Annotated in this window: 58 protein-coding genes (2 of these 58 cut by a window edge); 30 read left to right on the top strand and 28 right to left on the bottom strand. The window is 42.2% G+C overall.

Annotated elements, in window-relative coordinates:
* Positions 1-490, top strand: the 3' portion of a protein-coding gene (locus JWR61_RS16575; RefSeq protein WP_301928863.1) for an energy transducer TonB. Its footprint begins 158 nt before the window's first position; the window shows 490 of its 648 coding nt (coding positions 159-648); its start codon lies off the left edge, out of view; the stop codon is at positions 488-490.
* A 46-nt stretch (positions 491-536) separates the two neighbouring features.
* On the top strand, positions 537-851 hold the full coding sequence (locus tag JWR61_RS16580; protein WP_301928864.1) for a hypothetical protein: 315 nt from the start codon (positions 537-539) through the stop codon (positions 849-851).
* Positions 852-927: 76 nt separating this feature from the next.
* On the opposite strand, the gene JWR61_RS16585 is transcribed toward JWR61_RS16580, so the two are convergent.
* The 3 genes from JWR61_RS16585 to JWR61_RS16595 all read right to left on the bottom strand — a co-directional run bounded on the left by JWR61_RS16585 (position 928) and on the right by JWR61_RS16595 (position 4,062).
* Positions 928-2,160, bottom strand: coding sequence for an isocitrate dehydrogenase (NADP(+)) (locus tag JWR61_RS16585; protein ID WP_367881810.1), 1,233 nt, complete (start codon positions 2,158-2,160; stop codon positions 928-930).
* A 71-nt stretch (positions 2,161-2,231) separates the two neighbouring features.
* Complete coding sequence (gene icd / locus JWR61_RS16590; RefSeq protein WP_301928865.1) at positions 2,232-3,542, bottom strand: NADP-dependent isocitrate dehydrogenase; 1,311 nt, start codon at positions 3,540-3,542, stop codon at positions 2,232-2,234.
* Positions 3,543-3,594: 52 nt separating this feature from the next.
* A complete protein-coding gene (locus JWR61_RS16595; protein ID WP_301928866.1) occupies positions 3,595-4,062 on the bottom strand; it encodes a GNAT family N-acetyltransferase in 468 nt (155 codons plus the stop codon).
* 106 nt (positions 4,063-4,168) lie between these two features.
* Between JWR61_RS16595 and JWR61_RS16600 the strand changes: the two genes are divergently transcribed.
* The 7 genes from JWR61_RS16600 (at position 4,169) to JWR61_RS16630 (ending at position 10,161) form a co-directional block, all read left to right on the top strand.
* A complete protein-coding gene (locus JWR61_RS16600) occupies positions 4,169-4,963 on the top strand; it encodes a thymidylate synthase (protein WP_301928867.1) in 795 nt (264 codons plus the stop codon).
* 101 nt (positions 4,964-5,064) lie between these two features.
* Positions 5,065-5,619, top strand: coding sequence for a dihydrofolate reductase (locus JWR61_RS16605; RefSeq protein ID WP_301928868.1), 555 nt, complete (start codon positions 5,065-5,067; stop codon positions 5,617-5,619).
* A 43-nt stretch (positions 5,620-5,662) separates the two neighbouring features.
* The gene (locus JWR61_RS16610) at positions 5,663-6,460 is read left to right on the top strand and encodes an O-methyltransferase (RefSeq protein WP_301928869.1); all 798 of its coding nucleotides are present in this window, start codon (positions 5,663-5,665) and stop codon (positions 6,458-6,460) included.
* Positions 6,461-6,584: 124 nt separating this feature from the next.
* Positions 6,585-7,709, top strand: coding sequence for a Re/Si-specific NAD(P)(+) transhydrogenase subunit alpha (locus tag JWR61_RS16615; protein ID WP_301928870.1), 1,125 nt, complete (start codon positions 6,585-6,587; stop codon positions 7,707-7,709).
* 50 nt (positions 7,710-7,759) lie between these two features.
* Positions 7,760-8,074, top strand: a complete 315-nt coding sequence (locus JWR61_RS16620; RefSeq protein WP_290335614.1) for an NAD(P) transhydrogenase subunit alpha — start codon at positions 7,760-7,762, stop codon at positions 8,072-8,074.
* Between the two features lie 114 nt (positions 8,075-8,188).
* Positions 8,189-9,625 (top strand): NAD(P)(+) transhydrogenase (Re/Si-specific) subunit beta, encoded by a 1,437-nt coding sequence (locus JWR61_RS16625; protein ID WP_301928871.1) that lies wholly within the window; start codon positions 8,189-8,191, stop codon positions 9,623-9,625.
* 107 nt (positions 9,626-9,732) lie between these two features.
* Positions 9,733-10,161 (top strand): CBS domain-containing protein, encoded by a 429-nt coding sequence (locus JWR61_RS16630; protein ID WP_290335616.1) that lies wholly within the window; start codon positions 9,733-9,735, stop codon positions 10,159-10,161.
* 164 nt (positions 10,162-10,325) lie between these two features.
* Here the strand turns inward: JWR61_RS16630 and JWR61_RS16635 are convergent, their stop codons facing one another.
* The gene (locus tag JWR61_RS16635; RefSeq protein WP_301928872.1) at positions 10,326-11,423 is read right to left on the bottom strand and encodes a glycoside hydrolase family 76 protein; all 1,098 of its coding nucleotides are present in this window, start codon (positions 11,421-11,423) and stop codon (positions 10,326-10,328) included.
* A gap of 266 nt (positions 11,424-11,689) precedes the next feature.
* Here JWR61_RS16635 and JWR61_RS16640 point away from each other — a divergent pair, with 266 nt between their 5' ends.
* The gene (locus JWR61_RS16640) at positions 11,690-11,860 is read left to right on the top strand and encodes a hypothetical protein (RefSeq protein ID WP_301928873.1); all 171 of its coding nucleotides are present in this window, start codon (positions 11,690-11,692) and stop codon (positions 11,858-11,860) included.
* Positions 11,861-11,975: 115 nt separating this feature from the next.
* Here the strand turns inward: JWR61_RS16640 and JWR61_RS16645 are convergent, their stop codons facing one another.
* The gene (locus JWR61_RS16645; RefSeq protein ID WP_301928874.1) at positions 11,976-12,431 is read right to left on the bottom strand and encodes a GNAT family N-acetyltransferase; all 456 of its coding nucleotides are present in this window, start codon (positions 12,429-12,431) and stop codon (positions 11,976-11,978) included.
* A 1,197-nt stretch (positions 12,432-13,628) separates the two neighbouring features.
* On the opposite strand from JWR61_RS16645, the gene JWR61_RS16650 reads away from it, so the two are divergent.
* Genes JWR61_RS16650 through JWR61_RS16660 form a run of 3 tightly spaced genes read left to right on the top strand, consistent with a single transcriptional unit; the run spans position 13,629 to position 15,944 of the window.
* Positions 13,629-14,396 (top strand): ABC transporter permease, encoded by a 768-nt coding sequence (locus JWR61_RS16650; RefSeq protein ID WP_301928875.1) that lies wholly within the window; start codon positions 13,629-13,631, stop codon positions 14,394-14,396.
* A 4-nt stretch (positions 14,397-14,400) separates the two neighbouring features.
* Positions 14,401-15,135 carry an ABC transporter ATP-binding protein gene (locus tag JWR61_RS16655; protein ID WP_301928876.1) on the top strand — a complete coding sequence of 245 codons (735 nt, stop codon included), beginning with the start codon at positions 14,401-14,403 and terminating at the stop codon, positions 15,133-15,135.
* A 5-nt stretch (positions 15,136-15,140) separates the two neighbouring features.
* Entirely contained in the window at positions 15,141-15,944 is an 804-nt protein-coding gene (locus JWR61_RS16660) for an MlaD family protein (RefSeq protein WP_301928877.1), read from the top strand.
* 66 nt (positions 15,945-16,010) lie between these two features.
* Here the strand turns inward: JWR61_RS16660 and JWR61_RS16665 are convergent, their stop codons facing one another.
* Together JWR61_RS16665 and JWR61_RS16670 are read right to left on the bottom strand one after the other, a co-directional pair.
* Complete coding sequence (locus JWR61_RS16665) at positions 16,011-16,205, bottom strand: hypothetical protein (RefSeq protein ID WP_301928878.1); 195 nt, start codon at positions 16,203-16,205, stop codon at positions 16,011-16,013.
* Between the two features lie 159 nt (positions 16,206-16,364).
* Positions 16,365-17,153, bottom strand: coding sequence for a DUF1080 domain-containing protein (locus tag JWR61_RS16670; RefSeq protein ID WP_301928879.1), 789 nt, complete (start codon positions 17,151-17,153; stop codon positions 16,365-16,367).
* A 115-nt stretch (positions 17,154-17,268) separates the two neighbouring features.
* Between JWR61_RS16670 and JWR61_RS16675 the strand changes: the two genes are divergently transcribed.
* The 3 genes from JWR61_RS16675 to JWR61_RS16685 all read left to right on the top strand — a co-directional run bounded on the left by JWR61_RS16675 (position 17,269) and on the right by JWR61_RS16685 (position 22,323).
* Entirely contained in the window at positions 17,269-19,803 is a 2,535-nt protein-coding gene (locus JWR61_RS16675; protein ID WP_301928880.1) for a family 20 glycosylhydrolase, read from the top strand.
* Positions 19,804-19,899: 96 nt separating this feature from the next.
* The gene (locus JWR61_RS16680) at positions 19,900-21,183 is read left to right on the top strand and encodes a parallel beta-helix domain-containing protein (RefSeq protein ID WP_301928881.1); all 1,284 of its coding nucleotides are present in this window, start codon (positions 19,900-19,902) and stop codon (positions 21,181-21,183) included.
* Positions 21,184-21,237: 54 nt separating this feature from the next.
* Positions 21,238-22,323, top strand: a complete 1,086-nt coding sequence (locus JWR61_RS16685) for an SO2930 family diheme c-type cytochrome (protein ID WP_301928882.1) — start codon at positions 21,238-21,240, stop codon at positions 22,321-22,323.
* Between the two features lie 37 nt (positions 22,324-22,360).
* On the opposite strand, the gene JWR61_RS16690 is transcribed toward JWR61_RS16685, so the two are convergent.
* The 4 genes from JWR61_RS16690 to JWR61_RS16705 all read right to left on the bottom strand — a co-directional run bounded on the left by JWR61_RS16690 (position 22,361) and on the right by JWR61_RS16705 (position 25,322).
* Positions 22,361-23,260, bottom strand: a complete 900-nt coding sequence (locus JWR61_RS16690; protein WP_301928883.1) for a cyclase family protein — start codon at positions 23,258-23,260, stop codon at positions 22,361-22,363.
* A gap of 134 nt (positions 23,261-23,394) precedes the next feature.
* On the bottom strand, positions 23,395-24,660 hold the full coding sequence (locus tag JWR61_RS16695) for an NRAMP family divalent metal transporter (RefSeq protein WP_301928884.1): 1,266 nt from the start codon (positions 24,658-24,660) through the stop codon (positions 23,395-23,397).
* 175 nt (positions 24,661-24,835) lie between these two features.
* Positions 24,836-24,958, bottom strand: a complete 123-nt coding sequence (locus JWR61_RS16700; RefSeq protein WP_301928885.1) for a hypothetical protein — start codon at positions 24,956-24,958, stop codon at positions 24,836-24,838.
* Positions 24,959-24,977: 19 nt separating this feature from the next.
* The gene (locus JWR61_RS16705) at positions 24,978-25,322 is read right to left on the bottom strand and encodes a nuclear transport factor 2 family protein (protein ID WP_301928886.1); all 345 of its coding nucleotides are present in this window, start codon (positions 25,320-25,322) and stop codon (positions 24,978-24,980) included.
* Between the two features lie 400 nt (positions 25,323-25,722).
* On the opposite strand from JWR61_RS16705, the gene JWR61_RS16710 reads away from it, so the two are divergent.
* From JWR61_RS16710 to JWR61_RS16740, 7 genes are all read left to right on the top strand, one after another.
* A complete protein-coding gene (locus tag JWR61_RS16710; RefSeq protein WP_301928887.1) occupies positions 25,723-27,177 on the top strand; it encodes an OmpA family protein in 1,455 nt (484 codons plus the stop codon).
* A gap of 63 nt (positions 27,178-27,240) precedes the next feature.
* A complete protein-coding gene (locus JWR61_RS16715) occupies positions 27,241-27,972 on the top strand; it encodes a Crp/Fnr family transcriptional regulator (protein ID WP_301928888.1) in 732 nt (243 codons plus the stop codon).
* A gap of 91 nt (positions 27,973-28,063) precedes the next feature.
* Complete coding sequence (locus tag JWR61_RS16720) at positions 28,064-28,531, top strand: hypothetical protein (protein WP_301928889.1); 468 nt, start codon at positions 28,064-28,066, stop codon at positions 28,529-28,531.
* Positions 28,532-28,624: 93 nt separating this feature from the next.
* Entirely contained in the window at positions 28,625-29,746 is a 1,122-nt protein-coding gene (locus JWR61_RS16725) for an alkene reductase (RefSeq protein ID WP_301928890.1), read from the top strand.
* A gap of 28 nt (positions 29,747-29,774) precedes the next feature.
* The gene (locus JWR61_RS16730; protein WP_301928891.1) at positions 29,775-30,491 is read left to right on the top strand and encodes a 3-ketoacyl-ACP reductase; all 717 of its coding nucleotides are present in this window, start codon (positions 29,775-29,777) and stop codon (positions 30,489-30,491) included.
* Between the two features lie 15 nt (positions 30,492-30,506).
* The gene (locus tag JWR61_RS16735) at positions 30,507-31,202 is read left to right on the top strand and encodes a DsbA family protein (RefSeq protein ID WP_301928892.1); all 696 of its coding nucleotides are present in this window, start codon (positions 30,507-30,509) and stop codon (positions 31,200-31,202) included.
* A 220-nt stretch (positions 31,203-31,422) separates the two neighbouring features.
* The gene (locus JWR61_RS16740; protein WP_301928893.1) at positions 31,423-33,435 is read left to right on the top strand and encodes a glycoside hydrolase family 97 protein; all 2,013 of its coding nucleotides are present in this window, start codon (positions 31,423-31,425) and stop codon (positions 33,433-33,435) included.
* 29 nt (positions 33,436-33,464) lie between these two features.
* Here the strand turns inward: JWR61_RS16740 and JWR61_RS16745 are convergent, their stop codons facing one another.
* The gene (locus tag JWR61_RS16745) at positions 33,465-34,175 is read right to left on the bottom strand and encodes a DKNYY domain-containing protein (RefSeq protein ID WP_301928894.1); all 711 of its coding nucleotides are present in this window, start codon (positions 34,173-34,175) and stop codon (positions 33,465-33,467) included.
* Positions 34,176-34,346: 171 nt separating this feature from the next.
* On the opposite strand from JWR61_RS16745, the gene JWR61_RS16750 reads away from it, so the two are divergent.
* A complete protein-coding gene (locus JWR61_RS16750; RefSeq protein ID WP_301928895.1) occupies positions 34,347-35,024 on the top strand; it encodes an energy transducer TonB in 678 nt (225 codons plus the stop codon).
* A 37-nt stretch (positions 35,025-35,061) separates the two neighbouring features.
* Here JWR61_RS16750 and JWR61_RS16755 read toward each other — a convergent pair whose 3' ends face one another.
* The 6 genes from JWR61_RS16755 to JWR61_RS16780 all read right to left on the bottom strand — a co-directional run bounded on the left by JWR61_RS16755 (position 35,062) and on the right by JWR61_RS16780 (position 39,374).
* On the bottom strand, positions 35,062-35,871 hold the full coding sequence (locus JWR61_RS16755) for a DUF1080 domain-containing protein (RefSeq protein WP_301928896.1): 810 nt from the start codon (positions 35,869-35,871) through the stop codon (positions 35,062-35,064).
* Between the two features lie 99 nt (positions 35,872-35,970).
* Positions 35,971-36,468, bottom strand: a complete 498-nt coding sequence (locus JWR61_RS16760; protein WP_301928897.1) for a hypothetical protein — start codon at positions 36,466-36,468, stop codon at positions 35,971-35,973.
* 41 nt (positions 36,469-36,509) lie between these two features.
* On the bottom strand, positions 36,510-36,737 hold the full coding sequence (locus JWR61_RS16765; protein ID WP_301928898.1) for a hypothetical protein: 228 nt from the start codon (positions 36,735-36,737) through the stop codon (positions 36,510-36,512).
* A gap of 86 nt (positions 36,738-36,823) precedes the next feature.
* Positions 36,824-37,165 (bottom strand): hypothetical protein, encoded by a 342-nt coding sequence (locus tag JWR61_RS16770; protein ID WP_301928899.1) that lies wholly within the window; start codon positions 37,163-37,165, stop codon positions 36,824-36,826.
* 218 nt (positions 37,166-37,383) lie between these two features.
* The gene (locus JWR61_RS16775) at positions 37,384-38,430 is read right to left on the bottom strand and encodes an NAD(P)-dependent alcohol dehydrogenase (protein ID WP_301928900.1); all 1,047 of its coding nucleotides are present in this window, start codon (positions 38,428-38,430) and stop codon (positions 37,384-37,386) included.
* Positions 38,431-38,978: 548 nt separating this feature from the next.
* Positions 38,979-39,374: a hypothetical protein gene (locus tag JWR61_RS16780; RefSeq protein WP_301928901.1), complete on the bottom strand. Its 396-nt coding sequence runs from the start codon at positions 39,372-39,374 to the stop codon at positions 38,979-38,981.
* A gap of 282 nt (positions 39,375-39,656) precedes the next feature.
* On the opposite strand from JWR61_RS16780, the gene moeB reads away from it, so the two are divergent.
* Positions 39,657-40,781, top strand: coding sequence for a HesA/MoeB/ThiF family protein (moeB, locus tag JWR61_RS16785; RefSeq protein WP_301928902.1), 1,125 nt, complete (start codon positions 39,657-39,659; stop codon positions 40,779-40,781).
* 10 nt (positions 40,782-40,791) lie between these two features.
* Here the strand turns inward: moeB and JWR61_RS16790 are convergent, their stop codons facing one another.
* From JWR61_RS16790 to JWR61_RS16815, 6 genes are all read right to left on the bottom strand, one after another.
* A complete protein-coding gene (locus JWR61_RS16790) occupies positions 40,792-41,874 on the bottom strand; it encodes a glycosyl hydrolase (RefSeq protein WP_301928903.1) in 1,083 nt (360 codons plus the stop codon).
* A 15-nt stretch (positions 41,875-41,889) separates the two neighbouring features.
* Positions 41,890-42,135, bottom strand: a complete 246-nt coding sequence (locus tag JWR61_RS16795; protein WP_301928904.1) for a MoaD/ThiS family protein — start codon at positions 42,133-42,135, stop codon at positions 41,890-41,892.
* Between the two features lie 453 nt (positions 42,136-42,588).
* A complete protein-coding gene (locus JWR61_RS16800) occupies positions 42,589-42,873 on the bottom strand; it encodes a hypothetical protein (protein WP_301928905.1) in 285 nt (94 codons plus the stop codon).
* A gap of 57 nt (positions 42,874-42,930) precedes the next feature.
* On the bottom strand, positions 42,931-43,578 hold the full coding sequence (locus JWR61_RS16805; RefSeq protein ID WP_301928906.1) for a DUF6000 family protein: 648 nt from the start codon (positions 43,576-43,578) through the stop codon (positions 42,931-42,933).
* Positions 43,579-44,322: 744 nt separating this feature from the next.
* On the bottom strand, positions 44,323-45,345 hold the full coding sequence (locus JWR61_RS16810; RefSeq protein ID WP_301928907.1) for a sialidase family protein: 1,023 nt from the start codon (positions 45,343-45,345) through the stop codon (positions 44,323-44,325).
* Between the two features lie 100 nt (positions 45,346-45,445).
* Positions 45,446-46,462 carry a sialidase family protein gene (locus tag JWR61_RS16815; protein ID WP_301928908.1) on the bottom strand — a complete coding sequence of 339 codons (1,017 nt, stop codon included), beginning with the start codon at positions 46,460-46,462 and terminating at the stop codon, positions 45,446-45,448.
* Between the two features lie 193 nt (positions 46,463-46,655).
* Here JWR61_RS16815 and JWR61_RS16820 point away from each other — a divergent pair, with 193 nt between their 5' ends.
* A complete protein-coding gene (locus JWR61_RS16820) occupies positions 46,656-47,552 on the top strand; it encodes a helix-turn-helix domain-containing protein (RefSeq protein WP_301928909.1) in 897 nt (298 codons plus the stop codon).
* A gap of 17 nt (positions 47,553-47,569) precedes the next feature.
* Here the strand turns inward: JWR61_RS16820 and JWR61_RS16825 are convergent, their stop codons facing one another.
* The 3 genes from JWR61_RS16825 to JWR61_RS16835 form a co-directional block, all read right to left on the bottom strand.
* The gene (locus JWR61_RS16825; RefSeq protein WP_301928910.1) at positions 47,570-48,190 is read right to left on the bottom strand and encodes a hypothetical protein; all 621 of its coding nucleotides are present in this window, start codon (positions 48,188-48,190) and stop codon (positions 47,570-47,572) included.
* 52 nt (positions 48,191-48,242) lie between these two features.
* Positions 48,243-48,740, bottom strand: a complete 498-nt coding sequence (locus JWR61_RS16830; protein ID WP_301928911.1) for a hypothetical protein — start codon at positions 48,738-48,740, stop codon at positions 48,243-48,245.
* 546 nt (positions 48,741-49,286) lie between these two features.
* Entirely contained in the window at positions 49,287-52,202 is a 2,916-nt protein-coding gene (locus JWR61_RS16835) for an FAD-binding and (Fe-S)-binding domain-containing protein (protein ID WP_301928912.1), read from the bottom strand.
* A gap of 314 nt (positions 52,203-52,516) precedes the next feature.
* On the opposite strand from JWR61_RS16835, the gene JWR61_RS16840 reads away from it, so the two are divergent.
* Positions 52,517-53,905 carry an RNA methyltransferase gene (locus tag JWR61_RS16840; protein ID WP_301928913.1) on the top strand — a complete coding sequence of 463 codons (1,389 nt, stop codon included), beginning with the start codon at positions 52,517-52,519 and terminating at the stop codon, positions 53,903-53,905.
* Positions 53,906-54,028: 123 nt separating this feature from the next.
* Entirely contained in the window at positions 54,029-55,033 is a 1,005-nt protein-coding gene (locus tag JWR61_RS16845; protein ID WP_301928914.1) for a LysM peptidoglycan-binding domain-containing protein, read from the top strand.
* Positions 55,034-55,040: 7 nt separating this feature from the next.
* Here JWR61_RS16845 and JWR61_RS16850 read toward each other — a convergent pair whose 3' ends face one another.
* Positions 55,041-56,207 (bottom strand): tetratricopeptide repeat protein, encoded by a 1,167-nt coding sequence (locus tag JWR61_RS16850; protein WP_301928915.1) that lies wholly within the window; start codon positions 56,205-56,207, stop codon positions 55,041-55,043.
* Between the two features lie 339 nt (positions 56,208-56,546).
* Here JWR61_RS16850 and JWR61_RS16855 point away from each other — a divergent pair, with 339 nt between their 5' ends.
* Both JWR61_RS16855 and JWR61_RS16860 read left to right on the top strand, forming a co-directional pair.
* On the top strand, positions 56,547-57,644 hold the full coding sequence (locus tag JWR61_RS16855; RefSeq protein ID WP_301928916.1) for an amidohydrolase family protein: 1,098 nt from the start codon (positions 56,547-56,549) through the stop codon (positions 57,642-57,644).
* Positions 57,645-57,659: 15 nt separating this feature from the next.
* Positions 57,660-57,671, top strand: the 5' portion of a protein-coding gene (locus JWR61_RS16860; RefSeq protein WP_301928918.1) for an acyltransferase family protein. It continues 1,242 nt past the right edge of the window; the window shows 12 of its 1,254 coding nt (coding positions 1-12); its start codon is at positions 57,660-57,662; its stop codon lies beyond the right edge, outside the window.

The following is a 57,671-nucleotide window of genomic DNA, read 5'->3' on the forward strand; positions in this document are numbered from 1 at the left end:
AAGGCCGGGAGCAGATACTAACACCGTTGGACCAATGACTGCCGAAAAAACTGATTCGATGGTGAAAACAGGTATGGCAAAACCAGACCCTGCTAAAAAAGGAAAAAAGGGTAAAGTAAGTATCGCTACCATCGAAACTAAAAATAATGGAAGTATGGAAGCCGATAAGGAAGGCTTTTATGCAAACACAGAAGTATTGCCTGCATTTCCGGGCGGACAAAAAGCATTGGAAAGTTTTTTTGAAAAAAATATCGAATATCCTTCTGATGCAACAGATAATGGGGTAGAGGGAACTGTTGATCTGAATTTTGCAGTGGATGAAAAAGGTAAGGTTTATGCACCTAAGGTAACCAGTGATGCTATCGGTTACGGAATTGAAAAGGAAGCATTAAGAGTATTTGCAAAAATGCCCACCTGGACTCCCGGCAAAATCAAAGGAAAAAATGTGAAAACAAAATATACTTTGCCAATTAAATTTCAACTTTACTAATTTTAACCATCATTAAACTCCTTTATAACTTTTAAAACTAAAAAAAATGACAATCAAAAACCTTTTCAAAATCGCAGCAGTTACACTTTTTATTTCTCTCGCTGTTTCTTCCCAATCGATCGCTGCAACTAAATCCCCTGTATCTGACAGTACAACAGACGCCCGCATTTTAAGCGAAATTGTAACCCGTGTAAATGAAATTCAAAACATGGATAAATCTAATTTAAGCATGTCTGAAAAGAAAGCGCTTAAAAAAGAATTGACTGCGATGAAGCAAAAAGCTGATGGACTTAACAGCCGTGTTTATCTTTCAGTTGGAGCCATTATCATTATTATTTTACTGTTGATTCTTATACTGTAACAAGCATAATTGAATGCAATAAAAAAACGCTTCCTTTTTCCGGGAAGCGTTTTTAATTAAGATGATTTTTTTGAAATTATAACCCCATTTTCTTTTTCAGATTTTCATCAATGGCATCTAAAAATTCTTCGGTGTACAGGTAGTGTTCACCATGATTTACTTTGTTACCATGAATGCATACTGCAAGATCTTTGGTCATTTTGCCGCTTTCTACTGTTTCGATGCATACTTGTTCCAAGGCCTGACAAAAGTCAATTAATGCCTTGTTGCCATCTGTTTTGCCACGAAACTCAAGCCCTCTTGTCCATGCAAATATAGAAGCAATCGGGTTGGTAGAAGTTGGTTTGCCAGCCTGGTGATCCCTGTAGTGGCGGGTTACAGTACCATGAGCCGCTTCTGCTTCCATGGTTTTTCCATCAGGAGTAACCAGTACGGAGGTCATTAAACCAAGTGAGCCAAAGCCTTGTGCCACGGTATCGCTTTGCACGTCACCATCATAATTTTTACAAGCCCAAACAAAATTACCGTTCCATTTTAAAGCGCTTGCAACCATATCATCAATCAGGCGATGTTCGTATGTGATACCCGCTGCCTCATATTGTGTTTTAAATTCAGCCTGGTACACTTCTTCAAAAATATCTTTAAAACGGCCATCGTATTTTTTAAGAATGGTATTTTTTGTAGAAAGGTACAATGGCCATTTTTTTGTAAGCGCCATATTGAAACAGCTTCTTGCAAAACCATAAATACTTTCATCGGTATTGTACATACACATGGCCACACCATCGCCTTTGTAATTGTATACTTCAAAAGTCTGCGCCTCGCCACCGCCTTCTGGCGTAAAGGTCATGGTTAACTTTCCTTTTCCTTTTATCACCGTATCTGTAGCACGGTACTGGTCGCCAAAGGCGTGACGGCCAACAATGATAGGGGCTGTCCAGTTGGTTACCAATCTTGGTACATTCTGCATCACAATGGGCTCACGAAACACAGTACCATCAAGGATGTTCCGGATAGTGCCGTTGGGTGATTTCCACATTTGTTTCAGGCTGAATTCTTTTACCCTTGCTTCGTCAGGTGTAATGGTAGCACATTTAATACCTACGCCAAATTCTTTAATTGCGTTGGCCGCGTCAATGGTAACCTGGTCGTTGGTCTCATCGCGGTATTCCATGCCAAGGTCATAATATTTAATATCCAGTTCCAGGTAAGGAACAATGAGTTTGTCTTTAATAAATTTCCAGATGATCCTTGTCATCTCATCTCCATCCAGCTCAACCACCGGATTGGCAACTTTAATTTTGGCCATGATTTGATTTTTTTTTGCAAATGTACATTAATCGAAAGAATCTGGATGCCGCTGCTCGAATTCTCAGGTTGCTACAAACTACTGCTTTTCTTCAACATCACATCCGACGTTACCACGCCCATGTTTGCAATAATTTCTTTTCCAAATTCACTGGTTTTTAAGAGAGTGGCGCCACTCATCAAATTATAGAAATCAATGGTTACTCTTTTGCGCATAATCGCTGCCTGCAATGCAGAAGTAATCAGTTCAGCAGCTTCATGCCAGCCCATATATTCCAACATCATGCATCCGCTTAAAATTACAGAGGACGGGTTCATGCTGTCTGTACCGGCAAACTTTGGTGCCGTGCCATGCGTGGCTTCAAATACGGCGTAACCGGTTTTGTAATTGATGTTGGCACCAGGCGCGATTCCAATCCCACCAACTTCTGCGGCCAGTGCATCGGAAATATAATCACCGTTCAGGTTTAAGGTTGCTACCACAGAATAATCTTTGGGAGCAATCAGTATTTGCTGTAAAAAGTTATCAGCAATAATGTCTTTTACCAGTAATTTTCCATCGTGCAGGGCTTTTCGCTGTACCTCGTTGGCGTGTGCTTCGCCATGCTCTTTTTTCAGTTGGTCCCATTCATCCCAGGTAAAAGTTTTATCGCCGTATTCCTGGCGGGCCACTTCATAGGCCCAGTTTTTAAATGCACCTTCGGTAAACTTCATAATATTGCCTTTGTGCACAATGCTTACAGAGGGCAGGTTGTGTTCCAGTGCATAATCAATTGCAGCACGCATCAGGCGCTTGGTGCCTTGCGATGAAACGGGTTTTACGCCAAAGCCCGAATCGCCGGGGAAGCGTATGTTTTTCACACCCATTTCTTCTATTAAAAACTTTTCAAATTTTTGTGCTTCTGCACTGCCGGCCTTCCATTCAATGCCAGCATAAATATCTTCTGTGTTCTCCCTGAAAATGGTCATGTCTACCAGTTCCGGATGCACCATCGGCGAAGGCACACCTTTGAACCATTTTACCGGCCTCACGCAGGCAAACAAATCAAGATCCTGCCGCATGGCAACGTTCAGCGAACGGATACCTCCGCCAATGGGCGTTGTTAAGGGGCCTTTTATAGAAATGATATAATCTTTTGCAACCTGCAATGTTTCAGCCGGAAGCCATTCGCCGGTTTGGTTGAAAGCTTTTTCACCGGCCAGCATTTCTTTCCACTCAATTTTTCTATTGCCGCCGTAAGCTCTTTCAACAGCGGTATCAAATACCACTTGTGCCACTTTCCAGATTTCAGGTCCAATACCATCGCCTTCAATAAAAGGAATGATTGGATCGTTGGGTACATTGAGTTTGCCGTTACTGCCCATGCTGATTTTTGCTGCCATAATATGTTTTTAAAGATATGTATATGAATTACTGTAAAGATAAGCTGCCGTATTAAAATTTAATGGCACAATTCACCCATCCATTATCGAATACCACGTTATCCAGCTTTTTATAAAAATTAATAGCCGGCTCATTCCAATCCAATACCTGCCAGGAGATGCCTGCATATTTTCGTGCTTTCGCTTCTTCAAATAACTGATCAAACAACAGTTTTCCAACGCCCATACCACGCAGCTTTTCTGTAACGAGCAAATCTTCCAGGTACATGGTTTCGCCCTTCCAGGTTGAATACCGGGTGTAGTATAAGGCCAGCGCCTGCACGATTGCCACCCCTGACTCATCGGTTTGTTCCGCCACAAAAGCCGTCCAGACAGGGTTTGGGCCAAAGCCTGCATTGACAAAATGGTCCAGCGTTACCGTCACTTCCTCTGGTGCTCTTTCATACACGGCCAGTTCATAAATCAATTCCATCATGCGTGCACAATCTTCTTTAACCGCCTTTCTGATAACAATACTCATAAAATAATTAGTGTTTTTTCAAAATTCGCACAAAGCCTTCATATTGTGGGAATAAAATAAATCAACCGTGTTTTTGCATTAGCAACAGACAGCTTAACTTGCATCCATGCAACAATATCTTCAGCTTCTTAAACATATTAAAGAAACCGGTACAGATAAAAGCGACCGTACCGGAACGGGTACACGCAGTGTTTTTGGTTACCAGATGCGCTTTGATCTTAGCAAGGGTTTTCCATTGGTAACTACTAAAAAATGCCACCTGAAAAGTATCATTTATGAACTATTGTGGTTTTTGCAGGGCGATACCAATATCGATTATTTAAAACAACACAACGTAAAAATATGGGATGAGTGGGCGGATGAAAATGGCGATCTTGGTCCGGTATATGGCAAGCAATGGCGTAGCTGGCAAGGTGCAGATGGAGTAGAGGTGGACCAGGTAAAAGACCTGATTCACCAGATTAAAACAAACCCCGATAGCCGCCGCATGATCATCAGCGCCTGGAATGTGGCCGATTTGCCAAAGATGAAACTGATGCCTTGTCATTGCCTGTTTCAGTTTTATGTCGCCAACGGAAAATTAAGTTGCCAGTTGTATCAGAGAAGTGCGGATGTCTTCCTTGGTGTACCTTTTAATATTGCTTCTTACGCTTTGTTAACGATGATGATTGCGCAGGTATGTGGACTTGAACCGGGGGAATTTGTGCACTCATTTGGCGATGTGCATTTATACAATAATCATTTCGAGCAGGCAGATTTACAATTAAGCAGAACACCTTTCCCTTTACCACAAATGAAAATAAATCCGGCTGTGAAAGATATATTCGATTTTACATTCGAAGATTTTGAATTGTTGAATTACCAGAGCCATCCGGCGATCAAAGCGCCGGTGGCGGTGTAGGCCCTCCAACCCTCAGGGGAACTTTGGAGCGGGCAATTTGCATGTCAATTGTTTCGCTCTAAAAATTCAGCTGTTTTTAAAAAGGGATAAAAAAGATTGTTATGATTAATGAAGGAATAAATAGAGCAGATTCAAAAAATCCCTCCCTGGAAGAAGTGAGGCCGACCATCGCGATGATAGTAGCCGCCTCCGAAAACAACGCCATTGGAAAAGACAACCAGTTGCTTTGGCACTTACCCAACGACCTGAAGTTCTTTAAAAATACAACCTGGGGTTTTCCGGTCATTATGGGCCGTAAATCATTTGAGTCGGTAGGCAAGGCATTGCCAGGCAGAACCAATATTGTGGTGACCAGCCAGCAAGACTGGAAAGCGCCTGATGCCATCAGGGTAGCATCCATCGAAGAAGGAATTCAACAAGCCATTGCGAAAACTAACAGCAAGTTGATTTTTATCACGGGTGGCGGTGAAATTTACAAACAGTCGATGGATATTGCCGATTCTATTTACATGACAAGGGTGCATGCGCAATTAGAAGGAGATACTTTTTTTCCGGTGATTGATGAAAATAAATGGACGCTGGTGTCTAATGAAGATTTTGATGCAGACGAAAAACATGCTTATTCCTACAGTTTTCAAATCTGGAAGAAAATATAATGCTACAAACAAGAGTTATCATCTACCATTCATAAATCATCACTTGTATTCAGCTTTTCAATTAGCAAAAAAATACCTTCACTATTATTTAACTGCATCCAATGGAAAGGGCCATGGTATTCATTCTCCTTTTGTATTTGATTTTATAACGCATGTATTGACGGATAAAAAACAATACGATTGTTACAAGGAAATTGAAGCAAAAAGGAAGCAATTAAAACAGGATAACACCGTAGTTAAAGTAGAAGATTTTGGTGCCGGATCTGGTAAGATTAAATCCAATCAGCGGGTTGTAAAAGCGATTGCATCGTCTTCCTTAAAACAACCCAAATACGCACAATTGCTGTTTAGAATGGTGCAATATTACAAACCGCAACAGGTTCTGGAACTGGGCACCTCGCTTGGCGTTACCACTGCATACCTGGCGAGTGGAAATTTGGCTGCAACTATTTATACCTGCGAAGGCGCGGAACAAATAGCAACCATTGCACAAAATAATTTCAACCGGCTGTCGTTAAAAAATATTGTTTTGGTGACAGGTAACTTTTCAACAACATTGCCATCGTTGCTGGATAAAATGAACGTTGTTAATTTTGCCTTTGTGGATGGCAACCATCGTAAAGAACCAACGCTGCAATACTTTCAGCAATTGCTAAACCATGCTGCTAACGATACAATACTGGTGTTTGACGATATTCACTGGAGCGCTGGAATGGAAGAAGCCTGGGCTGAAATTCAACAGCACCCGGCCGTTACCCTTACAATTGATCTTTTTTTTATTGGCATTGTTTGCATCAGCAGCGCTGTTAGAGTAAAGCAGCAATTTGCCATTAAGTATTAACAGTTGTACAAAAGATGTTTTGCTTACTAAAAGAGTGCATCACAACGCTAAAGGACTGGCATCATAACGGTCACGCATTTTGGCAAACCATTTTTCGTTACCTTTAATTTAATTATTTCTACTTATGATCATTGGCGTTTTGAAAGAACCAGCTCCCGAAACCAGAGTCTCTTTACTTCCCGAACATGTAACCTTTCTGAAAAAATGGAATGTGGATGTGTTGATTGAAGATAACGCCGGCGCTACGGCTTTCGCCTCCAACAGCGGTTATGAAGCAGCCGGTGCTACGATTGTTTCACGCAAACAAATTCTTGAAACAGCGCCCATCATTTTATCCATCAGCAATTTTACCGGGGAAGATATTGCTGCACTTAATGAAAATGCCATTGTATTAGGCGTATACCAGCCTTTGTTTCATTATCAGGAAATCAGAAACTGGGCTGCAAAAGGGCTGACAGTTTTTAGCATGGATATGCTGCCGCGGACAACCCGTGCGCAAAGCATGGACGTGTTGAGCAGCCAGGCAAATATTGCCGGTTACAAAGCCGTACTTACAGCCGCTAATTTATTTCCCAAATATTTCCCCATGTTTATGACGGCCGCAGGAAGTATACCTCCGGCAAAAATGCTGATACTCGGTGCAGGTGTCGCAGGATTGCAGGCAATTGCTACCAGCAAAAGGCTGGGTGCGGTTGTGGAAGTATTTGATACCAGACCAGCCGTAAAAGAAGAAGTGATGAGCCTGGGCGCCAGGTTTGTAGAAGTGGAAGGTGCTGCAGACGCCAGCAAGGCAGGCGGTTATGCCGTTGAACAAACAGCAGAGTTTTTACAAAGACAAAAAGCAAAAATTGCAGAGAGTGTGGCCAAAGCAGATATCATCATAACCACGGCGCAAATCCCAGGAAAGCCAGCGCCGGTATTACTTACAACCGATATGATCAATGCCATGAAAAACGGTTCGGTCATCATTGATCTTGCAGCCGCAACAGGCGGGAATACCGAGCTTACCAAAAATGATGAAACAGTCCATCATAACGGAGTTAGTATTGTGGGTACTTCAAGATTGCCAGGAACGATGCCATCGGATGCCAGTAAATTATACGGAAAAAATATCCTTAATTTTTTACAACTCATCATCAATAAAGAAGGACAACTGAATTTAAATTTTGAAGATGACCTGGTGAAGGGAACCTGCATTGCGCATGACAAAGCGGTAACGAATGAAAGAGTGAAGACACTGGTTGGATAAAGAGGTTAGCGCTGCGGCGAAAAAATATATTACATCAAGAGCATTGAATTATGGAAAGTATTTTAAATTTTATTTCATCTAACCAGCAGATTATCTACATCGTAATCCTGATGATTTTTGTTGGCATCGAAGTGATTGGTCATGTACCAAGCGTGCTGCACACGCCGCTGATGAGCGGTGCCAATGCTATACATGGCGTGGTAATCATCGGTGCCATCATTGTAATGGGCAAAGCCGAAACTGATAATTACCTGGCCCTCGGTCTGGGCTTTTTAGCGGTGATATTAGGCACCTTAAATGTGGTAGGTGGTTTTGTGGTAACCGATAGAATGCTGGAAATGTTCAAGAAGAAAAAAGCATCCTGATAGACCAGCATGCACAAAGAGTTTACTCAAATGCAAATGATCAAAAAATATTAAACACATAAACACAACCTTCTCCATTTACCCTTTTTTGAAAAATAAGTGGGGCCTTTATTTATGGAACTAAACTTACTCACAATTTGTTACCTCATAGCATCAGTAACATTTATCCTCGGGTTAAAAATGTTGTCCAATCCTGTCAGTGCCCGTAGAGGCAACCTGGTAGCGGCTTTTGGAATGACAGTCGCCATTTTTGCCACCATTTTTTTATATGAAGACAATGGGGAAAAACTACACAACTATGTTTGGATATTTGCTGGTTTAATCATCGGTACCATTGCAGGTACCCTGGCTGCAAAAAAAGTAAAAATGACGGCCATGCCGGAAATGGTAAGCCTCTTTAACGGAATGGGTGGCGCCTGTGCCGCATTAATTTCGGCCGCGGAATTTTATCATATTTATGAACTGCATAAAGATTCACCTGCCACCGCATTTGCTGAACTTGCAACAGTTGGCCATTATATCACTATTGTAGCAGGTGCTATCATCGGTACAATTTCTTACACCGGCAGTATAATTGCCTGGGGTAAATTAAACGGCAGGATAAAAGATTATTCATTTAATGGGCAACACATCGTGAATATGTTTGTGCTTGTGCTGGTAATTGTTGCAGCAGTCTGGGCCTATCAGTCTACACTTGGTAATATCCTTATACCATTTATGCTCATTGGTTTTTTTGCACTCATCTACGGCGTTTTATTTGTAATGCCGATTGGCGGTGCGGACATGCCGGTAGTAATTTCTTTACTCAATTCCTTTACTGGTGTGGCGGCTGCCTGCGGCGGCTTTTTATATGATAACAAGGCCATGCTCACAGGCGGTATTTTAGTAGGCGCTGCCGGAACTCTGCTGACCATCCTGATGTGTAAAGCGATGAACCGGTCTTTGACAAATGTGCTGATTGGATCTTTTGGCGGCGGTAATAAAACAACCGCGGTTGAAGGTGCAGCGGGCCCCCAGGGAAATTACAAAGAAATCAGCCTGGCAGATGCTGCCATGGTAATGGCCTATGCAAACCGGGTAATGATTGTACCAGGCTACGGACTGGCAGTGGCGCAGGCCCAGCATACATGTCACGAACTGGAAAAGATACTGGAAGAAAAAGGGGTAGAAGTCCAGTACGCCATTCACCCGGTAGCAGGCCGTATGCCGGGCCATATGAATGTTTTGCTTGCAGAAGCAGATGTGAGCTACGATAAATTGCTTGAAATGGAAACGGCCAACGACGTTTTTAAAACAACGGATGTGGTACTGATACTGGGTGCCAACGATGTGGTTAATCCGGCTGCCAAAAATGATGCGCAATCTCCTATTTATGGCATGCCGATACTGGAAGTAGAGCAGGCCAAAACCGTAATTGTAAATAAGCGCAGTATGAAACCCGGTTACGCAGGCATAGAGAACGACCTTTTCTTTCAACCCAAAACCTCCATGTTATTCGGTGATGCCAAAAAAGTATTGCAGGATCTTTGTACCGAAATAAAGGCAGTTTAGTAATGGCACTTTAAACATATAATAGCATAAAATCCTTTTTTCTTACCGCAGAATGCCGTAATTTACATACAGCATCTTAACCTTTCACCTCCTTAAAATTGATTGCCATGCTTAAAGTTGCCGATATTTTAAAAAACAAGGGAAAAAACGTTTACTCAGTAACACCTGATACCTCTGTGTATGACGCACTTACCATTATGGGCCAAAAAAATATTGGCGCATTGATGGTTATAGAAGGTGAAAAACTGAAAGGGATTTTTTCTGAAAGGGATTATGCCCGTAAAGTGGTGCTGGTTAACAGAACATCCAGGGAGACCATGATCAGTGAAATTATGACAACCAATGTAATTACGGTATCGTCTTCAGATAGCATCGATCATTGCATGGAACTCATGAGCGGCAAAAAAATCAGGCACCTTCCTGTATCAGATAATGGCAGTGTAGCAGGCCTTATTTCTATCAGTGATGTGGTTACAGCCATTATCGAATCGCAGAAGGAAACTATCTCTTATTTGCACAATTATATTTCCCAGTAGTAAATTTTGTAAACAGCAGGTTTTTAAAATGATGGCTTTGAGGCCAAATGGGAATTCTATATTTTGACATTTTCGCCAGAATTCGGCATATCAGACCTGTTCTCTGCACCATCGGATTTTTAAGTTTATGCAATGGTCTTTATTTAACGAAAGCTGTTTTCTTTTTACAATATTTTTTGTTGCTGCAACAAGGCAAAGCGGCCCAGCATTTCGAGCATGCCGCCCTGTGCTACCAGGTTAAGCGTGTGCTGTTTTCCCATCAGACCATCATCGTTTTTATTTGTATCCAGTGCGGCATCAATGCAGTCTTTAAAGGCAAGGATATATTTTTTATCAGGGTTATATTTTAGCAAGTGTTGATACGCTCTCAACAATACAGCACTAAACCAGTAGTCATCTTTAAAATGTTTATTGGCAACAAAAAAGCCCACGGAACTATCCGCAATGGCGGTAGCCTGCCGAAGGTATTTTTTATCATGCGTACATTCATACAGGTAAACATTTGCCTGCAACATGGTGCCGGTGTTATAGGAATATTCCTTTTTATCAACCCGGTAATTATCCGTTTTAATATTATCGTAATACAGACCTGAAGGCGACCTGAGATTTGCATTTACCCAATTGTACAACAGCAAAGCGGTATCAAGATAAGCCTGTTGTTTCGTTGCCTGGTACAACTGCAGCGCTAAAATAATTCCAGGTCCGTTACTGCAGGTATTTTTTGATTTTTTATTATCTTCCTGCCAATACAAACCGCCGCCAGTAAGCGTATCGTAAGCCGACATTATAAAACGGTAAATTTCTTTTCCTGTTGCCAGCCATTGTGTTTGCCTCGTACGTTTAAAGGCATCCATAGCCGTAATCCCAATCCATTGATTGTCGTCGTAAAAGCGGCTGCCTCCGCCCAATGCCATTGCATAGGATGCATACCCGGGCGCAGGCGGAAATGTATTGTGGTATTTTTCAATTATTATAAAATCGGGTTGCAACAAATCTGGTTTACCCAGTAATTCCATTTCGTTATCTGCCTGTAATAAGGCGCAAAGCGGCCATAAAAAAGATACAGGTCTTCCATCTTTTTCCGGTTCAGCAGTTTCTTTATAAAAGCCGGAACTATCAATAAAAAAATGCTGGCGGATGCTTTGGTGAAGCAGCTCCATTTGTTGTTTATAATTTTTTACCTGTGCCTGTGCTGTAACACCATACCAACAAAAAAACAGGAAAATAATCAGTCCTTTAAAATTCAGTTGACTGCGTTGCATTGTGATTTTAAATTAGAAAAAGGGTTGACAAATAATAGTTCGTCTTACCTGCAAACTACCATAAAAATTGGTACTATCATGTTTCTTTTCATTCATTTGTTATGCATTTTTAAACAAATCGGTTTAACATCTGAAGACTTTCTTGTTAAGTTATTTTTTAATGGAGGCTATCAACATTCAGTTTCAATCACATTCAGTACCGGCTGTCCGAAGCTCCCGAAACCGGAGCCTTTGGCCACGGCGGGCCTGCCGAAACGGCATTTATCATGAGCTTTGCGGTGGACTATGAGTGCACACTGCTGACAGAGATTTACACTGCTGAATGCTTAGAGGAATACCTGCCTTATACATTGGCAGACCCTGATTTTCCGGAACAGGACGGCCCCAAAGAAATGGAAGGAGTGTTCTATAATCCACCGGTACATAAAGCACCCTAAGTCATTCAGCAAAAATATAAGGACAACTTTGTTACTTATGGTGTAACAACGTTAAGGCTGGAAGAACAGTAATAAAAAACGCGTTTAAACTGCTTAGCGAATGCGGGCGCCTCAATCAAACCGCCAGTTCCTTTTCAAAACAAACGCTGTTTGTCATGCTTTGATACTGGCCGTAGTTGGGAATTATTTTATAGTTGCTTTTCTTGTACAAGGCAATTGCTTCCGGCTGATTTTTGCCTGTTTCCAGTACACATTTTTTATAGCCCAGCTCGACGCTCCAGGTTTCAAGCATTTGCAGCATGGCCGATGCAATGCCTTTACCACGGTAAGCGGGTAAAACAAACATGCGCTTTACTTCCATCGTATCCGGGTTCAATTCCCTGATGGCCCCGGAACCAGCCGGCACATCGCCATCATAAGCCACCAGCGCATATTTTATGGTTGCGGTTTTGTTAAACTGTGCATAAAATGCATGCTCATCACCGTCGCGGATTTTTAAGTCTGCGTCTAATTGTTGTACCAACTCCCGGAAATGACTGTCATCCGAATTTGTTCTTTTTATTGTAATCATAATAGAATTAGGCTGAAAAAAACAGGCGACCAGCAGCCCGTTTTCTGCTATTTGCTAAAGTAACAAAATTAATACAACACATAAGAGCATATAAAATTGTCGTTGTTTATTTGACCTCATGGATTTCTAAATTGGCCATTTAGTAGTTGAGACGTTAAGCTTAGAAATAGAATGATGTCTTTGCGACTAAACGCATGTAATGAGTTGCGGCCTGACGACGCAACAATTTTAATTGTAGGATAATCCTTTCATAAAAACAACTGTAAGTAAAATTATTCGATGTATTGAGTCAGGTGATTTTTAACCTGGCCTTTACCGTTCTTCGGCTAAATGGCGGGTTTAATATTGGGTAACATTCAGGTAATGTGCCTTTATATATCCCGTAACATTTATCACAACGGATTATTATCAAAAGAGTGCCCATTTTGTTTCCAATTATGTGATCAGTTTTGCCAATAAAACCTACATCAGAAAAGATACTGCTGCAGTAAAAACAAAAGGAGTTCACCGCCATTGAAACAGTTGTATTTTTTATTTGGGAATTGTAAAATAAAAGGTACTTTCTTTTCCTTCTTCAGATTACAGCTATATTTCATACCTCATGGCAATATTGAAGTGTAAGTGAATCGAATGGATGAATCAATTCCAATAACGATTTCCGTTCAGCTCTGTGGGAGCGTATCCCCGGGTTTTTTCAGCAGCTACGCTGATAGACACAAAAACTACCTGGCTGTTGATCGTACAGATTACATCAGGTGATAAACCAAGTACATTGTTAAACTCATTTTTTACTTTCTCAACTGCCTGCAGGTGAGTATTTCACTTGTGATATTGCCCGATTGCAGTCTGCACCAAATATTTCGTCTGATTGTTGAAGATTTTATGATCAAAGGTTACTGTTTTAGTTGGACGCCATTCATTGTAGCTGTATGGTGTAAAAAATTCAACCACCAGATCTCAGTATACGTTGAAGCATTTACCATTGATGTTTCCCAACAATGATTCACCCGGTTTAATGCGGAGTGTTGAAAAATTTCCCCTTAAAAATTATGTTGCATTCCCCAACCGGTACTGTAAAGTATTTGTCCACCCATATTTGCGACTGATTAAGGGAGCTGAATGTTGGCAGGTATTTGGTAAGTATACCTCCGTAAAATAATAACCTGAAATCAATTTACTCTTTTAACGGTTCAAATAATGCCTAATCAAATTTTTACAGCCGGTCTTCATAATATGGCAGACCAGGTATATTTTTTTAAGTCGTTTTTCCGCAACATTTTTAAAAAAGGATTTGAGTGGGAAGAATTGTTTCGCCAAACCTACCTGATTGGATATAAATCAACAGGCATAATTACATTAACGGGATTTATACTGGGTATTGTATTAACACTGCAATCTCAGCCTACCATGAAAGAATTTGGAGCTGAAAGTTATATTCCCCGCATGGTATCTGTTTCTGTTATAAGAGAAATAGGACCCGTAATTATCGCCTTGATCTGCGCAGGAAAGGTAGCCTCTGGTATTGGGGCGGAGTTGAGCAGTATGAATGTTACAGAACAGATTGAAGCCATGGAAGTATCCGGGGCTAACCCTGTCCAGTTTTTAGTAGTTACACGTATACTGGCTTGTATTGTTATGATACCGCTGCTGACGATTTTTGCAGACGCTATGGCTTTGGTTGGTGGTTTTACAGCTACTATCCTAAGCGGGGATATTACCGCCAAGCTCTATTTTACCAATGCCCTTACCATATTGGATTACAGCGATTTATTGCCTGCACTTTTCAAGACGATACTTTTTGGATTTGCCATTGGTTTTGTGGGTTGCTTTAAAGGCTTTACTTCTAATAACGGTACGGCCAGCGTAGGACTTGCGGCAAACTCCGCCGTTGTAACAGCTTCTGTGTGGATTATTATTATTGATGCCATTGTTGTACAGGTTACCAATTCAATTTTATACAGTTAAAACAATGGAAGCAGAAAAAGTAATAGAAGTAGAAAACCTGGTGAAAAGCTTTGGAACCAGGGAAATACTTTCCGGTATCAGTTTTAATGTACACAGGGGTGAGAATGTGGTGATACTGGGTAAATCTGGAACAGGTAAATCAGTAACCATTAAATGCATTGCGGGCTTGCTTAAACAGGATGAGGGTTCATTAAAAGTATTTGGCGAAGACGTAAATGAACTGGATGAAGATGCACTGAAAGCGTTACGCTGCAGGTTGGGATTTTTATTTCAAAGTGCCGCCTTATACGATTCCATGACAGTGCGGGAAAACCTGGCATTTCCCTTAAAGCGGGTGCTAAAGATAAAAGACAAAGCAGAAATTGAAAGCAGATGTATTGAGGTATTACGTTCCGTAGGCCTGGAAGATGCCATTGATAAAATGCCTGCAGACTTAAGTGGTGGCATGCGTAAGCGGATGGGGTTGGCCCGCACACTCATTGTTAAACCGGAAATTATTTTATATGACGAACCAACTACCGGTCTTGATACCATTACATCAAAAGAAATCAGCAGTTTGGTGCTGGAAATGCAGGAGCAGTATGATGCAACATCTGTAATAATAACGCATGATATACCGTGTGCAAAAATTACTGCCGACAGGGTGTTGATCCTGCATGAGGGCAAATGCCTTGCTGAAGGCACTTATAAAGAGCTTGAAAACAGCGACAACGAATTTATACGCTCATTTTTTAAATAATCAACATGAATATTTCTGCGGGTCAAAAAACAAGAACCGGAATCTTTGTCGTAATCAGTCTGCTATTGTTGGTTGGATTGATATTTTTGATCGGAAAACAAAAAAATTTATTCAGCCGCACGTTTTTAGTGTATGCCAATTTTAAAAATATTGCTGGTACAAAGGAGGGCAATTTTGTACGTTTTGCAGGTATTAATATCGGTACAGTACAAACTATTACTATTGTTAACGACACCACTGTTCAACTGGCATTGAGCATTGATGATAAAGTAAGGCAGTATATAAAAACAGATGCTGTTGCCAGTATTGGAAGCGATGGTTTGATGGGTGATAAACTGATAATGATTGCACCCGGCAATACCGGATCTGCCGTGGCAAAAAGCGGTGACGTATTGCTGAGTTCCAACCCGTTAAATGTCGATAAAATAATGAACAACCTTGCTAAAATTGCCGATAATGCTACCGTGCTAACGGAAGGGTTGGCAGATATCGTTACCAAGGTGAATCAGGGTAAAGGCTCACTGGGCCGCCTGATGAACAACGATAACCTTGCCCGCAAAATGGAAAATACCATAGCAACAGCCAATGAAACTGCTGCCAGTATTAAAACCACCTCCAATACGGTAAACGAAAATATGCAGGCAGTAAAGGGCAGTTTTTTACTGAGGGGTTATTTTAAACGAAAGGAGAAAAAGCGGATTAAAGATTCAATCGATAAAGCTAACAAAATGATAGCTCCTGAAAAGCTAAAGAAAGAAGGTAACAAAAAGGACGAAGCTAAAAAGGAAGATGCCCAAAAGGAAAATTGACATGCGTTTGATCCAGCACTTGCAAATATCCTTTTGAGATCTTGCTATAAAAAATTGCACTTCCGTCTATGTCGGCCTGTCGGAAGTGTTGCGGATAAGCCCTATACCAGCTCCAAAGAAAATGATACCCAATATGCCGTACATCACAATAGTTTTGATACTGTGTGTATTGCTACCGGAACTCATAAAATAATACCCCGCAGTGATTAAACCGATAACACCCAATAAGGTGAGTATGATTCCAATAATTCTTTTTTCCATGATAATTTTTTAAAACAATTGCAAACGGAATGCCGTTTTAAAACTGCGTTAAAAAATTATCTGTAGAATAAATAATAACCATGATAACTTCTGGTTGAAGTTGGAAAGTCGGGGTATGATAAACTTTTTTTATTGCATCAAACACATTGCGGTCGCAGCTCAATATTCCATAATCTCAATCTTCCTGAAATCCATAGGATGGCTATTGGATTGCAATGAAATGTAACCACTCGTTACAGCGTCCTTACTGCCAACAATAAATTTCTTTCCCTCTGCATGGGCTGCGTCATAATGCGGATTTTCGAACTGAAGAATTTGTTCCCCATTTACGAAATGCATGATTCTTCCATTGTTCACATCAATTTCAGCCGTCACCCATTCATCGCCATTGAACGTTTCTTTTACCGTTGGCGCCGTGCAATAATCTGTATTTCTTTTTCCATCAATTTCAACATACATGCCCGAGGCGCATATTTCACCGGTGGGTCTTTCAGTTTTTCCATCACCGCCATGCAGGTTATACTCCAGGCAAACAGGAAATTGTTGATTTAAACCTACTGTAGCCGGTGGCTGGCAATAATACTGAATCCCCCCATCTTTAAAACCCCATGAAGGTGCGCCGGGTGTCAGTTTACCAACAAACCGATACTCTACTTTTAATCGAAAATTGCTGAATTTTTTGTTGAAATACAAAGCGCCGAAACGGTTGGCAAAACTGTCGTATTGATCATACCGCGTGCTTAAAATACCGTTCTCAACACGAAAGGTTTTTCCGAAATTATCACCCAGTTTATGGCCATTTATTTTAGCTTCCCAACCCTGCAAATTCTTTCCGTTAAACAGGCTTGTCCATTTACTGTTAGTGCGTCCTGTTTCGTTCAGCCTTACCGTTGTGCAACCCTGTACTATAAAAAGTAAAAATATTGCCAGCCATTGACTTTGTTTCATATTAAAAATAATTTTGGGTAAGATAAGGAATTAACGGGGTTTACAAAATTAATGCAGGCTGGCAGATGTTGAAATTTATGGGTTAACTTCCGGCAATAAAACAACCAGTAAAAACATGTCTAAAATATTTTTTGTAAGCCTGGTAATGACCAGCTTTTTTAACGTAGCCACCGCTCAGAAAATGAAACGTTTTGATGAAAAGAATCTACAGGTAAGCTGGCGGTTGATCACTAATCATTACAAGCAATCAACGGATGCGTATTGCGCTTTTACCATTTCAAATAAAGGCAAAACACCGTTGCCTTCAGGCGGATGGGCTATTTATTTTTCTTCGAACAGCGATATTGCAACCACTATTGCTCCATCAGGCCTTGAGGTAACACATATCAATGGTGATATTTTTAAACTCTATCCTGCGGCAGGTTTTAAGCCCATTGCGGCGAAGGACTCAGCGGTTATAGAATACATTTCCCCCGGGTTGTTGCTCAACCGGTCATTGGCTCCGTCAGGTCTATACATTGTATGGGACGTTGATCCGGCCAATGGATTTCCCATCGCCAATTATACTACAGGGTCTTTACAAAATGCTACTGCCGGGTTGGTAACACCAGCAATAATTTACCAGAAAAACAGTGCGACAAAAGATATTCCAGCAACACAGCTACCAAAAATATTTCCTACACCAGTAAGCTATAAAGAAACGGGTGGTGCATTTTTATTAAGTGCGGAGGTCACCATTCAAACGGATGCTGCGTTTCAAAAAGAAGCTGGTTATTTATCGCAGGTGTTGGGCAGTGTAATTGGCGGAAAGCCTTTGACGATTGGCGGCGGCGCTAAAACAATAGCGTTGCAAAAAGCTGACATGCCACAGGAAGCTTATAAACTTTCCGTAAGGAGCAACGGCATTGTGATATCAGCAGGCTCCGGTGCAGGCATTTTTTATGGCATTCAATCGCTGCGCTCAATGATGCTTCCCGCCACAGGCGTCACACAAACAAGCGTTTCTATCACGACCGTGGAAGTACAGGATGCGCCCCGGTTTGGGCTTAGAAGCCTGATGCTGGATGTGGCAAGAAATTTTCAACCGAAACAGGAAATTTTAAAAGCACTTGATTTAATGGCGCAATACAAAATGAATGTACTGCATTTTCATTTCAGCGATGATGAAGGCTGGCGAATTGAAATACCATCATTGCCTGAGCTGACTGCCATCGGTGCTAAACGCGGCCATACGCTGGACAGCAAAACCATGTTGCCTGCCTGCTATGGAACGGGGCCTGTTGCAGGAAAAGGTGCAGGCAGTGGCTTTTATACAAGGAATGATTTTATTGAAATACTGCAATACGCAAAAGACCGCTACATAGAAGTGATTCCGGAAATCGAATCGCCGGGTCATGGAAGAGCGGCCATTAAAGCGATGGAAGCACGGTATGACCGGTTAATGAAAGCTGGTGACAAAACTGAGGCAGAGCGATATTTATTGAGCGACGGCAACGACCAGTCTGTATACAGCTCCGCACAAATGTGGAAAGACAATGTGATGTGTGTGGCATTGCCATCCGTGTACAGTTTTATGGACAAGGTAACCGATGAATTGATTGCCATGTACAAAGAAGCCGGTGCACCACTCAGTACCATTCACATGGGCGGAGATGAAGTGCCCTCGGGCGTTTGGGAGAAATCGCCGGTAAGTTTACAACTGTTAAAAACCGAAACCGGACTGAAAGAAATCAACGACCTCTGGTATTACTACTATACAAAGGTTAATAAAATGCTGCAGTCAAAAGGCCTGTTTATGTCGGGTTGGGAAGAAGCGGGTATGCGTAAAACAACACTGGACGGGGCGAAAACACTCATCGTTAATCCACGCATGGCCAATGATAATATCCGCCTGCATGTATGGAATAATATGGTTGGATGGGGCAATGAAGATTTGCCTTACCGGTTGGCCAATGCAGGGTATAAAGTAGTACTCTCCTGCGTGAGCAACAACTATCTTGACTTGTCGTATTTTAAATCGCCTGATGAGCCGGGTTATTACTGGGGCGGTTTCCAGGATATTGACAAACCGTTTTATTTTATGCCCTACGATGTGTATAAAACCACAAAGGAAGATGCCGCCGGCAATCCGCTTGATCCCTCTTATTTTAAGGGTAAAGACAGGCTGACGGATTTCGGCAAATCCAATATAGCTGGTGTGCAGGGTTTGTTGTGGGGCGAAAATATCCGGTCGGCCGATGCTAGAGATTATATGTTATTGCCCAAAGTGCTGGCCGTAGCAGAAAGGGCATGGGCCAGCGATCCTGCATGGGCGGGCATGCAGGACAAAGCCGCCTTTCAACAGGCTTACAATGAAGCCTGGTCTGTATTTGCCAATGTGATAGGCAAAAGAGAATTGCCAAGGCTGGATGAACTGGCCGGCGGGTTTAACTACCGCATTCCTACGGTAGGTGCTGTTGCAGAAAACGGAAAAGTAGTGGCCAATATACAACTACCCGGATTGACGATCCGTTATACTACCGACGGAACAGAGCCCACCCTGAATAGTAAAATATACGAAGGTCCGGTGGCAGAAAAAGGCACCATTCGTTTAAAAGTATTTAATAATAAAGGTCGCGGGGGCAGAACGATCAGTGTTGAAAATAAGTAACTGGTAAAAATACTTTTTTGGATGACCGGTGTTGGTTACAGAATATTTTATTGTGTACCTTAATGTGATAATACGCTTGCAAAATAAAAATGACATATGAAAAAGTTAATGCTTCCTGCGGTATTGCTTGTATTGATTGCGGTACAGCTATCTTCCTGTAAACAAAGGGCCAGCAGTGAAGAAGGATATAACACTACCATTAGTTTTGGCCCTGGTGATGAAAGTAAAATTGTGGAAGCTTTTTTATCCATTAAGGATAGCACGTCCATCTTATTAAGACAAGGTACTTACAAATTCGACAACCTGAGCATTGCGGAAGTCAATCATATCCGGATTAAAGGAGAAGGATATGATAAAACGATTCTTGATTTTTCGGGGCAAACCCAGGGCGGTGAGGGCATCAGGATAACCGGTGTAAAAGGCTTTACGATAGACGCCATGACCATCAGGGATTCTAAAGGAGACCTGATTAAAATAAACAAGAGTCGTGATGTGACCATTACCAACCTGCACGCCGTTTGGAAAACAGCCGACAGCACCAGCGGGGGTTATGCGATATATCCGGTATTGTGTAAAAATGTGCTGATTGAAAATTGTTATGCGGAGGGTTCTTCTGATGCCGGTATTTATGTTGGTCAATCAGACAGTACCATCGTAAGAAAATGTAAGGCGGCGAAAAATGTGGCCGGTTGCGAGATTGAAAATACATCCCATGCACAGGTGTACGACAATGAATTTTACAACAACACTGCGGGCTTCCTGGTGTTTGATCTGCCCGGGCTTTCACAACGGGGCGGCTTTGTGAAAGCATACAACAATTATATTCATGATAATAACAACAGGAACTTCGCCAAGGCCGGCAGCTTTGGCACCATTTCCGGTGTGGGCAACGCGTCGCCCGGTAGCGGTGTAATTATTTTAGCGGCTTCCAATATTGATATTTATGGCAACAGGATCATCAATAATAATTCATCTTCTGTAACCATTGCCTCCGGTTTTTCTGTAGATGAGAAGGCGGCGGAAAAAATCAACGATCAGTATTCTCCCATTTCTACCCATATAAAAATTTATGACAACACCATTGAAATGGGCAATGCTTTTCCGGAACCGGCCTACCAGCATCACATCGGCAAATTACTCGTGGCCATTGAACAAAAACTGAATGCGCAGGATACTGCCAGGAAAAATAAACGTATGCCCTTTATAATGTACGATGGTTTTTCAACCAATATGTTGACCGGCGGAAAGACTGCCAATCCCGATTCCATTTGTATCAACCAGCCGGGCGACAATGTATTTGTGAATTCCGATTTCATCAATATGGCACAGCCTGGAAAATGGCATCCCGATACCAATATGACGGCCTTTATTTGTAAATAGTGTCATCACCGTTTTTTCAAAAGAACGTTTTAATTTTACTTACAAACCTGTAGCATGCGGAAAATGGTTGCTTTAGCGATTGTACTTTTTATGGTGACTGCTTCAGTGGTGAGTATGCATGGTTGTAACAATCAACCACAGCAGACTGCCAATACGGTTGCAGCAAACGAAGCCTTTCAATTTAAAGAAAAACTTTCTGAGTATGGATTTTTTACGAATCAACTCAATGCATTGCAGCCGGCGCAACAGGTGGTGAAATATGAATTGAGTACTCCTTTGTTTACCGATTATGCCGTTAAAGACCGCTTTGTTTTTTTGCCAACAGGCGCCGCTGTAAAATATACATCCTCTGGTGTGCTGGATTTCCCGGACTCCACCATCATCATCAAAAATTTTGCCTACACCAACACAGCCCATCAAAAAATAATGATTGAAACCAGGCTGTTGGTAAAAGATCCGTCAGACAAAAAATGGAAGGTGATGGATTATCTTTGGAATGCTGCACAAACAGATGCGGTGAAACATATCACGGGTGCCCGCATACCCGTCACGTTGCTGGATGACGACGGCAACGCACACACAACTACCTACCAGGTGCCCAACACCAATGATTGTAAAAGATGCCACATCAACAATGAAACCCTTATACCGATTGGTCCTAAAGCAAGAAATTTAAATTATACTATACAAGGGCAAACAGATAATCAGCTGGCGCAATGGACTGCAAAAGGTATGCTGACCGGCTTGCCCGATTTGAGTAAAGTAGAACAATTGCCCAACTGGAAAGACGGGCAGCATTTTACACTGGAACAGAGAGCGAGGGCTTATCTGGATATGAATTGCGCCCACTGCCACACCAAAGGAGGGGATGCTTACAATACCGGTTTGTTTTTGGAATACCAGCAGGCAGATGCGCATCAACTGGGCTTGATGAAAGTACCTGTTTCAGCAGGCGGCGGAGCGGGCGGCATGAACTATGATATTGTTCCCGGTGATGCGACACATTCCATTTTAGCCTACCGGATGAACAGTACAGAAACGGGCACCGCCATGCCCGAACTGGCCCGGACAATTATTCATAAAGAAGGTGTGCAACTGATCAATGACTGGATTCGCAGCATGCCGAAAAAGAAGAATTGAAGATGAGGAATTTGTAAAAAATAGCTAGCCCGGATATTTATTTATTACTGCTATTCAGCTTAGCCATTGCCCTGACCGGAAATGTACCCACGCCTTTAAATTTTGGAGGAATGGCGCTGAAAGTAAAGCCATCTGTTGGTAATAAATATAAGTTGCATAAATGTTCCACGATCAAAATCTCTGCTCCCAAAAGTGTAGTGTGAACAGGCCTGGATTTTCCAGTCGTACTGTCGATATTATGCGAGTCAATTCCAACTAATTTAGCCTGGCAGTCCCGCAGGTATATGGCAGCTCCTTCTGTTAAATGGGGATGGTGCTCATAATATTTTTCGGTGTTCCAGTGAGCATCCCAGCCGGTATGTATTAATACAGCACGGTTGCGTATTTCGTGATTTTTTAAATGTGCTTCTGTTATTTCGAGTGTTGTTAAAAATGGAATTCGGATAACAACCGCGTCAACGTCTGCAAAGCATTCCAGGCCAACCTGTAAAAGGTCTTTGCCATCCTGAAACCGGTGAAACGGGCAATCGATATAAGTGCCTGTGTTGGTAACCATTTCAATTTTTCCAATTTGAAACTCGGTGCCTTCGGCGTAGAATTTTTTTGAATCTTCCCTGCTCAGATAGTCGCATATTATGGGCGCCGGTAAACCTTTATAGGTTATGAGGCCGTGTTCAATGGTGTGGCTTAAATCAATGAATAAATCAGCAGCTGTTTTTTGGGCGATTACTTTTCTTTTATGCGGCTCGACGATAATTTTTTTATTCCAGATTTTGGTCTCACCAACCATCAGCAATTTAAGATCTGCTATTATATAATCAGCAAGCGCCTGGTCAGTAATATCTTCCCCAATTATGTCAAGCCGGAAATCTTCACCCTTTAAATTACCGCCATTGGTAAACTGAATCTCAAAATCAAATTGTACTCTCTTTTCCATATCCCTTTAATTTTTTTGTTGTTATATCTGAAGGTTTCGCAACGCCTGCTGCGCATTCAATCAATTTATAGTTTGTATACTTTCGTCGTGATTAGGGATAAACTTAGGGTAAGTGGTAAATGTAATATTTGATGTTAATCCACAAATTGCAGATATAGCAGCAAACCTGCAGCAACACTCATTATAATCAATGCCGCAAAGCCCAGTATATTGGTGGTGCGACCGTTTACATACTCACCCATTATTTTTTTATTATTGGAAATGTGCAGGATGATGGCAATTAGAACGGGTGCTGTCAAACCATAAAGAATAGCCGTATAGATCAATGCATTTACCGGTGAAATACCAATATAATTCAATGAAAGGCCCAACAGCAAAGAAATGGCGATGATTATATAAAAACCTTTTGCTTCATGAAATTTTTTATCCAGGCCTTCTTCCCAGCCGAACGTTTCTGAAAAGATATAAGAAAGTGACCCGCTTAAAACAGGAATGGCGATAAGGCCTGTGCCGATTACGCCTGCTGCAAAAAGCAGGTAGGCCAGGTTACCTGCCAGCGGTTTTAAGGCCAGTGCTGCCTGCTCCACCGTGTCAATCTGGTGAACACCGGCTTTAAATAAAACAGTGCCGGTGGTAAGAATGATAAAATACATCACAAGCCCCGAAAATGTCATTCCAAAATCTACGTCTGTTTTTATTTCGTCAATCAGTTTCTTGTCTACTATCAGCCGGGCTTCCCGGTTCTTTGTTTCCTCCACTTCAACCGATGCCTGCCAGAAAAAAAGGTAAGGCGAGATCGTTGTACCAAGGATGCCCACCAAAATAGCTATAAAATTTTTATTAAATCGTATCGTGGGGATAAAAGTGGCTTTCAGAATAGCACCCAAATCCTGCTTATATAAAAATGGAACCACAAAATAAACCAGCATAACGATGCATAAATATTTGAGGATGGCTGCAATTCTGAGGTAGGGCAAATAAATAATCAGGCCCAGCAATAACAGTGTAAAAAAAACGCTGAAGAAAGAAGCGTCAACAGCGGGAAATAACAAATTGCCAACGGCGCCCATGCCGGCGATATCAGCGCCAATGTTCATTACAATAGCGGGAAAACTAAATAAGAGCATCAGGTACAAAACAGGCCGGGGGTAATGTTTTTTGAGTGTTCCTGTTAAACCCAGTGACGTAACAATGCCTATTTTTGCACACATTTGCTGAATGGCCGCCATCAATGGAAAAGCAATAATTGAAGTCCACAGCGTTGAAAGTCCATACGCCGCGCCAGCCTGTGAATAGGTTGCTATGCCAGAAGGATCGTCATCACTGGCACCTGTTACAAGTCCTGGCCCCAGCAATTTCCAAAACTTTGATAACCGGTTCGTTTTTTTTATATGGGTCATTTTTATTGCTTAACTAACTTTTATCCATTCATTTGGTGATTGCCCGTCTTAGTTGCATTTGCAAGGGTAAGTTCCGTAAAAAAGTCTTTCCAAAAAAATACTATGTATAACTAGGTGAGCTAACCGGTTTAAAAATTGAAGTCGTGTTGATTGGATAGGTGAAAGTGGTTGTTTTTTACTTGCCCAATGTTGCTGCATTAAAACGTTCTGTTTTCTGGTGCAGCAGGTAGGATATAATACCAGTGGTAATCGTTGTCACGATGGAGTTGCCTAAAATAATTTGAACAACATCGGTCATATAGTTTGATTTTTGAGGATCAGCTATAGTGAGCAAATATCCTGTTTACTTTGCCCTGCTCATTGAAAAACATTACTTCTATGCTCATTTTATTCATCACTGATTTGTAGTACAAGGCCACAGAATGTACACCAGTTGTAACATCCACCAGTTCAAAATGAAGGTCGGGTAATTTTTTTAAGGCCTTGCCCCAATAGTCCGCTACCGCTGCTTTTCCTTTTAGTGAATCCGTATCGCCCCCGGTTGCAATCCGTATCATGGGCGTGGTAATTTCAACATCCTCTGCGTAATGTTTCAGAATGTCATCCAGGTTGTGTGTATTCCAGGATGCGATCCACTCTGCGGCAAATTTTTTTGAATCCATTTCCATTTTATTGATTGTTATTTCTGCAGCCTGTTTACCATTAAGTTTAGCTGCACACATTGAGTTACCGGCTGCGCCAACAAATATAAAAAACTGGCAGCAAAAAAGTCACCAATACAAAACCCGCAGGTATCTTTTACAGGTGGTTGTACGTGACGGCTTTGCTTTTCATCTGGTAAGTTGTAAAAATATCCTGCGGAGTATAGCAACTCCAAAAACGAATTGTTGTAACTGCTCAAACTGATATCCGCTTAATAAGTTGTAGTCAGATCGCCTGCAAATCAAAATTATTTTAGCCACCCAAATGTGTGAAAGATGCAAGCCTTACTGTTAATTATGTAACAAATATGGGCCGTAAGGGATTCACCTTTGCAGGATAAATAATCATAAAAAAAATACAATGAAAAAACTATTGCTGATATGTACCTGCCTCGCATTTACATATATTACCAATGCACAAACGCAAGATAAAAAATGGAACATCGGACTGCACGGCGGCGCCACACAATCCAATACAGACTATGTAAATGATTTTTATAAAGGTCATATGCCCTTTTATGCCTTTGGAGGTTTGTCGGTATCAAGATACCTGGGCGGCCATTTTGATTTAAGCTTACTGGCTACCAAAGGAAAAGTAGGTTACTCAACCATCTATGGCCGCACCAGCCAGGATTTTACAACGACCACCCTGAATGCCAGGTTTCATTTGCTTGGCCCCAATACACCGGTAAGACCCTATTTATTTGTGGGTGGTGGTGTAATGATTTTTGATAAAAATCTTGATATTAAAAAATCAACGGTTGATTATATTACTCCTTCGTATGGCGTGGGTGTAAACTTTAAGATGGGGCCATCTGTTATGCTGAACATACAGGAAACTTTTCTTAATTCATCTGAAGATAAAAGGGACGGTGTAGTAAAGGGCGGTAACGATTCGTACCTGATGCATATGGTAGGCCTCACTTTTAACTTTGGTAAAAAGAAGGATGCCGATAAAGATGGTGTGGCCGACAGAAATGATAAATGCCCCAATACACCCGCAGGTGTAGCAGTTGATAAAACTGGTTGTCCGCTGGATAAAGATGCTGATGGCGTGGCGGATTACCTGGATAAATGCCCTGATGTAGCAGGCGTTGCCGCTTTGATGGGTTGCCCTGATAAAGACGGCGATGGCATTACAGATGCAGAAGACCGTTGCCCTGATGTTGCAGGATCGCTTGCAATGAAGGGTTGCCCCGATACAGATAAAGATGGTGTAGCTGATATCGATGACCATTGTCCGGATACCAAAGCTGGTTACAAAGTAGATGCTGCCGGTTGCCCGATGGACAACGATAAGGATGGCATTGTAAATGAAGATGACCGTTGCCCGGATGCGGCCGGACCAGCCAGCTTGAAAGGATGTCCTGATACGGATGGAGACGGTGTTGCGGATATAGATGATCGTTGCCCGGCCATTAAAGGTACCATCGCCAATAAAGGCTGTCCTGAAATGACCGTGGAAGAAGTAAAGAAAATTACTGAAATAGCAAGTAAGATTTTCTTTGAAAATAACAGTGATAAACTGAAAGTAGCCTCGCTGGTACAATTGGATGAGCTGACCACACTGCTTAAAAAATATGAAAATGCCAACTTATCTATCGGTGGTTATACTGACAGCAAGGGAACAGATGCATATAATTTAACCTTGTCTCAAAAACGTACCGAATCGGTAAAAAAATATTTGATAAGTAAAGGAATAACAGACTCCCGTTTGTCTGCAACCGGTTATGGAGAAACCTTACCCATTGCTGATAACAAAACTGCCCTGGGCAGAGCAAAAAACAGGAGAGTGGAATTAAAAACTTCTTATTAGGCAAATCAATCGTTGTTAGCTTTCTAAGGTAAAAGGGCTGTTGTTTTCAACAGCTCTTTTTTTATGCACGGTTCATCCGGCTACCCTTCCGCCGTACAACAACAATGGCGAGATCCGGATTTTAATATATCAATACTGTTTAAATATCCGCATGGCAACCATGTACTGCTGGCAGTAGCATGTATCTGTTCTATTCAGCTTACTTTTGTTTGGATGTTTGAAGTTATTTTTTCCCATATTCAAGAAAAGGTGCAGCTAACGAAAGAAGAGCAGGCATTGATCAAAACTTTCTTCACGCCCAAGAAGCTGCGCAAAAAGCAGTACCTGTTGCAGGAAGGGGACGTTTGCAGGTACCTGGTATTTGTGGAAAAAGGTTTGCTGCGTTCGTACAACGTTGACGAAAAGGGCGTGGAACATATGATCCATTTTGCCTGGGAAGGATGGTGGATGTCAGATACGTACAGCTTTTTATCGGCCGAAGCTTCGGCTTATAATATTGATGCCGTTGAAGATGCTGAATTATTGATGATTAGTTTGCAGGGCTTTGAAGAGATGCTGCTGAAAGTACCTGCAATGGAACGTTATTTCCGCATCCTGTTTCAAAATAATATTATCTCTAAAGAGAGAAGGCTGATCAGCTCCATCACCCATTCGGCAGAGGAAAAGTACACACAACTTGCGGCTGCCAACCCGCATATGATTCAACGGATTCCCCAAAACATGATTGCCTCTTACCTGGGGCTCACACCTGAAACACTCAGCCGGATAAGAAAAAAACTATCTTCCGGCGCATAAAATACTTGATACAGATCAAGTGTTTTTATTGACCTGCCTCAATAGTTGGAGGCCTGCAACGCAGGTAAATTTGCATTTCAATTTTGATGAAATGAATTACAATAATACGGTGGCGATCTTGGGTGCCTGCAACAGTTTAGGCAGCCAGCTGGCCAGGAGTATCAACAGCCAATACCAGTTGTTGCTGATGGACGAATCACAGGTCGAACTCACCCGCTTGTGCGACACAGTTACGGCACTGAACAAGAATGCCTCAGTTGCTGTGTTGCAGTGCAGTAAATCTGCATCCTGGGAGGCCGATATCATTGTAATTACTGCCGGGAGCTATGCATTGGAAACCCTTGCATCTAAAATACAGGAGGTAGCCACCCGTAAAATTGTGATATGGCTTACGGATGCACCTGCAAAAGAAGCCGGCCTTCAGGCGCTGCTTCCGCATTCGCGTGTTGTGACTGTTATGATTACAGGGACAGATGCAATTGTTACAGGAGACGATGCAGTGGCGAAAGCAGTTGCTGAGGAGATGATGCAAATGTGTGCGTACAGTATGCTTATTTAAACGCCTGGTACAAGTGTGCGGCGCAACGGTGCCGCCATGAAAAACAACTGCTGGTAAAACAACAATTAAATACAATAAAAATCAAACAATAATATGGCAAAGGAAATTTTATTTACTCCGTACAAACTGGCCGGACAGGAATTAAGCAACAGAATGGTAATGGCTCCCATGACCCGCAGCCGCAGTGATAACGCAGCACACGCACCCACGGCCCTGGTAGCTGAATATTATGCACAAAGAGCTACAGCAGGTTTAATTGTAACCGAAGGGGCGCCTGTTAGTCCAAAGGGTGTTGGCTATATTAATGTACCCGGCATTTACAGTGATGCACAGGTAGAAGGCTGGAAGCTGACCACAAAAGCGGTACACGATAAAGGCGGTAAAATATTTATCCAGTTATGGCATGTGGGACGTATATCTCATCCCGACTTTCACAACGGTGAATTACCGCTTGCACCATCAGCAATCAACCCCAATGAAAAATCTTATACGGTAAATGGGTTTACCAACACGGTAACACCAAAAGAAATGACCATTGAAGAGATACAACAAACTGTACAGGATTTTAAAAATGCCGCTGCCAATGCAGTACAAGCCGGCTTTGATGGGGTTGAAATACACGGCGCCAATGGTTATTTGCTGCACCAGTTTTTTAATGGCACCTCCAATACCCGTACAGATGCGTATGGCGGAAGTATCGAAAACAGGGCCCGCATTTTATTTGATATACTGGACGCTTTTAAAGAAGTGATTGATTTAAATAAAGTGGGTGTACGGCTGAGCCCCTCATTGAATGGTTTGTTTGGCATTACCATGGATGAACAGACGATACCCACTTTCGATTACATAGTGCAACGCCTGAATGATTATAACCTGGCTTACCTGCATCTTACCGAACCATTTGTGCCGGTTGACCATTTGCCGTTTGCTGTTAAAGAAGTAGCAAAGCATTTCAGGCCGTTATATAAAGGCACTTTGATCATTAACAGGGGCTTTAATAAAACTACCGCCATCAAAGTACTGCAGGATGGTGATGCCGACCTGGTAGCATTCGGCGTTCCGTATATTGCCAATCCCGACCTGGTACATCGTTTTGAAACAGATGCCGTTTTGAGCCAGCCTGATCAATCTACTTTTTACACACCGGGAGCGAAAGGCTATACCGATTACCCCACTTTGGCAGAACAATATTCAGCAGAACTGGTTACTGTATAAACCACTTTAATAGTATAAAATAAAACAGATGGAATCTTTAAAAGGAAAAAATGCGTTGATCACCGGTGCCGGAAAAGGCATCGGTAAAGCGTTGGCCATTGCATTGGCGAATGAAGGTGTAAATATTGGCCTGGTGGCAAGAACTGCAGGTGATTTAACCGCCGTGGCAAAAGAACTGGAACACATTGGTGTTAAGGCCGCGACCGCTGTTGCCGATGTTAGTGACATCAGTGCGGTGGACAAAGCAGTATCCACCATAGCATCTGCACTGGGTAATATTGATATACTCATCAACAACGCAGGTACAGGTACTTTTGGTAAGTTTTTAGAGCTTACACCAGCGCAATGGGAAAACCAGGTTAAGGTGAATTTGTTTGGTACCTATTACGTTACCAGGGCAGTTTTGCCCGGAATGATTGAAAGAAAAACCGGTGATATTATCAATGTGTCTTCTACAGCAGGTTTATCCGGTGCAGCGGTTACCAGTGCCTACAGCGCTTCCAAGTTTGGCGTGATGGGGTTAACGGAATCGCTGATGCAGGAGGTACGCAAACACAATATTCGTGTAACAGCGATGGCGCCGAGCACGGTGGTTACGGAGCTCGCGGTGAGTGCCAACTTAATTAATAACAATGAAGAAAGAATGATGCATCCGGAAGATTTTGCAGAGCTGGTTGTAGCACAATTGAAATTAAACAGGCGGGTATTTGTGAAGGCATCATCTGTATGGTCAACCAATCCCTGACTTTAAAAAAAAATTATGAAAGTAGAAATATGGTCGGATGTAGTTTGCCCGTTTTGTTATATCGGCAAACGCAAGTTTGAAACTGCGTTAACTGATTTCGATAATAAAGACAAGGTGAAAATTGAGTGGAAGAGTTTTCAGTTAGACCCGGCAATGAAAGCGATACCAGGTAAAACGGTGCACCAATACCTGGCTGAAAGAAAAGGCGTTAGCGTAGAAAAAGGTAAGGAGATGAATGACTACATGACAGCTGCAGCCAAAGAGGTGGGGCTGGAATATCATTTTGATAAAGCCATCATCAATAACACGCTGGACGCTCATAGGTTGCTGCATTTTGCAAAAAAGAAGGGTGTACAAAATGAAACAAAAGAAAAACTGTTTGCAGCATATTACACGCATGGGAGAGATATTGGTGCTGCAGAAACGCTGATAGAAGTTGGTGAATCTGTTGGATTGAATGCAGCAGAAATAAGTGCCATGTTGCAAAGCGATGCGTACAACAATGAAGTAAGCCAGGATCAATATATTGCACAGCAGATTGGTGTGCAGGGTGTTCCCTTTTTTGTATTTAATAATAAGTATGCAGTATCTGGTGCCCAGCCTGTTGAAGTGTTTGCAGAAGTATTGGCTAAAGTTTGGCAGGAAGAACATCCCCTCATCAATGCGGCTCCGGCTGCGGGTTTCTGTACCAGTGACGGGGTTTGCAGTTGAAGAATTGAAAGCAAAATTTACAGCCAGAATTTCAACACGTACTGTTGGAATTTTTTGTTTGATGTTGTGTACGCCAGAGTAACATGCCGTTGATTCAATATCCTGCTTTTCCTGGTGGAGTTAGCCAATGCGGCCAGTTGTCGCATATAATTTTGTTATGCTATTGGCTAATTCGATATATTCGTTTTATAACGATTTTACGAAGCCTCAATCAATTTGTATGTTAAAAACTCCACCAACGATTGCCCTGCAATTCATTGCCTGCCTTTTACTTTTTACATTACTATCACCGCTTGCAAAAAGCCAGGGTATAAACGGAAAATTGCTATCGCCCGATAATAAAATTGAAATCAATTTTCAAACCGCCCAGCTGGATAAGAAGTCGGCTGCTACGCCCCTTTTTTATACGGTTTCTTTTAAAGGCAAACCATTGTTCAAGCCTTCGTTATTAAGTCTTGATATTAAAGGTGCGCAACCGTTGGGAAGTGATGTGCGCATCACCAACAGCAAAATAATGCCGGTAGATAATACCTATCAATTGGTGGTGGGCAAGGCTTCAAAGGTGCGTGATCAATACAATCTGTTGCAGCTGGAGTTGCAGGAAAACAGCGCCCCGGGCAGAAAGCTGGTTATCGAAGCCAGGGCTTATAACGATGCGGTGGCCTTCAGGTACATCGCTCCTGAGCAGGAGACGTTGCAGCCGGGTTACGAATTGATGAACGAAAATACCGAGTTTCATTTCAGTAACGACGCTACTACTTATGCGCAGGTTTTACCGCATTACAGATCGATGTACGAAAGTGAATACCTTAAGTTGTCTGTTAGTGCCTTCTCTAACCAGGGTGGTGTAAAAAGTTCCGTATTAATCGGGTTACCCATGCTTGCAGAAGTGCCCGGAGCAGGATGGGTTGCTATTGCGGAGTCTGAATTGCAGGGCTATAGTTCCATGTATCTGACCAATCCTTCCGGCGGATGGTCGGGCCATACCATGTTGTCAAGGCTTTCACCAGCACTGGATAGTTCTGGCATTGCTGTAAAAGGAAAAGGAAGTATCCGGTCTGCCTGGCGCATTATCATGATAGGCGACGATCCCGGAAGAATTATCGAGTCAAATGCGGTGATGAATTTAACAAGTCCTTCGGCCGTTGCCAACACAGACTGGATTAAACCGGGTAAAGCTTCGTGGGATTGGTGGAGTGGTAGCCTTGGTGCCGATGGCAAGCCTGCTTTTACAACTGCCAACATGAAATACTATGTGGACTTTGCAGCAAAATCCGGCCTCGAATATATGCTGGTGGATGCGGGTTGGAGCGAATTCAGGGACATAACCAAAATGACTGGTAAAGTAGATATTCCTGAACTGGTTAAATATGCCGCTGCCAAAAATGTAAAAGTTTGGATTTGGTTGTATGCGCCAACCGTTATGAAACAAATGGAAGAAGCTTTTGCCTTGTATGAAAAATGGGGTGTGGCGGGTGTAAAAATTGATTTTGTTGAAAGGGACGACCAGCAAGGAATTGAATTTTATTACACCACCGCGAAAACTGCGGCTGCGCATCATTTGATGGTAGACTTTCACGGTTCCACCAAGCCATTTGGCCTGGAAAGAACTTACCCAAATGTGATGAATTATGAAGCTGTATTGGGCATGGAGCAATCAAAAGGAGGCACAAGGGATAACCCGGATAATCATACCATGCTGCCCTTTACCCGCATGCTTACCGGGCCGATGGATTTTACGCCGGGTGGATTTGATAATGTTAAGAAGGAACAGTTTTTTGCACGCAGTGATTCGCCCATGGTGATGGGCACAAGGGCGCACCAGCTTGCCATGTACGTCGTGTACCAGGCGCAATTTGGAATGGTATCAGATTATCCTGCCGCTTATGAAGGTCAGCCGGATTTTGAATTCATCAAAAAGGTGCCGGCTTCCTGGGATGAAATTAAAGTGCTGCAGGGCGTACCCGGTGAATACATCAGCATTGCCCGTCGTAAGGGCAATGACTGGTACATTGGCAGCATCACCAACTGGAATGCAAGAACCTTAAACATATCACTTTCCTTTTTAAGTGCTGGCAACTACACAGCCGAAATTTACAGTGATGCTGCCGATGCGGCAATCAATCCAAAACATACTGCTATCAGCAAACAACAGGTGAGTAATAGAACCGTGTTGCAGGCAAAACTGGTAACAGGTGGCGGCTATGCGGTGCGGATAACAAAAAATAAATAAGGCTGGCAAGGATCGAAATAATGCTTCATCTACTGACGTTTGCCAGTTTGATACCGGAAGTTTTTATCTTCTGCATCCCATGCCTGGTTGTTGATTAGTTTGAAAGAGGGAGCATCTGCGTCCGTTATTTTTTCATCCTGGAAAAATACATGGTGGTCGTCTTTTACATAAAACAGAAACTGATTGGAGGTATCAGGTGGATATAACAACTGCAGCTTTTTTACATTCAGTCCTTCCAGCATGGAGGCTTTAAAAAATACATGGTTTGTATCAACGCCCCAGCGATACTCATACAATCTTTTAAACGTGGCCGCATCGGCACCTGTAACCACAAACCTGGTTCCACCGGAAGCATTTAGGTCGCTATAGTATACATGGTTTTTATCTTTTGAATACTTGGTAGCATCCAGCTCGGTAAACGTCGGTACGTCAATAAAATCATGCAACAGTTTCTTAGTAATAATGTCACCTGTTTTGACGGAAATGGTGCTGTCGTAGTAACCCACCAGTTCACAATTACAGGCACTGTCTGCCGGCCCCGCCATCGCATGTTTTTTTTCGCACAGCTGCCCGTTTTTGTTATAAAAAAACTGCCAGGTAGCGTTTTTATAAAGTGAGTCATCAACCGGCTCCCTGTTATAGAACTGTGCAGGCTGAAGGCTCCTGTCCTTTACCTTTTCTTTGCATGAAAAAAATAAAGCGCCTGGCAATACCAGTAAAATTGCAATCCATACCTTCATAAATACCGTGAAACGTTTTGTATAGTTTGCTAAATTAATGCTTTTGGTTTTTGCTGCTACAGCTTGCAGGGTGGCGATCTTCCATCTGCAGATTTTGAAATAAAAATGCTGAAGTAACAATAACCACGATGGGAGGGAAGTTGAAAAATTACCTATCTTCCCCAAAAAAACATGTACCCATTTAAAATCTTGTTTACCACATCGCTTGTTTTTTTGGTGTTGATTTCGAAAGCCCAGTCAGTGCGGCAGCCAGATACAACCAAAACGAATGCCGGCAAAATTGTGGCAGTAGAAATGGAGGCTTCGTACCCGGGAGGTAACGACGCATGGACGAAATATTTAGAAAAAAATCTAAACTCAAATGTGCCCAACAAAAACAAAGCACCCATCGGAAAGTACACGGTAATCGTTCGGTTTATTGTAGACAAAGACGGATCGGTAAGCAATGTACAACCCGAAACAAATTTTGGCTTTGGAATGGAAGACGAAGTTGTACGCGTACTTGAACGGTCCGGCAAATGGACTGCCGCAACAAAAAATGGCCAGCCGCTGAGAGCTTACCGCAGGCAACCCATAACCTTTTTACTCACCACTCCGGATTTTGAAATAACAACCGCAGAGCCCTATACGTTGTACGCCAATACAGACAATGAAATTTCAGTTACAGTAAAAAAAATGAAACCTGCTGATATTTCGATTTTTGTTGAGGGAGGTAAATCTACTGCAACGGGCGAGGGCAAGTTTATTGTGCGGGCAAACAAACCCGGTCGGGTAACCATCCAACTTGTAAATAATAAAAAAGACGATAAAGAAATTGGCCTGGCAAGTTTTGAAGTAAAGGCAAAGTAAAGGAGTTGGTAAAAGGCCGCTGTTTAATTGCTGCATTTTATTTTGATGGAAGCGGAATCAAATCAACCCGCCTGAATAATATTTCAGCACCTTCTGCCTGTATTTGTATATGGCCACTTGTGGGGTTTACATTAAATGCATGATTCACTATTGCGCCATTTAAAATAACAGTGAGTTCGTTTCCATTAGCAATGCATTCCATGGTGTTCCATTCGCCCATGGGTTTTTCTATGTCATGAGCGCCACGAAAACCAATTGTATCTTTCCATCCTGCATCACGGGCATACCAGTTCACCCGGTCACTTATAAATTTCATGGTATCACCTCCTGGCTGGTAAACATAACTGTCGTCTGTTTTTTCTTTCGCCACAGTAGTCGTTAATTGAAATGCATCACTGCTGTCGCCTACCACAATAAAGTCTCCGGTGCCACCCTCTATCACCTGGCATTCTATCGACCGCATCCATATCCCCTGCGAGCCGCCATCTGCTCCCTGGGAATGTAACAAAATGCCGCAGTCACGGGCATTGCTGATTCTGGGTGAATAGGTTTTACCACCCCATTTAAATTCAGCTACCAGGCGGTAATTTTTAAATTCCTTATTGGTTGTGATGCAGCCCCATTCTTCACCACCGATGTGGATCATACCGTTGATTACAGAAAACACTTTTTGGGGATCTTTATCACGACCACTTTTTTGCAGGAACGTGTACCAGCCATTGAGATTTTTGCCGTTAAATAAATGATTGATTGATGACAAACGGCGCGTTGATTTTTTTGATACCTGCGAACTGGCGGTGATTGAAAAGCAAATTAAAAGCGCCCCAATGAAAAATATTTTCTTCATACAATGCTGTTGATGGTTTATGTAAGGCAAAATTGAAAATAGTATTTCTTTGGTAAAGCGATACAAACAGAAATTGGTATTTGCTGAATTGGGCCTGATTTATTTTTTATGCCATGTTGAATCTTGTAAAGCAGCCCTGTTTTTATTTATCACATTTATTAAACTATCTACCTGTTGCTTTAGTTGTGTGTTTTCTGTTTTGTTATCATCTGCTTTCTTGGTAAAATAGAGCGTTATGATTGCGGTCGCCAATAAAAGAAATCCATTTATAAATAATCCAAATTTTTTAAGAAAATCCAATATCCCGTTTATTATCCGCCATTTATATTTTTTACTGTAACTGGATTGCGATAAAAAAGTCAGTCCGCTTTGACTTATTAAATAAGCAATTTCAATAAGCCCATAACCGGGGTGAACATCTGATTTAGGTTGTTCCCTGGCAAGGACAAAACCATCTTTGGTTAATTGCGCTAAAATGCTTTGCAATTCACTTCTTACCGGCTCGTCAAAAGCATATTCGCTCACCGTATCATATTGCGTTGCATTGTTGTTCTTTATATAGTTCAGCACTATATCCAGTTTCTCATATTGCTTCATTTTAGTATGATTTAAGCAATGGAAATTTATTGAATTTTTGCTTACAGGGTATCAGGAATTTTCTGAAAACCCCCTTTTATTTTTTCGCCATAAACGATTATTGAAAGATGCTCAGTAAACTGGCTGAACCAGCCACGTGGAAAAGTAAAACAGCCTTTTGCGAAACCCGGGATATGGAAAATGCGGTGTAAAATTTCCGGTTCATCAGTAATATCGGTTGGAAAATGAAAGAATTGTTGTTGACCGGTACGGATATTACGCAAGGTCATTTTATCTTTTTTAGCAGGAACACCTTTGTCGCAGTACAAAAGATATTGATTCTTCTTATCCACGTCAATCCAGGCGGCACCATTTTTTAAAACATTTTGCCATTCACTTTTTTTATCAGTTCAATATAGTGGGGATTGCCGAAACCAAAGGAATGAACCAATACAAAATAGCGTGTACAATCAACTCCGATGTATCCTAAATTCTTGTATGGAAGTCCTTTTGACATGGAGGAAAGCTCAGCAATTGTTCTCCTGCCTTTTTTCAGGTACAGGTATTGAAGACTGTCATCAGTCTGAAAAGAGATTGAATAACCTCCCTGTAACGTCGTGTCAAAGTCGTAAGCATTGTAATCTTTTGTATTACCTGGTTGAGCAGTTGCGACAGTGCCAATCAATAGGGTGAAAAGGAAAAGTAAGAGTCGTCGCATTTGCATAAGGTGTTGATCGATTATTCAGCTGTTTTTAACCCGATGTTTTTTCCAAACATGGTTTGTTGGGTGGCCACCCTGAAGTGATTGAATTATCATTCGCCTGGAAGACTCAATCAAATGGTATAAATGCTGTCCGACGCAGAAAACAAAATTACGTCGGACAGCATTTATATCATGACTGTTTAAATGAATAGCTTTTAAACGGGGCGTTGCCTTTACCCCAGCGATGCCATATCAATTACAAAACGGTACTTGATATCACTCTTCAGCATTCTTTCGTACGCCTCCTGTATTTTTTGAATCGGAATGATTTCTACGTCCGACACGATATTGTGTGCGGCGCAATAGTCCAGCATCTCCTGTGTTTCCGGCAATCCGCCGATTAGGGAACCGGCTATACATTTACGGGCAAAAACAAGGTTAAATGCCGGTGTATTGATTGGTTCGGGAGGAAGCCCCACACAGATCAGGGTGCCATCTACTTTCAGCATACCAACATACATATTGTAATCATGACTGGCAGATAAGGTATCCAATATAAAATCAAATGTATTAGCAACTGCTTTTACCTGTTCTTCATCTTTGGTAACAACAAAATTATGCGCCCCTAATTTTAAGGCATCTTCTTTTTTATTGGGCGATGTACTCAATACCGTAACCTCCGCACCAAACGAGGCCGCAAATTTAATTGCCATGTGCCCCAGGCCGCCTAACCCGATGATACCTATTTTGTGCCCCTTGCCCACCTTCCAGTGGCGCAGTGGCGAGTACGTTGTAATGCCGGCACACAGCAAGGGCGCCGCATGTGCGGGTGACAGTTTCTCTGATACTTTTAAAACAAATCTTTCGTCTACCACGATCTTGTTGGAGTAGCCGCCCTGCGTAACTGTTTTGCCATCTTTTTCAAGGCCGCTGTAGGTGAATACATTACCGCCCTGGCAGTATTGCTCCAGGCCCTCATTGCAGTAATCACATTCCCGGCAGCTATCCACCAGGCAACCTACGCCGGCCATATCGCCTGCTTTAAATTTCTTTACATGGTCGCCTACAGCCGTCACCCGTCCAACAATCTCGTGGCCCGGCACCATAGGATAAATAGAGAAACCCCAGTCATTGTTAATAAAATGGATGTCGGTGTGGCAAACCCCGCAAAACAAAATATCAATCAACACATCGTGCGGGCCAGGCTCTCTTCTTTCAAAATTGTAAGGCGTTAAGGTTGCTGCAGCAGCCTGTGCAGCATAGGCTTTGGTGGAAATCATACAAGTAAATTTTTAAGGTGATTGGTTAGATGCGGGAGGATCAGTTCATTAATGAAAGCAGCATTATCAGGGCAGCTACAATGGCTACTTTACTAAGTCTGTTTAAATCTAACTCTTTTCATGCACAAATGCAATAGCCACTTTGCCAACTGCTCCTTTATTGAGTATATGCACACTACTGCTATTGATTGCTGAAGTAATTATACAATTCAGTGGTACGCATGGGCTATGTTGCAGGCCCGGCAACATTTGTTCAGTGGCGCTGTGTTTTTAATTGCCTGGTGGGTGCACCTAATCGGATGATGTGGTTCTTAACGGCAAGGCTTGCCGGTGAAATGGTTTTATTGTTGAGCGTTTGCAAAGGCACAAGAATTGCTGTGCATATCAGACTGCCCGGCATATTTGCATCCAGTGGTGTTCATCTAGTAAAATGCGCCATAAAAAAATTAAATACAGTTGCAAGTGACATTTTTTTAACCGTCATCAATTGAGAGGCGCATACTTCGTGAAACAATCTGTCAGTGGAAAAGGAAACAGTAAAACTGAAATCAATGGCTTATATAGGTTGGCACAATTCCACAGGAATTTTCTATGCCAACTTTATTTTCGGAAAGCATTTTCGCCATACGGGATACTTCTGTTCCATTTAATTCGATGCGTTTCATTTTTATCATATCAAATGAAAATCCACGATACCTGTTTCCAGTATTGACAATAAAGAGCAGCTTTGCAACAGTAAAGGCACGCATACCAATTAAGACAACATCTTTATATTTATTATGAAATGAAGTTCTGATACTATCGGCTTTTCGTTCAAATACTGCACGGCTTAAAGACGAATAAAAGTCACACTTACAGTACAACGAATCATTTACCTTACTTTCTGCCGTGCCGGTATAAAACAATCCTATGGTGAAAATTGATAAAAAGAATAGTGTTTTCATATATGGTTTCGCTAAATATACGCCAGTTTTCATATACAAGAATCCGATCCCGCTTATTGGTTCATATTACGTGCTGGTGCGGTGGTCTCGATTGTCAGTGCCTCCGGGTTAAATGTTTTTATTGCCTCCGATTGCCAGGGCATATTTGCCTACCCAAATTCTCGCGCTAAGTAGAAGTAAATTGTATGCATTGTTTTTACTGCTACAAATTACTAGTATAAAAACTTGCAAAGAATATCTACTGCCATTTCAGCAATTCCTAATTTTGAGTAAACAACGCCAATGAACAGTCAATTATATGAACGATACCAGCGCCAGGTAATATTGCCGGAACTGGGTGAACAAGGCCAGCAAAAACTGTTGCAGGCAAAAGTGTTGGTGATCGGCGCGGGGGGATTGGGTTGCCCGGTATTGCAATACCTGGTGGCCGCTGGTGTTGGTACTATTGGTATTGTGGATGATGATGTGGTGGCGTTGAGTAACCTGCACCGGCAGGTGTTGTATTCGGTGGCAGATATCGGAACCTCAAAAGCAGCAACAGCAGCACGCGTATTGAGTGGACTAAATCCTGATATTAACATCATTGCGCACAATGCAAGGCTTACCACAGACAATGCCCTCGGCTTGATGGATGCATTTGATATTATCGTTGACGGCACAGATAATTTTGCCACCCGTTACATGATCAACGATGCCTGTGTGTTGCTGGACAAGCCATTGGTGTATGGCGCCATTTCACAATTTGAAGGACAGGCGGCCGTGTTCAATTACCCTTCCAAAAAAAATGGGGAGAGAATTAATTACCGTGATATTTTTCCGCATCCACCCAAAGAAGGGGAAGTGCTGAATTGTGCGGAAGCGGGTGTGTTGGGCGTATTGCCGGGTATCATAGGTGGGTTCATGGCCAATGAAACAATCAAAATGATTACAGGCATAGGAGAGTTGCTGGCCGGTCAGTTGCTTATCTATAATGCATTGAGCAACCAGGTGTACACACTGAAATTAACGGCAGGCGACAATACCCGGTCGTTGATACCGGTGGATAAAGCAGCATTCCTACAAACGGATTATGTATGGCTTTGTGCTGCTCCGCATTCCGACCTGGAAATAGACGTCCACACATTCAACGAACTACTTGCCAATGAAAAAGCTGCATCCGTTATAGATGTACGTGAACCCGGTGAAATGCCGATGGTAACTGAATTTGCGACGATAAAAATTCCCCTCGGGCAGTTGACTGATCAAATGGATTTGATTCAGTCAGATACTGTCATGTTGTTTTGCCAGAGTGGTAAAAGAAGTTTGCAGGCAGCCAACACCTTATCCGGTATTTTCGGAAATACAAAAAAGATTTACAGTTTAAAAGGCGGTATTGTGCAATGGAAAAAACAGCAACCAACTGTATAAAGGCATCCGGCTAATCCGCAAATTGTACAGAGTATACCATCGGTAAATAATTATTCAATGTCTGCCAGTTTTCGCCGCGGTCGGGCGAAAAAAATAAATTACCGGTAGTGGTGCCAAATGCAACGGCATCACCCGACGAGGCAAGGCAATGGCGATACACAATATCAAAACAATTTTGCTGCGGCAATCCGTTCCGTTGTTCCTGCCAGGTTTTACCGCCATCATCCGTTCTGCAAATACACAGCGATCCTTTAATGGCCGTACGGGTTACATCACTGCTGGCGGGCGCCACCCATGCCTGGTCCGCATTGTCTTCCGCAACGGCAATGGCAAAACCAAAATAAGCAGGTCCGCCGTTTTCGCTTATCTCTGTCCAGTTTTTTCCTGCATCTGGTGAACGGTAAATGCCGCAATGATTTTGCTGCCACAATATATCGTGGCTGGAGGGCGCCGCTACCAATATATGCGGATCGTATCCTGTTTCTGCATCGGGGTTTGGAAGAAACTCTGCTTTCATTCCTTTATTCCGGATGGCCCACGTTTTCCCCGCATCAAATGTTTCAAACACGCCGGCGCAACTGATGGCAATGTGTACATGATTCTCATCCCGCGGATCAACCACAATAGAATGAATGCCGGGCTGATCGCGGCCACCACCAAACCAGCCTTCCTTGCGGGTAGGGTGGTTCCATAACGATTCCACGAGTTCAAAACTATTGCCACCATCCTCGCTGATAAATAATCCGCCCGGATCGGTACCGATCCATAAACGCTGGGGATATTGTTTGCCTCCATGCGCCATGGCCCAGATATAGCGGGTAGTTGCAGGCGCACCATCTTTTAGTTCTGCACCTTTCGGGTAGGCCGGGGCAGTTATTTCTTCCCATGTTTTTCCCCTGTCTGCAGAGCGATGCAGTTTTACGCCCCAGTGGCCATGATCCTGGCAGGCCCACCAGGTGCCGGTTCTTTCATCGGCATAGGCAATGGAAACCGGGATGCCTTCAAAAGAAGTATTTTCTGCTGACCATTCGCCGTTGTTAAAACGGTAAGCAATCAAACCCTTGCGGGTACCAAGAAGCAATGTTGATTTCATATCACTGTTTTATGTTTATCCGCCTGATAATGCCTGCATAATATAAATCTCGCTGCCGCTGGTAAACGCATCGCTCAGTGCCTTACGATCGGCAATCATTTTACCATCAATAAAAATGTTGACGTGTTTACGCAGGCTGCCCTGTTCATCCAGTATGTAAGAGGAGATGCCCGGATACTGCTGATCCAGTTCCGTAAAAATTTCCGGAAATGTTTTGCCCGCAGCCGGTATTGCTTTCAGTTCCGGGAAAAACCTTTTCAAAGCGTAAGTGAATTTTATCGTTGGCATCGCAATTACAGGATGAGGTTTCTAAGATAATAAAAATCGGAGAGATGGTGAATATGTCGGTTGTTGTTTTTTTATAGTCCCAAGTGGGGTGTTTATTTTTTATTAATTGGTAACGAAATGTGCTATTAAAATCCTGAAGGGATAAAATTATTGTAGATGTGTCCCGGCGGGGTTTTCACAGAAGCAAATAACAATTATAAAGCTATAACAGTGAAACCCCGACGCAGAAAAGAGTTGCAAACATTTGGCGGTCATGCTTCATATATTGAGGATGAGCGTTTTTGGAGGGTAGCGCTTCCAGCGTCGGGGTTTCACGGAAAACACATGCTTATTGCTGGTTTAAGCTGTGAAAACCCCGCCGGGACAGAAGCTTGCCAATAGTTTTGTTAATGCTGCCAATCAATTTACCATAAGAATAATTTTTTCTTAAGTATCAGTTTCGGCGAGGTGTTTAAAAATTGTCTCTTTGATATATTTTATCAAACCAGCAACATCGCTTTTTTCAAAAGTCTTGCCGCAAGGATCAACTAATTTTTCAATTTGGAGTTCGTTGTTTTCTTCAACAAGAATAACCGTAAACCATTCTCTGTGATTTTCGATTGGATGAACCCAGGTTAATCTTTTTTTGCCATCTCTTTCATCAGGTCGCAACCGGAGGAAACTGGTAAAGCCAATTGAATGTAATGCTGAAGATAAATTTTTGTTGGTCATAATATGCAATACGGGGTCTTTAGGATTTAAGATCGGCTGTATAGAAGCAGACCAAACTTAGCGGCCAGATTGTCGGACTACATTTATCAGAGCGATCTGTTTTTCTAAACGGCCTACCTCAATTTGTTTACTCCAATGAGGCTTATTTTTTATGAATTCAGTCCAATTGTTGATGTGATTGTCAAAATGATTTGTACCGTTTATTTTGTCCAGATACATCACCGCTTCCATGGCGTCGCGTTGGTCAAACCACAAATCAGGTTTGGACAAGTAATAGTCAAGATACAAGTTTAAATAGTCGACACATTGTGCTGTGTTAAACGATGCAAAAACTTTGCAGTAGACACGGCCAGCATAACAAACTTCACTTTTTAATAAGTGGACTCCAATTGTGTCAATAAATTCTGTTTTCTCTGTAATCGCTGAAAAGAAAGCACCTGTTTGTCTAGTCCTCCAATTTAAGTCGCCAAGACATTGTTGTATTATATCACTTGTAATTTCTTTTTTTATACTCGTTAATCGGCCGCCCCATTCATCATCGACACTGCCAATATGCATATAAAAAGGATTGATCCATTTATTGATAAAGTCTTGGGATAATTCAAGATCGTTTTTGAATGAAACGAGATGGTCAAATGACGACCTGTGACGTACAATCGCACCAGCTACATGTAATTTAAGAGACTCAAGATCTTCGGGGGTCATAATATGCCTGTGAATCTGTGTATTTACGCTAATATACACTTCTTTCTATTAATACAATTTGCTACAAACTGTTTGTAAACTCATTACACAAAGTAACCCGTGGTATTAGTGTAGCACAAATACAACTCAGTAACTAATAATAAAGCGGGAAATTTTCAAATAATCATAAGAAACTAGCAACCCGAAAAGAAGCTCCCAAAAGCTATAAAAGTACAAGAGGGCGACGCAACGATGTACCACAAAGCTACTGCTTTGCCCGGACCATTATTTTTAGTCTTGGTAGTGCAAATACACCAAGCCGGAACGTTGTGTTAAACCAAGGCTTCGTACAAAATTGCTACCGGGTACCTTCGCCAGAGGTGACACCTTTCGCAGGCCCTTCTGTGCCGAAAGCAATAACAGTGCTCGCAGTCGCCTTCAATTTGGCGGACATTTTCGAAAAGGTGTCACCTCTTATGCAGGACTGCTCCTTGCGAGGGTTGCCTACCTTGTTAAAGCCTGCACTGAAGAGGATGATGTTTGCGAAGGTTGGCAACCCTTAAGCTTGCTGGTTGAACATTTTTATTACCGTCGTTTTCAAAGGCACAATAGTTGCAAGTGCACATTTGCCTGGCCGACAGCTTGCGGCAGGTGGGTGATATCTTGATTCACGAAGGCTTCTAAAGCGTATGTTGGCTAGTTTTTTCCTGGGAAAATTCAACCAGTGTTTTTCTAAATCAAATTTATAAATGTTAATCTGAATTTTCAACATCCACCCTTGCCGGGTATGATGGCATAGATCAGGTTGCCTGAAACAAATAAATTGAAGGCCTTACCGTCTACAGCAGGAAGTAATAGTTTCCATGTTTTTCCCTTGTCTGATGATTTGAAAATGCCGTCACGATGAGCACAAACTAAGTTTTCACCAACCTGGAAAATATAAGGCATGAAGGCTTTCAAAGTTGGGCGATCATTCCAGGTCCGTCCTATTGAATCAATAGCATCTTTGTTGCCGGCATTATTGGGCTGCCAGGTTTTACCGCCGTCATAGGATGTTTTTATCCCCCTGGGATTTGACGCTGAAGTAGCAATCATAGCAGCGAATCCACGGTTGATCTGTTTTACATCCCAAACTTCACTGCTATCACTGGTCACCGGCGCCCAGGTTTCGCCATTATCGGTTGATCTTATCAGCTTTCTCCAATTGGTCGCCAGCAACACGCCATCCGCCTCTGCCATATGCCCTACCAGGGTTCCGGCATACACCTGTTTCCAGGTTGATCCATTGTCATCCGTTTTAAAAAAGCCTTTTTGGGTGCCGATGAAAATTGCACCTCCGGCAGTTTCAAAAGTGCTGCGTACTACCGGAATCTGAAAAGTATCGAATACCGGCGACCATACACTCGTGCCGTCTGTTTTTTTCACATTTACAGTCCAGGACTTGTATGCAACTGTCCCGGGCTTACCGGGGGCTATGCTGCTATCTTCGCCGTGGAAAATTTCTTTCGTCCAATAAGGAGCGGTGGCATTTGGTGTACTTTTATAAAGTGCGCTGTCAACCTTTAGAAACAGCCCTTTATCATTTAGAAAGAAGCTATTTCCCCGGATACTGTCTTGCCGCAAATTGTCCGGCAGCCCTTCGCTGATGTCCTGCCATGTTTGTCCGCCATCTGCAGATTTAAAAACGATGTTTGTTTTTACCCCCGCTTTCTTTTCTTTTAGTACAAAAGCATATATACCAAATGATACCAGGATGATGGCCGGCACAAACACAAATAATCTTTTCATTTTTTTAAATTTAGCGTAAAACATATTGATTAATCATTAGCGGAAAGCAGCAGTCAGGGCAATACAAACTATTACTGACCGGCTTCACTCTCGGCTAGATTTAGCAATGTGACTCCGTCTGTATGGCATAAATCACGTTGCCGGAAACAGATAATGTAAACATCTTTCCTTTATCCGCAGGAAGCACCAGTTTCCATGTTTTTCCCTTGTTGGAGGATTTGTAAATTCCATCCGTATGACCGCAAAAGAAGTTTTCACCCACCTGGATAATGGAAGTTTTGTACTCTGGGCCCGGAGGGGCGGCTTCTTTAGGATGCCATGCTGAGTCAGTGCCTTGTGCCGGATTGCTGACATTAATGAGCGGCCACGGTGAGTCGGTAATAGCTTGCCCGGGGAATCCTGCATCAATGGGCTGCCAGGTTTTGCCGCCGTCATAAGATGTTCGTATTCTCCTGGTCTTTACGGCTGTACTGTAGCTAATAGCCGCAAGCCCACCCTGGATGCAGGCTACATCAATGCCCACGCCACCCTCACTGATTACCACCGACCAGTGTTCACCCTCATCGGCCGACCGTATTATCCCGCTCATGCTGGTGGCCACTAATACACCGTTCTGCTCTACTATTTTAATTACCCAGCCTCCGGCATGCACCTGTTTCCAGGTTTTTCCATTGTCTGTAGATTTATAAAGACCGTTATCGGAACCGATGAAAACGGCGCCGCCGGCAGTTTCAAAAACCGTGCGTATATTCCCTTTAAAATTTGTGTACACAGGTGACCATACACTTGTTCCGCTTATTTTTTGTACAATCTGACCTCCGTAATTGTATGCAAACATCCCATGCTTGCCAGCAGCAATGCTACTCCATTTGTCAGGGAAAATTTCTTTTTGCCAGAAAGAAGTGGTGGAATTTGGGGTGCTGTGATAGGTGTCTTTCCCACCACGTAGCCAGAGCCCGTTTTCATTTGCATAGAAACCACCTTCTTTCAAATTTCCAGGCAGCCCTTTGCTGATATCCTGCCATGTTTGTCCGCCATCTGCAGATTTGAAAATGATGTTTGCAGTTGCAGCCTTGTCTGTTTTTAATATTGGCTGATTATCCGGAAATGGAAACACAAAAGGGAATTGGAAAAGGAGCAAAAGAGCAAGGCTATAAATTTTCATGACTATTATTGATTGGGTGAAACAATAAAGTAAAGCTACCGGTTGGCAATTAGCCTGCAGCTTTTTAATAGTAAAAACTTGTAAAGTATGTGTAAAACGTTTGTAAAACCACGTAAAACTGCCGTATACAGCGTATTTTGCACACATGAAGAAGTCATTTTTGCTGGTCGGGTCATCCATCATGGCAATTGCTATTTTGATTGCCGCTGTTGCATTTAGCAATAAAAAAAATGACATTCCAGCAAATCACCTGGAAGTGGTATTACGTGATATCGGACACGAGTTGTTGCTTTCAGCTAAAGATTCTTCCTCCCGGGTACTGCCGGTTAAGAAAATAAATGACCATACCTACCAGATATCCTTTCAAAATGACTTTGGTTTTATTTCAGATTCACTCATCAATTTAGTTCAACGGACGTTTCAAAAAAATGCGCTGGCAAAAGATTATATAGTGAATCTGAGGAATTGTAAGCAAAATGAAACGGTTTTTGCATTCGAAATAAATAGCCATACAGGCGATTTAACACCTTGCAGGGGTCGTAAGCTCGACGTCGGTTGTTATGTTATTGAAATTGATTTGTTGAAGAAAGAGCAGTTTAATTTCCTTTGGTTGTTGCTGTTGATTATTCCTTTGGGTGTTCTTGTTTTTTATATGATTAATCCCTTTCGGAAAAAAGAAGTGCAGGAAGTGCAGGAAGAGAAAGAGGAGGAAGCAGCGCAGGAACCAATCGCCGGTAGCAATGATTATATACCATTAGGAAGCTTTCAGTTTTATACCGGTAATAATGTGCTCAAAAGGGAGCATGCAACTATTCCGCTTTCGGAAAAAGAAGCAAAGGCGCTAAAAATATTTGCTGAAAACATCAATCAAATCGTAGCAAGGGAAAAACTGATGAAAGAGATCTGGGAAGATGAAGGTATCGTAGTAATCAGTAGAAATGTGGATGTACTGGTATCCAAATTGCGTAAGAAATTAAGCGACGATGACTCCGTTAAATTTATTAATGTACATGGGAAGGGGTACAAATTTGTTATTGGGTAGGGGGGTGTTGATTTATATCAGGCCAGCCAAAAATCAATGTGGTATTTTATCAGCCATGCTCCATTGATTTTTGTCAGTATCGCCAATGCGCCATGCGCATTCAACCCATTCCGATAATGCGAATGATAACATACAGCAGTTTGTCCATCTTCAGCATAGCTGATATTTGAAAATTGAAAGAGCCCACCTGAACCGGGATATTTCTTATAGAACTTTTTCCATTCGGCTTTAGGATTTTTTTTGAAGGGAGACCTAGCGATCATAAATACCTTAATGCCAACATCAATCTGTCCATGTAATGCGGAGCCGGTCGTTTGGCTTTTATAGAATCTCAGTACTTCATGTTGCGTTGCGGTATCTATTGACCGTACGTTGTTTCCCTTGTCGTCACGAGTTGAAAACCTAAGTGTTTCTAATTGTTGAGGGTCTTGTGATTGAATGGCCTGTGTTACCCAATCACCTGGTTCTTTGTCATTTTGTAGTAATGCATTAATAATAGTAACAGACGCCGTTGTTTTGATAATCTCTGAATTTATTATTGCAGTGTAAACTTCATTGTCAACAGAAATAATTTGCTGTCCAAACAGCAATTGAATGGTCGATAGTAAAACTGTCGTTATAAAGATCCGTTTGAGCATGATGTGTAAAATTGAGCAATAGCAAACCTTCTTAGCGGCCGTGCCTGACGCCTTATTTCTTTCTGATAGATTTCAGTTGTTTGATATCAGCTAAATCCTTCGGACGTGAATTTGCAGCTTTGTCTTGTAGCAATTCATCCAAGCCAATAAATTGCATCTCTATTCCTTTTATAGTTGTGATTTCTTTTTTTTCGTATGCTTGCCTGAATTTTGTGGATGCTTTCAATTTAGGTAGGAAATCAAGAGTAAACTTATTTAAGTCAAATTTGAAATACGATTTTAGAGGATTTGGAGATTGCTCTTCAAAAAACTCTTTTACATCCTGGCCGAGTTCAGCGAGCGCATTTAAAAGTTTAAAGTAGTTGTCATATGTTGGATTATACCAAATATCAAGATCAAATTTTTCAGTCGGAGCATCAGTAGAATTTTGAGACCATCTAAAATATCCATGAAAAGCCACGGCTGTACCGCCAACAATTAAATATTGAACCCCGTTTTTATTAAGAATTTGACAAACCCGGAGTATCTCGTTGGTTAAGCTCTTCTCCATTTGCTTTTAGGCTTTTTTTGCTTTTGACTTACTCAGCAATTGAAGAAATTTCTCCATCTCTGCTTCCACCTTTTTTGTATGATTAGCAGTCTTCCTGGACTTAACTGGTGAATGCTGTTTCAAGCTTTTAAAAGTAGTATGTCTTGTCAATGTTGCCATAAGTAAAGCTAAGATTTTTTTGGGTTGCCTCAAAAACCCTAAACTGTTGAATAATAACCGCTAACGTGCGTATTTATACTGGCTATACATCACTTGCTATAAAATAGTTTACTACAAATTATTTTTAAACGCATCGCACAAAGTACCGCCGTCGGATTTGACTTACGCAAATACGACGGGGTTATCGATAAATAAGCGGAAAGTTTTTAAACTGCATTAGAAAACAACGATCCATAAAGCGTTTCCAAAAGCTGCCAAGGCACAAGAGTGCTATGCTTGCCCGGATCAACCCGTTCGGACGGGCTACGATGTGCCATTAAATTTTGCTTTGCCGAGCCCATTATTTTTAGTCTCACAGTACAAATAACAACAAGCCGGAGCGTTGTGTTACACCAACGCCTCGTACAAAATTTCTACCGGGTGTTTGGCGTGTACCTGTGTGCCGTCTTTTATCTGGTGGCGGCAGCTGGTGCCGGGGGCGGCTACAATTACCTCCGCTTTTTTATTGCGTACTGCCGGGAACAATACCAGTTCACCTATCTGCATGCTGAGATCGTAATGTTCTTTTTCATAACCGAAACTGCCGGCCATGCCACAACAGCCGCTGGGAATGGTTTGTACAGTATAGTTTTTTGGCAGCGATAAAATGTCGGCTGTATAAGCGACAGATGACAATGATTTTTGCTGGCAATGGCCATGCAGCAGAATCTGTTTTTCATCGGTGGTAAACTGGTCTGCGGAGATATGCCCTCTTTTTATTTCAGCGGCAATAAACTCGTCGATGATAAAAACGTTTTTACTGAGTTTTTTTGCGGCTTCCAATAAGTCGTCATTTGCCAGGTCAATATATTCATCCCTGAACGTTAGGATGGCGCTGGGTTCTATACCAATCAGCGGTGTATCTTCCGTAATCATATCTTTCAGCGCCGCAATATTTTTGTTTACGATGGTTTTGGCTTTGCGGATCAGGCCCTTACTGAGCCAGGTTCTGCCGCTTTCCAGGTGCGCCGGTATAATTACATTGTAGCCCAGTTTTTCCAGCAGCAAAATGGCTTTTATGCCAATGGAGGTATCGTTATAATTAGTGAACTCATCACAAAACAAATAAACAGTCCTGCCTCCATCTCCTGAAGAGGTGTTGCGGCGCTTCCTTTGCCAGTTTTGTAACGTGGTTGTGTACATCAATGGCATGGACCTTTTTACTGCAAACCCACTTAATTTTTTAATGAGGTTGCTGATGGGTTTGTTGGTCATGGCAAAATTGTACTGTCCCGGTACCAGCGCACCCAGTTGGGCCGACTTTGTAAAGTTAGCAATCAGCTTGCTCCGGAAAGGCACGCCGTTGGTATCGTAATACTGCTGTAAAAATTCTGCTTTTAGTTTGGCCACATCCACATTGCTCGGGCACTCCGATTTACAGGCTTTGCAACTGAGGCAAAGATCCATCACTTCATAAATTTCTTTATGGTTAAAACGGTTAACCTTAGTGGAGTTGGTTAAAAACTCCCGCAATATATTGGCCCTGGCACGGGTGGTATCTTTTTCGTTTCGCGTAGCCATAAACGAAGGGCACATGCTGCCACCACTCAACTGGGTTTTACGGCAATCGCCACTGCCATTGCATTGTTCGGCGTGCTGCAATACATCCTGGTTGTGGTAGCGAAAGATAGTATTGAACTTGGGTGTTTGCTGCCCCGGTGTGTAGCGCAACATACTGTTCATGGGCGGCGTATCTACAATTTTATTGGGGTTAAAAATATGCTGCGGATCCCAGGTATTTTTCACCTGCTTTAACAACTGGTAATTTTTAGGCCCCACCATCTGTTCAATGAACTCGCCTCTTAAACGGCCATCGCCATGCTCGCCGCTTAATGAGCCGTCGTATTTTTTTACAAGCGTAGCAATTTCCTGGGCAATGGTTTTAAACAGATGGTTACCTTCTTCGGTTTTTAAATTGATGATGGGGCGCAAGTGTATTTCGCCTGAACCGGCATGCGCATAATGCACGGCATGCAGATCGTACTTCACCAATATTTCATTGAACTCCCGGATATAAGCGGGCAGGTCTTCTACATCAACAGCAGTGTCTTCAATTACCGGAACGGCTTTTTCATCACCTGGTAAATTGCCGAGCAATCCTAAACCCGCTTTGCGCAGCGTCCATATTTTTTTGGTGTCGTTGCCAAACAATAAAGGGAAATGATAGCCGAGTCCTGCGGCACGCATATCGGCTTCTACCTGGCTACAAATAGCAGTGATTTCTTCGCGGGTATTTTTTACAAATTCTACCACCAGAATAGCACCGGGATCGCCTTGTACAAAAAAGCGGTTTTTATTTTGTTCAATATTGTCTTTGGTGCATTCTAAAATATAATGGTCAATCAGCTCGCTGGCGCTGGGCTTGTATTTGAGTGCAATTAAATTGGCCCGCAGGCTTTCATCAATGCTGTTGAAATGCACACAAAGTAAACCGGTTTCTTTGGGTGGCAACGGTACTACATTCAGTTTTATCTCGGTGAGAAAAGCCAGCGTACCTTCTGAGCCTGCTATCAAATCGCAAAAATTAAAATCGGGCATGCCGGCCACAAAGGGCGATTTCTCCAGCAACAGATCAATGGCATAACCGGTGTTGCGGCGCTCTACTGATTTTTTGGGAAACTGTTTTCTTATTTCCTGCTGGTTATCGTAATTGCTTAATATGCCGCGGATGTTGTTATAGATTTTTCCTTCGAGTGTATTGAGTTCGCATTTGGCATGAAAGTCATCATTGCTCAGGGTTTTAAATTCAGCTTCTGTACCGTCACTTAAAATGGCTTTTACTTCCAGCAAATGTTCTCTTGTGCTGCGGTACACAACGGAGTTGCTGCCGCAGGAATTGTTGCCCACCATACCACCGATCATAGCCCGGTTGGCGGTGGAGGTTTCTGGCCCGAAGAATAAACCATGTGGTTTTAAAAACATGTTTAATTCGTCACGGATTACGCCGGGTTGCACCCGTACCCAGTGTTCTTCTTTATTAAGTTCAATAATGTTGGTGAAATTTTTTGATACATCCACAATGATACCGTTGCCCACTACCTGGCCGGCAAGTGAAGTGCCCGCCGTACGGGGAATAACCGATGTGTTATTTTGGTGTGCAAACTGTATGAGCTTTTTAATATCGGCTGTAGTTTTAGGAATGGCAACTGCCAGCGGCATTTCGCGGTAGGCCGAAGCGTCCGTAGCATACAATATCCGCATGGTGTCATCTGTAAAAAAATCTCCTTCCAGCAATCCGGCCAGTTCCTGTAGTTTCTCCTTCATTAAAAATGTTGCTTTGCCGCAAAATTAGTTTTTTTATAGAACACTGATAACACCGATTGAGCGGACGAACACGGATATATATAGGATGCTGATAATGATAGAGTCCGGATTGGGAAGGAACAGAGAAAATGCTTACTGGGCAATTTTATGCTGATAAAATACAATGCGTTGATCCGTTATCAACACCCGGACAAAAATCAGTTTTTAATTAATTTGATCCGTATTATAAAGGTTACTACGCATTGCTGCAAAGCAGCAATTAAAATCCGTTCGATCGGTGTTATCAGCGTTCCATTGTATTAATTTTGAGAACTATGGAGTGTTATCTACCTCAATTACTACTGGAGTCTCTTGAAGGTTTGCCCGGGTATGACCGCCAGGCTTTTGAAAATATACATGGTTCCGGCGAACAGGTGATTTCTGTGCGGTTGAACCATCGTAAAATACCCACTGTTGCGGAACTGGCTTTTGATGATGCGGAGGTTGCGGGCAATGTTCCCTGGAGCAGCGATGGTTATTATTTATCAACACGGCCATCGTTTACATTGGATCCGGTGTTTCATGCCGGCGCCTATTATGTGCAGGAAGCCAGCAGCATGTTTTTGGAACAGGCGTTACGGCAGACAACCGATCTTACTCAACCCATTAAAGTACTGGATCTTTGCGCTGCACCGGGCGGTAAATCAACTTTGCTGCAATCGCTTATCAGTGATAGCAGTTTGCTGGTGAGCAATGAAGTAATTAAAACCCGGGTGAATGTACTGGCGGAAAATATTACTAAATGGGGAGCTGCCAATGTGGTGGTCACCAACAATGATCCCAAAGATTTTCAGCGACTGGAAAATTATTTTGATGTAATTGTAGTGGATGCACCCTGTAGTGGCAGTGGTTTGTTTAGAAGAGATGCTGACCTGGTAAAAGAATGGAGTCCGCAAAATGTAACCATGTGCAGTCAGCGTCAGCAACGAATTTTGGCGGATGTACTGCCTGCGTTAAAAGAAGGGGGCAGGTTAATTTATTCCACCTGTTCTTATTCGGAAAGCGAAGATGAAACCATTGCCGACTGGCTGGTGGAAGAATGCCATTTAATACCGGTAGCAATACCAACGCAACCGGAATGGGGGATTGTTGAAACAAGGTCACCCAAACACCAAGGGTATGGCTATCGTTTTTACCCGGATAAAGTAAAGGGCGAAGGTTTTTTTATTGCCGCATTTACAAAAGGTGAAAAGATTGAACCGGTTTGGCAAAGCAATAAATACAAGACCAAATCAGAGCGGCTCACGGCTAAGGAGATTGATATTGTGCAACCATATTTAACCACTGCTGAATCATTTTTCTTTATCAGACAAAACGATGAAACCATTGCATTGCCTGCGCACCTGGAAAATGAACTGGCTACCATTCAGCATAGCTTGTATATAAAAAAGGCAGGTGTAAAAATGGGTACTATCATCCGCAACGAACTGATACCCGATCATGAACTGGCATTGAGTAACAGCATCAGCAAAACCATCAATGCCGTTGAAGTTGATAAAGCCACTGCCCTGCAATACCTGCGTAAACAGGAAATAAAATTGGCCACTGACTTAAAAGGCTGGGCGCTGCTGACACACCAGCAATTGCCGTTGGGCTGGATAAAAATTTTGCCTAACCGCATCAATAATTATTACCCTGCCAACTGGCGCATTTTGAATAAGTAAAATAAAAACAAAAAAATATAGTTTAATCAGTGGTTATAACAGCTTGTTAAACTAATTTAACAGTTTCGGGAATAATTGTTAACCAACTTATTTTCCCATCTTTGCAACGAAAATTTATATCTGATGAAGCGTTTATTAATATTGTTATTTTGTCTGCCTTTGACCCTGCTGGCGCAAAATGCACCATTGGTGGTTGAAGGAGCTTCTCCCAATTTATACCTTACCCATACTGTAAAATCAAAGGAAAATTATTACAGCATTGGCAGAATGTACAATATCAGCCCTAAAGAAATTGCCCCATTTAATAACCTTGCGCTGGAAAAAGGTCTTAGCCTCAACCAGGTGATAAAAGTACCGTTGACGGATGTTAATTTTTTACAATCCGGCAATGCACCTTCGGATGAAGTGCTGGTGCCAGTATATCACATTGTAAAAGATAAAGAAGGATTATATCGCATAGCCACCAATGCCAAAGTAGCGCTGGACAATTTAAAACAATGGAACAATATTAAGAGCGATGCCGTGGCCAATGGAACACATTTAATTATAGGCTATTTAAAAGTGAAACCTGCGTTGTCTGCGCTATCATCGATGGCTAAAAACAAACCGGCCGACCTGGCCGTGACCGCACCTGCTGTTACAAAAACAGAAGCACCAGTTGTAAAGGCTCCTGAGCCGGTTAAAAAAGAAGCTGTCATTGTAAAGGAACCTGTTGCTACACCGCCAACTGTAAAGAAGGATCTGCCGCCGGCTGTAAAGGAAGCAGAACCCGTTACGCAGCCAGTGGTAGTGGCCGGTAAAAATTTCAATGGAGGTAGTTTTAAAGCCAATTTTGATAAACAGGCCAAGCCCAACCCGGCAAGTGAAAGTGGCACAGGCGCTGTGTTTAGGAGCAATAGCGGCTGGCAGGATGGAAAATATTATTGTTTGCACAACACCGCCGCACCTGGCACTATTATAAAGGTTACCAGCAGCAGTACCGGTAAATCTATCTACGCAAAAGTGCTGGATGTAATTCCGGATATCAAACAGAACAGCGGGCTGATCATTCGCATCAGCAATGCGGCAGCTCAGGAACTGGGTTTGGGCGAAACTAAATTTGATTGTACGCTGAATTATTCCAAATAGCGAACGATCATTTTTTTGCGGCAGTCGTTTTCTTTTTACCCCATCTTTCTTTTACATAGGCATACGCTTTTATTTCGTCTGCTTCCGTAGGTTTTGCTTCAGCAATATACCGCTGGTAATATTTTTGTGCCTGCTGCATGTTATGCAAATGTGCTTCCGCAATGCGGCCGCAATTGTAATTCATCACCGGATTTTTAAAAAGATAATACGCCGTATCATACTGGTTAATTGCTTTTGCATATTGCTTCAGCGATTCATAATTTAAAGCAAGGTTATAATAATACATCTCCGCTGATTTTGAAATGGAAAGGTTCACACATACCCTTAGCAACGCATTGCTCTTATCATAGTCTTTTAATTTGGCCCAGGCTTTTGCTTCATAATAAATAACATTGTCAACCATGTAACCTTTATCATTCAGGTATTCACAAACCCGGATGCAATCGGAATACAGTTTAAGATTGTAATAGCCAATCAACAGCTGCGTAAGCGCAGTGAGCGGAGACTCTCCCATACGGATAATTTGTTCCCCTGGTGTTCGAAGGTTTTGAAAATCGCCTGCATTATAAGCAGAACGAATGCGCAGTTTTAAAAAAGAGAGATTGACGGAATCCTGTTCCAGCCCTGCTTCTGTTACACTATCGGCACGGGTATATTCTTTTCTGTCAATTAGCACATCCGCAAGACCAACACCATTTTTATAATCTTTCGGCGCCAGCGAATAAGCCTTGCTGAAATAAACAAAGGCAGAATCCTGCTCATCCTTTCTTTTAAATAATTCGCCCATGCTGCGGTAATAACCGGCTTTGGCCGGCCGCAGCAGAATAAGGCGGCGGGTATATTGCAGGGCTTCATTGGGGCTGTCATTTTTAGTAAGCAGTGCCAGGTATTGCAGCGCAGCAATATTATCGGGATCAACGAGTACAATTTGCCTGTAAACATTTTCAGCCTCCCTTGTATTATCATTCATGTAGTGAGCGTAGCCTAAGTAGCCAAGCAGTTGTACATTTTTAGTATCAGCAGCAATGGCTGGAGTTAGGTAGCTAACCGCTTCATCAAATTGTTGACTTTGAAAAAAATCCATCACTTTGTTTTTATCAACGGCAGCTGATTGAGCAAATGCTGTAATGGAAAACAATGTCAGGGTGAATAAGCAGCAAGTTATTTTTTTCATACAGAACGAATTGTTGTGATAGAAAAATACAAATATTATTTCAAGGGGTTTTTATTTTTACGTCAGACGCAGTTTTCTTTTTTTTCCATAAAAGGATTGAAAAATAAAAGCGGCATTTATTTTCTTTTTTAGCAGATAACATTTTTTGTTCAAAACCAGCACCAGCATTTGTTTTACCAGTACTTATTATACTTTACACTTTTCAAGCGTTCAGCCTATAACAGGTCACTCATTTATTGCGCAAACGTTTGTAGCATTTTTAAATAGTATTGTGTGTTATATTGGTAAGGCAAGCAGCTCTGCACCTGCCGCACTTCATTTCAACCACAATCAACTGTTATGCGTCTGTCATTTTCAATACGTATTTGTTTACTGTTTGTGGTAACGGGTATATACAACGGTGCGTTTTGCCAGTCTTCAGAAGCGGTTACACTCAGCAGTTTCCGCCCGGTTTCAATTTATAAAATACCCCAAACTTCCATCGCTAAAGCCAAATACCCGGTGATTGATTTTCATTCGCATGATTATCCTAAAACCGATGCTGAAGTAGCGGTATGGGTAAAAAGAATGGATGAAATGAACATCGAAAAAACATTGATCCTTACTTATTCAACCGGTTCAAGATTTGATTCGCTGGTAGATAAATATGCTCCTTACAAAGACCGCTTTGAAGTATGGTGTGGGTTTGATTATACTGGACATGAAACACCAGGCTGGCAAAAGCATGCACTGGCGGAACTGGAAAGATGTTACCAGAAAGGCGCTAAGGGCGTAGGCGAACTGGGAGATAAAGGTTTGGGTGAATTATACTCCATGCCAACACCCGGGTACGGTTTGCATATTGATGACCCGGCCATGAAACCTTTGCTGGAAAAATGTGCTGAATTGCATATGCCCGTGAGCATACATGTAGCCGAAGACCAGTGGATGTATGAAAAACCCGACTCAACCAATGATGGATTGATGAACGCGGCCACCTGGAAAGTGGATATGAACAAGCCTGGCATTTTAACACATGATCAACTGGTAAGGACGCTGGAGAATGCGGTAAAGAATAATCCTGCCACTACTTTTATTGCCTGCCACCTGGCTAACACCAATGCTGACCTTAGCATGCTGGGAAAATTGTTTGATACCTATCCCAACCTGTATGCAGACATCGCCGCCCGGTTTGGTGAGTTCTCGCCTATACCAAGGTACACAAAAGCTTTTTTTGAAAAACATGCTGACCGTATTGTGTACGGTACAGATATGGGTTTTGATAAAAGCATGTATCAGACAACTTTTCGTATTTTAGAATCTGCCGATGAACATTTTTACGATCACCAGTTATTCAGTTATCACTGGGCTTTATATGGTTTGTCATTAAACGATGCCACGCTTAAAAAAATATACAGTGGCAATGGCAGAAAAATATTGAATCATTCAAAAAAATAAAACCAACAATACTTTATGAGCCAACCT

The organism is Ferruginibacter sp. (genome assembly GCF_028288465.1).
GTDB lineage: Bacteria > Bacteroidota > Bacteroidia > Chitinophagales > Chitinophagaceae > Ferruginibacter.

Bases quoted from the DNA above. Each gene is read 5' to 3' on its own strand.
- JWR61_RS16710 (WP_301928887.1), top strand. From the start codon at position 25,723: ATGAAAAAACTATTGCTGATATGTACCTGCCTCGCATTTACATATATT.
- JWR61_RS16740 (WP_301928893.1), top strand. From the start codon at position 31,423: ATGTTAAAAACTCCACCAACGATTGCCCTGCAATTCATTGCCTGCCTT.
- JWR61_RS16810 (WP_301928907.1), bottom strand. From the start codon at position 45,345: ATGAAAAGATTATTTGTGTTTGTGCCGGCCATCATCCTGGTATCATTT.
- JWR61_RS16845 (WP_301928914.1), top strand. From the start codon at position 54,029: ATGAAGCGTTTATTAATATTGTTATTTTGTCTGCCTTTGACCCTGCTG.
- JWR61_RS16655 (WP_301928876.1), top strand. From the start codon at position 14,401: ATGGAAGCAGAAAAAGTAATAGAAGTAGAAAACCTGGTGAAAAGCTTT.
- JWR61_RS16780 (WP_301928901.1), bottom strand. From the start codon at position 39,374: ATGAAAACACTATTCTTTTTATCAATTTTCACCATAGGATTGTTTTAT.
- JWR61_RS16700 (WP_301928885.1), bottom strand. From the start codon at position 24,958: ATGACCGATGTTGTTCAAATTATTTTAGGCAACTCCATCGTGACAACG.
- JWR61_RS16650 (WP_301928875.1), top strand. From the start codon at position 13,629: ATGCCTAATCAAATTTTTACAGCCGGTCTTCATAATATGGCAGACCAG.
- JWR61_RS16760 (WP_301928897.1), bottom strand. From the start codon at position 36,468: ATGAAGCAATATGAGAAACTGGATATAGTGCTGAACTATATAAAGAAC.
- JWR61_RS16725 (WP_301928890.1), top strand. From the start codon at position 28,625: ATGGCAAAGGAAATTTTATTTACTCCGTACAAACTGGCCGGACAGGAA.
- JWR61_RS16735 (WP_301928892.1), top strand. From the start codon at position 30,507: ATGAAAGTAGAAATATGGTCGGATGTAGTTTGCCCGTTTTGTTATATC.
- JWR61_RS16630 (WP_290335616.1), top strand. From the start codon at position 9,733: ATGCTTAAAGTTGCCGATATTTTAAAAAACAAGGGAAAAAACGTTTAC.
- JWR61_RS16840 (WP_301928913.1), top strand. From the start codon at position 52,517: ATGGAGTGTTATCTACCTCAATTACTACTGGAGTCTCTTGAAGGTTTG.
- JWR61_RS16720 (WP_301928889.1), top strand. From the start codon at position 28,064: ATGAATTACAATAATACGGTGGCGATCTTGGGTGCCTGCAACAGTTTA.
- JWR61_RS16680 (WP_301928881.1), top strand. From the start codon at position 19,900: ATGAAAAAGTTAATGCTTCCTGCGGTATTGCTTGTATTGATTGCGGTA.
- JWR61_RS16695 (WP_301928884.1), bottom strand. From the start codon at position 24,660: ATGACCCATATAAAAAAAACGAACCGGTTATCAAAGTTTTGGAAATTG.
- icd (WP_301928865.1), bottom strand. From the start codon at position 3,542: ATGGCAGCAAAAATCAGCATGGGCAGTAACGGCAAACTCAATGTACCC.
- JWR61_RS16825 (WP_301928910.1), bottom strand. From the start codon at position 48,190: ATGCTCAAACGGATCTTTATAACGACAGTTTTACTATCGACCATTCAA.
- JWR61_RS16750 (WP_301928895.1), top strand. From the start codon at position 34,347: ATGTACCCATTTAAAATCTTGTTTACCACATCGCTTGTTTTTTTGGTG.
- JWR61_RS16605 (WP_301928868.1), top strand. From the start codon at position 5,065: ATGATTAATGAAGGAATAAATAGAGCAGATTCAAAAAATCCCTCCCTG.
- JWR61_RS16645 (WP_301928874.1), bottom strand. From the start codon at position 12,431: ATGATTACAATAAAAAGAACAAATTCGGATGACAGTCATTTCCGGGAG.
- JWR61_RS16775 (WP_301928900.1), bottom strand. From the start codon at position 38,430: ATGATTTCCACCAAAGCCTATGCTGCACAGGCTGCTGCAGCAACCTTA.
- JWR61_RS16855 (WP_301928916.1), top strand. From the start codon at position 56,547: ATGCGTCTGTCATTTTCAATACGTATTTGTTTACTGTTTGTGGTAACG.
- JWR61_RS16670 (WP_301928879.1), bottom strand. From the start codon at position 17,153: ATGAAACAAAGTCAATGGCTGGCAATATTTTTACTTTTTATAGTACAG.
- JWR61_RS16615 (WP_301928870.1), top strand. From the start codon at position 6,585: ATGATCATTGGCGTTTTGAAAGAACCAGCTCCCGAAACCAGAGTCTCT.
- JWR61_RS16770 (WP_301928899.1), bottom strand. From the start codon at position 37,165: ATGCGACGACTCTTACTTTTCCTTTTCACCCTATTGATTGGCACTGTC.
- JWR61_RS16690 (WP_301928883.1), bottom strand. From the start codon at position 23,260: ATGGAAAAGAGAGTACAATTTGATTTTGAGATTCAGTTTACCAATGGC.
- JWR61_RS16755 (WP_301928896.1), bottom strand. From the start codon at position 35,871: ATGAAGAAAATATTTTTCATTGGGGCGCTTTTAATTTGCTTTTCAATC.
- JWR61_RS16715 (WP_301928888.1), top strand. From the start codon at position 27,241: ATGCACGGTTCATCCGGCTACCCTTCCGCCGTACAACAACAATGGCGA.
- JWR61_RS16765 (WP_301928898.1), bottom strand. From the start codon at position 36,737: ATGACCTTGCGTAATATCCGTACCGGTCAACAACAATTCTTTCATTTT.
- JWR61_RS16600 (WP_301928867.1), top strand. From the start codon at position 4,169: ATGCAACAATATCTTCAGCTTCTTAAACATATTAAAGAAACCGGTACA.
- JWR61_RS16685 (WP_301928882.1), top strand. From the start codon at position 21,238: ATGCGGAAAATGGTTGCTTTAGCGATTGTACTTTTTATGGTGACTGCT.
- JWR61_RS16835 (WP_301928912.1), bottom strand. From the start codon at position 52,202: ATGAAGGAGAAACTACAGGAACTGGCCGGATTGCTGGAAGGAGATTTT.
- moeB (WP_301928902.1), top strand. From the start codon at position 39,657: ATGAACAGTCAATTATATGAACGATACCAGCGCCAGGTAATATTGCCG.
- JWR61_RS16675 (WP_301928880.1), top strand. From the start codon at position 17,269: ATGTCTAAAATATTTTTTGTAAGCCTGGTAATGACCAGCTTTTTTAAC.
- JWR61_RS16635 (WP_301928872.1), bottom strand. From the start codon at position 11,423: ATGCAACGCAGTCAACTGAATTTTAAAGGACTGATTATTTTCCTGTTT.
- JWR61_RS16625 (WP_301928871.1), top strand. From the start codon at position 8,189: ATGGAACTAAACTTACTCACAATTTGTTACCTCATAGCATCAGTAACA.
- JWR61_RS16820 (WP_301928909.1), top strand. From the start codon at position 46,656: ATGAAGAAGTCATTTTTGCTGGTCGGGTCATCCATCATGGCAATTGCT.
- JWR61_RS16585 (WP_367881810.1), bottom strand. From the start codon at position 2,160: ATGGCCAAAATTAAAGTTGCCAATCCGGTGGTTGAGCTGGATGGAGAT.
- JWR61_RS16705 (WP_301928886.1), bottom strand. From the start codon at position 25,322: ATGGATTCAAAAAAATTTGCCGCAGAGTGGATCGCATCCTGGAATACA.
- JWR61_RS16730 (WP_301928891.1), top strand. From the start codon at position 29,775: ATGGAATCTTTAAAAGGAAAAAATGCGTTGATCACCGGTGCCGGAAAA.
- JWR61_RS16830 (WP_301928911.1), bottom strand. From the start codon at position 48,740: ATGGAGAAGAGCTTAACCAACGAGATACTCCGGGTTTGTCAAATTCTT.
- JWR61_RS16640 (WP_301928873.1), top strand. From the start codon at position 11,690: ATGAGCTTTGCGGTGGACTATGAGTGCACACTGCTGACAGAGATTTAC.
- JWR61_RS16660 (WP_301928877.1), top strand. From the start codon at position 15,141: ATGAATATTTCTGCGGGTCAAAAAACAAGAACCGGAATCTTTGTCGTA.
- JWR61_RS16805 (WP_301928906.1), bottom strand. From the start codon at position 43,578: ATGACCCCCGAAGATCTTGAGTCTCTTAAATTACATGTAGCTGGTGCG.
- JWR61_RS16745 (WP_301928894.1), bottom strand. From the start codon at position 34,175: ATGAAGGTATGGATTGCAATTTTACTGGTATTGCCAGGCGCTTTATTT.
- JWR61_RS16800 (WP_301928905.1), bottom strand. From the start codon at position 42,873: ATGACCAACAAAAATTTATCTTCAGCATTACATTCAATTGGCTTTACC.
- JWR61_RS16790 (WP_301928903.1), bottom strand. From the start codon at position 41,874: ATGAAATCAACATTGCTTCTTGGTACCCGCAAGGGTTTGATTGCTTAC.
- JWR61_RS16665 (WP_301928878.1), bottom strand. From the start codon at position 16,205: ATGGAAAAAAGAATTATTGGAATCATACTCACCTTATTGGGTGTTATC.
- JWR61_RS16580 (WP_301928864.1), top strand. From the start codon at position 537: ATGACAATCAAAAACCTTTTCAAAATCGCAGCAGTTACACTTTTTATT.
- JWR61_RS16595 (WP_301928866.1), bottom strand. From the start codon at position 4,062: ATGAGTATTGTTATCAGAAAGGCGGTTAAAGAAGATTGTGCACGCATG.
- JWR61_RS16850 (WP_301928915.1), bottom strand. From the start codon at position 56,207: ATGAAAAAAATAACTTGCTGCTTATTCACCCTGACATTGTTTTCCATT.
- JWR61_RS16620 (WP_290335614.1), top strand. From the start codon at position 7,760: ATGGAAAGTATTTTAAATTTTATTTCATCTAACCAGCAGATTATCTAC.